At 65.4% G+C, this 57671-nt stretch carries 48 protein-coding genes and 1 pseudogene (1 of these 49 running past the window's edge); 17 read left to right on the forward strand and 32 right to left on the reverse strand.

Annotated elements, in window-relative coordinates:
* Window positions 1-482: 482 nt before the first annotated feature.
* From tyrS to ABW18_RS06035, 12 genes are all read right to left on the reverse strand, one after another.
* Window positions 483-1784: a tyrosine--tRNA ligase gene (tyrS, locus tag ABW18_RS05980; protein WP_049698122.1), complete on the reverse strand. Its 1302-nt coding sequence runs from the start codon at window positions 1782-1784 to the stop codon at window positions 483-485.
* Between the two features lie 75 nt (window positions 1785-1859).
* Complete coding sequence (locus ABW18_RS05985; RefSeq protein WP_049698546.1) at window positions 1860-2072, reverse strand: Trm112 family protein; 213 nt, start codon at window positions 2070-2072, stop codon at window positions 1860-1862.
* Between the two features lie 111 nt (window positions 2073-2183).
* Window positions 2184-5258: an AMP-binding protein gene (locus ABW18_RS05990; RefSeq protein ID WP_049698123.1), complete on the reverse strand. Its 3075-nt coding sequence runs from the start codon at window positions 5256-5258 to the stop codon at window positions 2184-2186.
* Window positions 5259-5366: 108 nt separating this feature from the next.
* Window positions 5367-6824, reverse strand: coding sequence for an argininosuccinate lyase (gene argH / locus ABW18_RS05995; RefSeq protein WP_049698124.1), 1458 nt, complete (start codon window positions 6822-6824; stop codon window positions 5367-5369).
* On the reverse strand, window positions 6817-8019 hold the full coding sequence (locus ABW18_RS06000) for an argininosuccinate synthase (protein ID WP_049698547.1): 1203 nt from the start codon (window positions 8017-8019) through the stop codon (window positions 6817-6819). Before ABW18_RS06000 ends, argH begins: the two co-directional genes overlap by 8 nt.
* A gap of 150 nt (window positions 8020-8169) precedes the next feature.
* Complete coding sequence (locus ABW18_RS06005; RefSeq protein ID WP_039856974.1) at window positions 8170-8667, reverse strand: arginine repressor; 498 nt, start codon at window positions 8665-8667, stop codon at window positions 8170-8172.
* A 32-nt stretch (window positions 8668-8699) separates the two neighbouring features.
* Window positions 8700-9623 carry an ornithine carbamoyltransferase gene (argF, locus tag ABW18_RS06010; protein ID WP_049698125.1) on the reverse strand — a complete coding sequence of 308 codons (924 nt, stop codon included), beginning with the start codon at window positions 9621-9623 and terminating at the stop codon, window positions 8700-8702.
* Window positions 9620-10807 (reverse strand): acetylornithine transaminase, encoded by a 1188-nt coding sequence (locus ABW18_RS06015; RefSeq protein WP_049698126.1) that lies wholly within the window; start codon window positions 10805-10807, stop codon window positions 9620-9622. Before ABW18_RS06015 ends, argF begins: the two co-directional genes overlap by 4 nt.
* Window positions 10804-11802 (reverse strand): acetylglutamate kinase, encoded by a 999-nt coding sequence (argB, locus tag ABW18_RS06020; RefSeq protein WP_049698127.1) that lies wholly within the window; start codon window positions 11800-11802, stop codon window positions 10804-10806. The genes ABW18_RS06015 and argB overlap by 4 nt, the downstream gene beginning before the upstream one ends.
* Window positions 11799-13019 (reverse strand): bifunctional glutamate N-acetyltransferase/amino-acid acetyltransferase ArgJ, encoded by a 1221-nt coding sequence (argJ, locus tag ABW18_RS06025; protein WP_049698548.1) that lies wholly within the window; start codon window positions 13017-13019, stop codon window positions 11799-11801. Before argJ ends, argB begins: the two co-directional genes overlap by 4 nt.
* Before the next feature lie 77 nt (window positions 13020-13096).
* Window positions 13097-14134, reverse strand: coding sequence for an N-acetyl-gamma-glutamyl-phosphate reductase (gene argC / locus ABW18_RS06030; RefSeq protein ID WP_049698128.1), 1038 nt, complete (start codon window positions 14132-14134; stop codon window positions 13097-13099).
* A 38-nt stretch (window positions 14135-14172) separates the two neighbouring features.
* Window positions 14173-14871: a TetR/AcrR family transcriptional regulator gene (locus tag ABW18_RS06035; RefSeq protein ID WP_049698129.1), complete on the reverse strand. Its 699-nt coding sequence runs from the start codon at window positions 14869-14871 to the stop codon at window positions 14173-14175.
* Window positions 14872-14996: 125 nt separating this feature from the next.
* On the opposite strand from ABW18_RS06035, the gene ABW18_RS06040 reads away from it, so the two are divergent.
* Entirely contained in the window at window positions 14997-15674 is a 678-nt protein-coding gene (locus ABW18_RS06040) for a DUF4386 domain-containing protein (protein ID WP_049698130.1), read from the forward strand.
* Between the two features lie 25 nt (window positions 15675-15699).
* Here ABW18_RS06040 and pheT read toward each other — a convergent pair whose 3' ends face one another.
* The 3 genes from pheT to ABW18_RS06055 all read right to left on the reverse strand — a co-directional run bounded on the left by pheT (window position 15700) and on the right by ABW18_RS06055 (window position 20797).
* Window positions 15700-18174 carry a phenylalanine--tRNA ligase subunit beta gene (gene pheT, locus ABW18_RS06045; protein WP_049698131.1) on the reverse strand — a complete coding sequence of 825 codons (2475 nt, stop codon included), beginning with the start codon at window positions 18172-18174 and terminating at the stop codon, window positions 15700-15702.
* 57 nt (window positions 18175-18231) lie between these two features.
* On the reverse strand, window positions 18232-19293 hold the full coding sequence (gene pheS / locus ABW18_RS06050; RefSeq protein ID WP_049698132.1) for a phenylalanine--tRNA ligase subunit alpha: 1062 nt from the start codon (window positions 19291-19293) through the stop codon (window positions 18232-18234).
* Window positions 19294-19486: 193 nt separating this feature from the next.
* Window positions 19487-20797: an acyltransferase family protein gene (locus ABW18_RS06055; RefSeq protein ID WP_331436053.1), complete on the reverse strand. Its 1311-nt coding sequence runs from the start codon at window positions 20795-20797 to the stop codon at window positions 19487-19489.
* Between the two features lie 112 nt (window positions 20798-20909).
* Between ABW18_RS06055 and ABW18_RS06060 the strand changes: the two genes are divergently transcribed.
* On the forward strand, window positions 20910-21368 hold the full coding sequence (locus ABW18_RS06060) for an SRPBCC family protein (protein ID WP_049698134.1): 459 nt from the start codon (window positions 20910-20912) through the stop codon (window positions 21366-21368).
* Window positions 21369-21381: 13 nt separating this feature from the next.
* On the opposite strand, the gene ABW18_RS06065 is transcribed toward ABW18_RS06060, so the two are convergent.
* The 4 genes and pseudogenes from ABW18_RS06065 to infC all read right to left on the reverse strand — a co-directional run bounded on the left by ABW18_RS06065 (window position 21382) and on the right by infC (window position 23607).
* Window positions 21382-22176 carry a TrmH family RNA methyltransferase gene (locus tag ABW18_RS06065; protein WP_197494435.1) on the reverse strand — a complete coding sequence of 265 codons (795 nt, stop codon included), beginning with the start codon at window positions 22174-22176 and terminating at the stop codon, window positions 21382-21384.
* A 55-nt stretch (window positions 22177-22231) separates the two neighbouring features.
* Window positions 22232-22612: a 50S ribosomal protein L20 gene (gene rplT / locus ABW18_RS06070; protein ID WP_049698135.1), complete on the reverse strand. Its 381-nt coding sequence runs from the start codon at window positions 22610-22612 to the stop codon at window positions 22232-22234.
* A 40-nt stretch (window positions 22613-22652) separates the two neighbouring features.
* On the reverse strand, window positions 22653-22847 hold the full coding sequence (gene rpmI / locus ABW18_RS06075) for a 50S ribosomal protein L35 (protein ID WP_005208912.1): 195 nt from the start codon (window positions 22845-22847) through the stop codon (window positions 22653-22655).
* Between the two features lie 105 nt (window positions 22848-22952).
* Window positions 22953-23607: pseudogene (gene infC / locus ABW18_RS06080) on the reverse strand (translation initiation factor IF-3).
* A 261-nt stretch (window positions 23608-23868) separates the two neighbouring features.
* Here infC and ABW18_RS06085 point away from each other — a divergent pair.
* From ABW18_RS06085 to ABW18_RS06095, 3 genes are all read left to right on the forward strand, one after another.
* A complete protein-coding gene (locus ABW18_RS06085) occupies window positions 23869-24309 on the forward strand; it encodes a DUF1844 domain-containing protein (protein ID WP_005208917.1) in 441 nt (146 codons plus the stop codon).
* Between the two features lie 159 nt (window positions 24310-24468).
* Complete coding sequence (locus tag ABW18_RS06090) at window positions 24469-24768, forward strand: DUF1540 domain-containing protein (protein ID WP_005208919.1); 300 nt, start codon at window positions 24469-24471, stop codon at window positions 24766-24768.
* Between the two features lie 106 nt (window positions 24769-24874).
* On the forward strand, window positions 24875-25261 hold the full coding sequence (locus ABW18_RS06095) for a hypothetical protein (protein WP_152930025.1): 387 nt from the start codon (window positions 24875-24877) through the stop codon (window positions 25259-25261).
* A 59-nt stretch (window positions 25262-25320) separates the two neighbouring features.
* Here ABW18_RS06095 and ABW18_RS06100 read toward each other — a convergent pair whose 3' ends face one another.
* Window positions 25321-25749 carry an Lrp/AsnC family transcriptional regulator gene (locus ABW18_RS06100; RefSeq protein ID WP_049698136.1) on the reverse strand — a complete coding sequence of 143 codons (429 nt, stop codon included), beginning with the start codon at window positions 25747-25749 and terminating at the stop codon, window positions 25321-25323.
* A gap of 68 nt (window positions 25750-25817) precedes the next feature.
* Between ABW18_RS06100 and ABW18_RS06105 the strand changes: the two genes are divergently transcribed.
* Entirely contained in the window at window positions 25818-26459 is a 642-nt protein-coding gene (locus ABW18_RS06105; protein ID WP_049698137.1) for a LysE family transporter, read from the forward strand.
* A 51-nt stretch (window positions 26460-26510) separates the two neighbouring features.
* Here ABW18_RS06105 and uvrA read toward each other — a convergent pair whose 3' ends face one another.
* Window positions 26511-29393, reverse strand: a complete 2883-nt coding sequence (gene uvrA, locus ABW18_RS06110; protein ID WP_049698138.1) for an excinuclease ABC subunit UvrA — start codon at window positions 29391-29393, stop codon at window positions 26511-26513.
* A gap of 290 nt (window positions 29394-29683) precedes the next feature.
* Here uvrA and ABW18_RS06115 point away from each other — a divergent pair, with 290 nt between their 5' ends.
* The 4 genes from ABW18_RS06115 (at window position 29684) to ABW18_RS06130 (ending at window position 34738) form a co-directional block, all read left to right on the forward strand.
* Window positions 29684-30370 (forward strand): MBL fold metallo-hydrolase, encoded by a 687-nt coding sequence (locus ABW18_RS06115; protein WP_049698551.1) that lies wholly within the window; start codon window positions 29684-29686, stop codon window positions 30368-30370.
* A gap of 200 nt (window positions 30371-30570) precedes the next feature.
* Entirely contained in the window at window positions 30571-31578 is a 1008-nt protein-coding gene (locus ABW18_RS06120) for a DoxX family membrane protein (protein WP_049698139.1), read from the forward strand.
* 56 nt (window positions 31579-31634) lie between these two features.
* Window positions 31635-32402, forward strand: coding sequence for a hypothetical protein (locus ABW18_RS06125; protein WP_049698140.1), 768 nt, complete (start codon window positions 31635-31637; stop codon window positions 32400-32402).
* Window positions 32399-34738 carry a HelD family protein gene (locus ABW18_RS06130; protein ID WP_049698141.1) on the forward strand — a complete coding sequence of 780 codons (2340 nt, stop codon included), beginning with the start codon at window positions 32399-32401 and terminating at the stop codon, window positions 34736-34738. Before ABW18_RS06125 ends, ABW18_RS06130 begins: the two co-directional genes overlap by 4 nt.
* A gap of 20 nt (window positions 34739-34758) precedes the next feature.
* On the opposite strand, the gene helR is transcribed toward ABW18_RS06130, so the two are convergent.
* From helR to uvrB, 3 genes are all read right to left on the reverse strand, one after another.
* Window positions 34759-36945: an RNA polymerase recycling motor ATPase HelR gene (gene helR, locus ABW18_RS06135; RefSeq protein WP_049698142.1), complete on the reverse strand. Its 2187-nt coding sequence runs from the start codon at window positions 36943-36945 to the stop codon at window positions 34759-34761.
* Window positions 36946-37223: 278 nt separating this feature from the next.
* Entirely contained in the window at window positions 37224-37664 is a 441-nt protein-coding gene (locus tag ABW18_RS06140; RefSeq protein ID WP_049698143.1) for a universal stress protein, read from the reverse strand.
* A 173-nt stretch (window positions 37665-37837) separates the two neighbouring features.
* Window positions 37838-40000 (reverse strand): excinuclease ABC subunit UvrB, encoded by a 2163-nt coding sequence (gene uvrB, locus ABW18_RS06145; RefSeq protein WP_049698144.1) that lies wholly within the window; start codon window positions 39998-40000, stop codon window positions 37838-37840.
* Window positions 40001-40079: 79 nt separating this feature from the next.
* Between uvrB and ABW18_RS06150 the strand changes: the two genes are divergently transcribed.
* Window positions 40080-40601 (forward strand): ribonuclease FAU-1 family protein, encoded by a 522-nt coding sequence (locus ABW18_RS06150; RefSeq protein ID WP_049698552.1) that lies wholly within the window; start codon window positions 40080-40082, stop codon window positions 40599-40601.
* 5 nt (window positions 40602-40606) lie between these two features.
* On the opposite strand, the gene coaE is transcribed toward ABW18_RS06150, so the two are convergent.
* Window positions 40607-41800 carry a dephospho-CoA kinase gene (gene coaE, locus ABW18_RS06155; RefSeq protein ID WP_049698145.1) on the reverse strand — a complete coding sequence of 398 codons (1194 nt, stop codon included), beginning with the start codon at window positions 41798-41800 and terminating at the stop codon, window positions 40607-40609.
* A gap of 156 nt (window positions 41801-41956) precedes the next feature.
* A complete protein-coding gene (gene rpsA / locus ABW18_RS06160) occupies window positions 41957-43426 on the reverse strand; it encodes a 30S ribosomal protein S1 (protein WP_049698146.1) in 1470 nt (489 codons plus the stop codon).
* A 290-nt stretch (window positions 43427-43716) separates the two neighbouring features.
* On the opposite strand from rpsA, the gene ABW18_RS06165 reads away from it, so the two are divergent.
* Both ABW18_RS06165 and ABW18_RS06170 read left to right on the forward strand, forming a co-directional pair.
* Complete coding sequence (locus tag ABW18_RS06165) at window positions 43717-44319, forward strand: 2'-5' RNA ligase family protein (protein ID WP_049698147.1); 603 nt, start codon at window positions 43717-43719, stop codon at window positions 44317-44319.
* A gap of 70 nt (window positions 44320-44389) precedes the next feature.
* Window positions 44390-45220 (forward strand): class I SAM-dependent methyltransferase, encoded by an 831-nt coding sequence (locus tag ABW18_RS06170; protein WP_200903232.1) that lies wholly within the window; start codon window positions 44390-44392, stop codon window positions 45218-45220.
* Window positions 45221-45250: 30 nt separating this feature from the next.
* Here the strand turns inward: ABW18_RS06170 and ABW18_RS06175 are convergent, their stop codons facing one another.
* The 3 genes from ABW18_RS06175 to ABW18_RS06185 are packed head-to-tail and all read right to left on the reverse strand — an operon-like array spanning window position 45251 to window position 47934.
* On the reverse strand, window positions 45251-46036 hold the full coding sequence (locus ABW18_RS06175; RefSeq protein ID WP_276525305.1) for an amino acid ABC transporter ATP-binding protein: 786 nt from the start codon (window positions 46034-46036) through the stop codon (window positions 45251-45253).
* Complete coding sequence (locus ABW18_RS06180) at window positions 46033-46995, reverse strand: amino acid ABC transporter permease (protein ID WP_049698149.1); 963 nt, start codon at window positions 46993-46995, stop codon at window positions 46033-46035. Before ABW18_RS06180 ends, ABW18_RS06175 begins: the two co-directional genes overlap by 4 nt.
* A 3-nt stretch (window positions 46996-46998) precedes the next feature.
* Window positions 46999-47934, reverse strand: coding sequence for an ABC transporter substrate-binding protein (locus ABW18_RS06185; protein WP_197494437.1), 936 nt, complete (start codon window positions 47932-47934; stop codon window positions 46999-47001).
* A 319-nt stretch (window positions 47935-48253) separates the two neighbouring features.
* Between ABW18_RS06185 and ABW18_RS06190 the strand changes: the two genes are divergently transcribed.
* Window positions 48254-49525, forward strand: a complete 1272-nt coding sequence (locus tag ABW18_RS06190; protein WP_053117407.1) for a lipase family protein — start codon at window positions 48254-48256, stop codon at window positions 49523-49525.
* Here ABW18_RS06190 and ABW18_RS06195 read toward each other — a convergent pair whose 3' ends face one another.
* Window positions 49526-50626 (reverse strand): isocitrate/isopropylmalate dehydrogenase family protein, encoded by a 1101-nt coding sequence (locus ABW18_RS06195; RefSeq protein WP_049698151.1) that lies wholly within the window; start codon window positions 50624-50626, stop codon window positions 49526-49528. It lies immediately after the preceding gene.
* 154 nt (window positions 50627-50780) lie between these two features.
* Here ABW18_RS06195 and ABW18_RS06200 point away from each other — a divergent pair, with 154 nt between their 5' ends.
* The 3 genes from ABW18_RS06200 to ABW18_RS06210 all read left to right on the forward strand — a co-directional run bounded on the left by ABW18_RS06200 (window position 50781) and on the right by ABW18_RS06210 (window position 54634).
* Window positions 50781-52280: an APC family permease gene (locus ABW18_RS06200; RefSeq protein WP_049698152.1), complete on the forward strand. Its 1500-nt coding sequence runs from the start codon at window positions 50781-50783 to the stop codon at window positions 52278-52280.
* A gap of 54 nt (window positions 52281-52334) precedes the next feature.
* The gene (locus ABW18_RS06205) at window positions 52335-53948 is read left to right on the forward strand and encodes an amidohydrolase (protein WP_049698153.1); all 1614 of its coding nucleotides are present in this window, start codon (window positions 52335-52337) and stop codon (window positions 53946-53948) included.
* Between the two features lie 62 nt (window positions 53949-54010).
* A complete protein-coding gene (locus ABW18_RS06210; RefSeq protein WP_049698154.1) occupies window positions 54011-54634 on the forward strand; it encodes a TetR/AcrR family transcriptional regulator in 624 nt (207 codons plus the stop codon).
* A gap of 10 nt (window positions 54635-54644) precedes the next feature.
* On the opposite strand, the gene polA is transcribed toward ABW18_RS06210, so the two are convergent.
* Together polA and ABW18_RS06220 are read right to left on the reverse strand one after the other, a co-directional pair.
* Window positions 54645-57458: a DNA polymerase I gene (polA, locus tag ABW18_RS06215; RefSeq protein WP_049698155.1), complete on the reverse strand. Its 2814-nt coding sequence runs from the start codon at window positions 57456-57458 to the stop codon at window positions 54645-54647.
* A gap of 68 nt (window positions 57459-57526) precedes the next feature.
* Window positions 57527-57671: the final stretch of a GNAT family N-acetyltransferase gene (locus tag ABW18_RS06220; protein ID WP_049698156.1), read on the reverse strand. It continues 431 nt past the right edge of the window; 145 of the gene's 576 nt are visible here — the last part of the coding sequence; its start codon lies beyond the right edge, outside the window; its stop codon occupies window positions 57527-57529.

Here is a 57671-nt window from a genome sequence, read left to right on the forward strand (position 1 = left end):
CCCCAAAGAGTCGACAGAATTTTCAACACAATCTCAGCCAGAGAGACAAAAACCTGACCAAACAAAAACTAGCAACACCCAGACCCAAAGACCTGAGCGTCACAAAAATAAATCATCACATAATCCAAAAACTTGGACACACGATGCCAAAATATGGCATCAGACAATCTTGTCAATACACTATCGAGTTCTCAAAGAACACACACCTACCAGCGCCACCCCGCATGGCGAGGCGCTCTCTAGTAAGCTGGTGTTTGGAATTGTTGACCCCGTCTCCGGAGCAACTCTTCCAGGCTACCAGATCCGATTCGCGTTCGCAACACCGTGTGTTGCGGGCTATTCGTTTCTGGCCGCATCGGTGTTCCAGGCTATCAGACCTGAGACACTGCAGTTTCCCCGATTCCGTGTCGGCCCCGGGGTCTTGCTCGCTGCGGTGCAACAAGAAAGTTACACACACGGGAACAGGGCGTCAAATCGCCTGGTCAGAGGCTTAAACGAGCGCCGGCAAAGCTCTTCTTACCGCGTCGGATGACCAGCCAACGGCCGTGCAGCAGGTCGGAAGTGCCTGGAGTCCACTCCGGATCGGTGATCTTGGTGTTGTTGACGTAGGCACCTCCTTCGCCGATCGCGCGTCGTGCAGCTTTGTTGCTCTCAGAGAGCCCGCTGTCCACGAGAAGTCCGACGAGCGTCGGTGCGTCGGAGCTGTATTCGGCGATCGTGGTCTCGCCCAGTGCTGCCGCAAGCGTCGACTCGTCGAGATCCGTCAGTTCGGCGCGGCCGAACAGCGCCTGACTGGCCAGTTCCACGGCGTGGGTGTTGGCCGCGCCGTGGATGAGCGTCGTCATCTCCGCTGCGAGGCGCTTCTGCGCCAACCGAAGATGCGGAGTCTCTTCCGTTGCACGCTCCAGCTCACCGATCTCTTCCCTGCTCAGGAACGTGAACCACTTCAAGTAGCGGACGACGTCGGCGTCGGACGTGTTCACGAAGTACTGGTACCAGGCGTAAGGACTGGTGAGTTCCGGGTCGAGCCAGAGGCTTCCGCCGCCGGTCGACTTACCGAACTTCTTGCCGTCCGACGAGGTCACGAGCGGAACTGTCAGCGCATGCACGGTGTCTCCGGTGATCCGGCGCGTGAGATCGACACCGCCGACGATGTTTCCCCACTGATCCGAGCCACCGATCTGCAGGCTGCACCCGTGCCTGCGGTGCAGTTCGAGGTAGTCGTTGGACTGCAGCAGCAGGTAACTGAACTCGGTGTAGCTGATCCCATCGGACTCGAGGCGTCGTCGAACGGTTTCTCGAGCGAGCATCACGTTGACCGAAAAGTGCTTACCGAGGTCGCGGAGGAACTCGATCGCGCTCAGCCCTGCCGTCCACTCCATGTTGTTGACCAGCAGGGCGCTGTTCGGACTGTCGTCGAATCGCAAGAAGCTGGCCAGCTGGTCGCCGATGCGTCCGGTCCATCCGCCAACCGTGTCGACGGAGTTCATGGTCCGCTCACCGACATCACGCGGGTCGCCGATGAGTCCTGTCGCACCACCTGCGAGAGCGATAGGCCGATGACCTGCGAGTTGAAAGCGACGCAGCGTCAGAAGCGGCACCAAATGCCCAGCATGCAGGCTCGACGCCGTCGGGTCGAAGCCCGCGTACACAGTGATCGGGCCGGCTTCGACAGCGGACCGCAGTTCATCGATGTCGGTTGACTGCGCGATCAAGCCTCGCCACTGCAGATCGTCGAGAATGTCTGAACCATCGATTCGGTCTTCAGAGGTCAGTGTGCTCACACATCGATCTTGTCATCTGCGCGTGCGCGGCCGGCGAACACCCGACCTGTATCGATCAGACCCGGCCCTCATCGATCAGGCAGAAGTGAGACGTTGATGCTCTTCGTCGTCGACCGCGCGCGCCTCAGTGGCCAACATGACCGGGATGCCGTCGGCATCGATCCGGTAGGCGACACGAAGCCGCGGGTTGTAGAGCTCATCGCCCGCGTCGAGCAGCGGGCCGTGATCCTGCGGGCACACCAGCCGGTCACGAACGATCGGATCCAGTGACTGCGCGCGAGAACCCATCGGCTTGCTTCCTCTCTCAGCGGATTTCCCCAGCGGATTTCGACGTGCCGCGGGGCACGACAGCAAGCCTAACGGCGCGGCGAACGCGTCGATCACCCGCTCGCCTCCACATCAACGCGTGCCGGTCGCGGCTCCCCCGGCTGTTGTCCTGGTCGGCGCGCCCGCGGTTCCGACAGCTCTTGCCGACGTCGTGCGATCGCGTGAGGTTGCGGAGGACGAATCCGGCAGCCAATCCACTCTGCTCACCGCAGTCTTGGTGAACCGTCGGTACCTGCCCTCCGAGTCGCGGTACCAGACCTTTGACCCGGGTTTCGGCACACCACGAGCCGCCAGTGCGCTCGCCTGGGGGCGATAGGACTCCGATACCGGGATCTCGTCGACGACGCAGACCAGGTGAGGTCGACGGTGCGCGGGCAGTGCGCCGAGGCCGAGCCGCAGTTGCGTGACTGTCAATGAATCCACGTCGACATCGGACCGCATCGTCAGCGCGGCCACCACGATCTGGCCTCCCGGATCGCCGAGCCGGTAGGCGGCCACTTGATCGACACCGGGCACCCGCGAGAGCAGTTGCTCGATCGGCGGGAGGTAGATGGGGCCCTCGATCGAATGCGCCACGGTGTCAACCGATCCCATGAACCACAGGTCGTCGTCGGAGTCCCGGTAGAACAGGTGACCCGACACCTCCCACCGGTCCTTGGGCGCGAAGACGTCACGCAAGACGGTCGCGGTGGTGTCGAAGCGATGCCGTGAACGCGCCAGCAGCAGCCCGACCTCGCCCTGCCCCGCACGGTCGACGAAACCGTTTTCACCGACGACGAGGCGCTCGGCGTCGACGTCGTATGCCGCGATTGCCACCTCGTTGGTTTCCGGCAGAGCGCGACCCATCGACCCGACCTTGTCGGCGGCGACGTTGGCCAGGATGGCCGAACCGTCAGCTGTCGCGAAGAACTCGAGAACGCGGGCACGTGGGAAGCGTTCGCTTATCTCGTCCCAGAGGCCGGTGGGAAGTCCCGATCCCATGAACAAGCGGATCGGATTGTGCTCGTTGATCTGAAAGTTCTTGTCGTGCAGTATCTCTCGCAGCATCGACCAGGTGTAGGACACCACCGTGACGCCGTATCGATGAACCTCGGTGGCGAAGTTCTCGGCGTCGACGCCCTCCGACAATGCGATACGCGACCGTCCGACGGCCGTCGCGCCGAGCGTGGTCAACAATCCGGAGGCGTGGTGCAGCGGCGGGATGCAATAGACCGTGTCGCGGTCTGTGAGACCTGCCGCCGACGCCGCTCCGAACGCCGACATCGCGAACCTGTGATTGGTCACCGGCCACACCGCAAGTTTGCCGCGTGAGCGGGTGAACAGGATGAATGCCAGATCGCCTGCGAGACCGGGATCGGGGCGATACCACGCTGGCATCTGTACGACGTCGGGGTCGATCTGTTCCATGTCGATGACGGTGCGGCCGTCAACGCCGTCGATCTCGCGTGCCGACCCGCTTCCGCCACCGAGCACGAGGACGCGATCGCTGTGAGCTGTCGCGGTCTCGAGGTGAACGGGATCGCAGACGACGACGTTCGCGCCTGCCAGCCGCAGCATCTCGCCGACATCGCCCTCACCGGCGAGAAGTACGGCGACCGCGCCCAACCGGGACAGTGCGGCAACCGCGACCAGCGCGCTCGGGCGGGTGTCCATCAGAACCCCGATGTGCTCGCCGGGGCGCACGCCACACTGCACCAGTCCCGCCACCACGTTGTTGATGCGGGTGTCGACCTGCGAATGGGTGAGAACTCGATTCTCGAAGAGGAAAACCTCGCGGTCGCCGCCCCAGTCGGTGTTCTCCGACATCAGCTTTCCCAGCGAGATACGAGTACCTGACTGGATCTGTCCGAGGCGGAACAGTCGCGGCACCGTGCGGACTGATTCCTGCGCGACGGCAAGCGACGTCCGCTGCACAGCGCCCGCCATTTCCCACAGATCGCGGGACGCCCCGGCACCCGCATCGGCAACCGAACCGATGCCGTGCGTGATCCGAGACAGCAGGCCGACGCCGGTGCCTTTCCCGTCGACCGGCGCCTCCATCGGCTCGACGTGATCGGGCTCAGGCCCCAGGTCCTCCTGCCAATTGATCCATTCCGCAGTCGTCGGCCACGTACGAGTACCCGAAGTACTTCCCACCACAAGACCGAAATGCCCTACGGGAAGCCGTGATTCGTACACGCGAGCTCGTGGTGCCGCACGGACGACACCACGGATAGCGATCGGTTGCCCGATGTCGTCGACCTCGCCGACGAAACCCAGAACGGGGGCGGTGATCTCGGCGAGCGTCACCAGTTCGCCGTTGATCACAAACCCGCCGGACACCATGCGGTTATGTGCGACGAACTGGCGCAGCAGTTCCGCGATGGCCGGGCCGGACCAGGCGACCCACCCTTCGGCTTCGAGGAAGCGGCGCTGATCTTCGCGGGGCAGAAGTGCGTCGCGGTCGTGGAGCTGGCGGAGGAAGTCGAAGCGGCTGCGCGCGGTCTTCACCGGGTCGAGCATTTGGAAACCGAGACGCGCCAGCCAACTGGGCACCCACAGATGTGGAAATACCTTGTCGGCCAAGACCTCCGCGCCGGGAGCGACCAGTGCTGCGGGCAGTCCGAGCGGTAGTGCCGCGAGAACGTCGACCGGGCTACCGAAGGTGATCACGCTGGCCACCCCGCGGGAACGTCGATACGCAGCTGCCTGATAGGCGAACATGCCGCCCTGCGAGTAGCCGGCGACGTGAACATCGCGGCCGGTGGATTCGATGATCCAGTCGATCGCCTCGCTCACCGCGACGACGTGGTCGGCGAGGTTGCGCTCCATCCCGCCTTCTTCGTGATCGGGAGATCCGAAGTCGACGACCCAGGCAGTGATGCCGTTGCGGTGCAGCACAGAGACGGCACCGTTGTGCTCGGTCACGTCATAGACGTTGGCAGACACCATCATCGGGGGAATCAGCACGATGTTGGGACCGGTCGCCGGGGCATCCGGGAAGTAGCGTCGCAACCGGAACATCCGTGTCGTCTCGACCACGGTGAACGGCGCGGGCTCGGTCCCGGTCTGCAGACCGCCGTACCGGAGCACCTCGAGACCATTCTGCGCTGTCGCGAGGACACGCTCGGCAAATGCCTTCACGTCGGGAATACCGCCGCCTGCCATCAACCACGCTCCTCCCCGCACACTGTATGGTGATCTGCATCACCTTACCCAAGCTTGGTCAACTCGCACCGTACACGGATCGACATAGACCCCGCGCACTCGTCGACCTCACTGTGACGGTGAACTCACCGACCACCGTGATCGCAGTGCCGGGAGCGCGCGGTCGAGGACGTCGAGCTGGCGCTGCACCTGCGACGGAGCGGTGCCGCCGTAGGCGTCGCGCGACTCGATCGACCCTCGAACGGTCAGTACCTCACGAACCTGCGGGGTGAGAGCCGGATCGATCGACGCGAAGGTGGCATCGTCGAGTTCATCGAGTCCGACGCCGCGGTTCTCCGCCTCGCGAACACACGCACCGGCGACCTCGTGGGCCACTCGGAACGGAACACCTTGACGCACAAGCCATTCCGCAATGTCGGTGGCGAGGGTGAATCCCGCGGGAGCCAGCTCGGCCATCCGATCCTCGTGGAACTCGAGTGTGCCGACCATCCCGGCGATCGCAGGCAACAGCAACTCGAGCTGCGCGACGGCGTCGAATACGGGTTCTTTGTCTTCCTGCAGGTCGCGGTTGTACGCGAGCGGCTGAGCCTTCAAGGTCGCCAGCAAGCCGGTGAGGTCACCGATCAGCCTGCCCGCTTTGCCGCGTGTGAGTTCTGCGACGTCGGGGTTCTTCTTCTGCGGCATGATCGAACTCCCCGTCGACCAGGCGTCGGCGAGGGTGACGTAGCCGAATTCGGCAGTGCTCCACAGGATCACCTCTTCGGCGAGTCGCGAGAGATCGACGGCGATCATCGCGAAGACGAACGACGCCTCGGCCGCGAAGTCTCGCGACGACGTCGCGTCGATCGAGTTCTCCGCGGCTGCGGCGAACCCCAGATCAGCGGCGATCGCCTCGGGATCGAGGCCGAGTGACGAACCCGCCAACGCACCGGAGCCGTACGGGGACACCGCAGTTCGACGATCCGCATCGGCAAGCCTGTCGACGTCGCGGATCAGCGGTTGCGCGTGCGCGAGGAGGTGATGCGCGAGCAGCACCGGCTGCGCAGCCTGCAGGTGTGTCTTCCCCGGCATGACGGCGTCGGGATGTGCGCGAGCCTGAGCAGTCAACGCCTCGACGACGTCGAGCACACCTGTCGCGACAGAACGCATCGCCTCGCGCAGCCACATGCGAAACAGCGTGGCGACCTGATCGTTGCGCGACCGTCCGGCGCGCAGCCTGCCACCGAGGTCGGCTCCGACGCGTTCGATGAGTCCGCGTTCGAGGGCGCCGTGCACGTCCTCGTCGGACTCGGCAGCCACGAAGGTGCCGTCGGCGACGTCGCTCGCGAGTTGGTCGAGACCGGCGAGCATGGCGGTCAGATCGTCGTCGGACAGCAGGCCTGCGCGATTGAGAACCCTGGCGTGCGCCTTCGACGCCTGGATGTCGAACGGGGCGAGCACCCAGTCGAACTGCGTCGACTTGCTCAACGCGGCCATCGCGTCGGCGGGTCCCGACGCGAAGCGACCGCCCCACAGCGACCCCTGGTTCGTTGTCCCGTGCTGGGCTGAGGGGCCCTGATCACTCACTGAGCAGATCCCGCTTCGCTGCGATCTTCGACGACAGGCCGTGCAGCTCGACGAATCCACGTGCGGCGGACTGGTCGAAGCTGTCGCCCTCGTCGTAGGTCGCGAGGTTGAAGTCGTACAGCGACTCGCCGCTGCGGCGGCCGTTGACCGAGATGTGGCCACCGTGCAGCACAAGGCGGATCTCGCCGGAGACGTGCTCCTGCGTGGAGTCGACGAAGGTGTCCAGCGAGCGCTTGAGCGGCGAGAACCAGAGGCCGTCGTACACCAGCTCTGCCCACTTCTGATCGGTACGACGCTTGAAGCGTCCGAGTTCGCGCTCCAAGGTGACGTGCTCGAGCTCTTCATGGGCGGTGATCAGCACCATCGCGCCGGGAGCCTCGTAGATCTCGCGGCTCTTGATGCCGACGAGGCGATCTTCGACGACGTCGAGGCGGCCGACACCCTGTGCGCCCGCGCGGCGGTTGAGTTCCTCGATCGCCTCCAGCACGCTGACCGGGCGACCGTCGATGGCGATCGGGCGACCCTTGTCGAACGTGATGATGACCTCGTCGGGCGAGTTCCAGTTGATCGTCGGGTCCTCGGTGTAGCTGTAGACGTCCTTGGTCGGCGCATTCCACAGGTCCTCGAGGAAGCCGGTCTCGACGGCGCGACCCCACACGTTCTGGTCGATCGAGAACGGCGACTTCTTGGTCACGTTGATCGGGATGTCGTTCTCCTCGGCGAAGGAGATGGCCTTCTCGCGCGTCCACGCGTAGTCGCGGACAGGGGCGATGACCTCGAGATCTGGTGCCAGCGAAGCGAAACCGACCTCGAAGCGCACCTGGTCGTTGCCCTTACCCGTGCAGCCGTGCGCGACGACGGTGCCGCCGTGATCGCGTGCCGCGGTCACCAGATGCTTGGCGATCAGCGGGCGCGACAGTGCCGACACCAGCGGGTACCGGTCCATGTACAGCGCGTTCGACGTGATCGCGGGCAGGCAGTAGTCGTCGGCGAACTCGTCGCGTGCGTCGACGAGCACGGCTTCGACGGCACCGCAGTCGAGCGCGCGCTGGCGGACGACCTCCATGTCCTCGCCGCCCTGTCCGAGGTCGAGCGCAACGGCGACGACCTCCTTACCGGTCTCCTTGCCGATCCAACTGATAGCGACCGAGGTGTCGAGGCCGCCGGAGTATGCAAGTACGACGCGTTCCGCCATGGTGGTGTGTGCTCCTATGTCGTGGTTCGACATCCATCATCGGATGTCGTGCCCGATGCGATCGGGCTGGGGTCTGTTTGTCGGTCCGGGTTCGGGCCTCGGTGTGTCCGACTCCGGCTCAGGGGCCGCCGGGGCGTCGGTAAGGGGTTGTCACACGAGGCCCTCGATTCGTCGTGCGAGCTCGGCCCCGTCGATCGGTGCGCGTGCGCACACGAAGATCGTGTCGTCGCCCGCAATAGTGCCCACGACGTCGGGCAAGCTGGCCCGGTCGATGGCACTGGCCAGGTAGTGCGCGGCGCCGGGCGGGGTGCGCAGCACGGCGAGGTTTCCGCTCGCATCCGTCGACACCAGCAGTTCGCTGAGCAGACGAGACAGTCGGGCAGTACCGCCGAACACCCCACGAACGGGCGCGCCGTCTTCAGGGACGACGTAGACGCCGACGCCGCCGTCGGCCGCGCGCAACTTGACGGCGCCGAGCTCGTCGAGGTCGCGGGAGAGCGTCGCCTGCGTGGCGTCGACTCCCCTGCCTGCGAGCAACTGCTGCAACTCCGACTGCGACCGCACCTGATGTGACCCGAGCACTTCGACGATGAGCGCGTGTCGCCCCGCTCGCGTGCTCGCGAGCCTGGTGTCGGTGTGATCGGCGATGCGCGCAGCGCCGCCGGTGTCGGCATTGCTGGTCACTTCTGCCCCAGCAGCCAGATGAGCAACGCCTTCTGAGCGTGCAACCTGTTCTCCGCCTCGTCGAGAACCGCACTCGCGGGACCATCGATCACGTCGTCGGTGATCTCATCGCCGCGGTGAGCGGGCAGGCAGTGCAACACGATCGCGTCCGGATCCGCCACTGCGAGGAGGTCGGAGTTGATCTGGTACGGCCGGAACGGTGCGCGACGATCCTTGCCGTCGTCCTCCTGCCCCATCGAGACCCACGTGTCGGTGACCAACACATCGGCCCCGCGCGAGGCGGCGACAGGGTCGGATTCGACGCTGACCGATCCTCGGGTCAGAGCGGCCCGCTTTTCGGCGTCGGCGATCACGACGGGGTCGGGCTCGAATCGGTCCGGCGCACTGATCGTCACGTGCATCCCCGCGGTCGCGCCGCCGAGCGCCAACGAGTGCGCCATGTTGTTCGCACCGTCGCCGAGGTAGGTCATCGTCAACCCCGCGGTACGGCCCTTGCGTTCGACGATGGTCTGCAGGTCGGCGAGGACCTGGCAGGGATGGAAGAGATCCGACAGCGCGTTGACAATCGGAATCGACGCCGTCGAGGCCATCGCTTCGAGCCGCTCTTGCCCGAAGGTCCGCCACACGACGGCCTCGACGAATCGTGACAACACCCGGCCGGTGTCTTCGAGTGATTCATCGCGGCCGAGCTGAGTGGTGCGTCCGTCGACGACGACGGCGTGGCCACCCATCTGCGCGATGCCCATCTCGAACGAGAACCGCGTTCTCGTGGAGTTCTTGTCGAAGATAACCCCGACTCCCCGCGGACCCTCGAGCGGTCGGTAGGCGAACGGCTGGCGCTTCACCTCGGCGGCTAGGGCAAGCACTTCGGCCTGCTCGTCGGGCGTGAGGTCGTCGTCGCGTAGAAAATGTCTGGTCACTGTGCGCTGCTCTCGTCGGTTGCGGCGTCGAGGATCTGCGGCAGTGCTGCGACGAAGTCGCCCGCCTGGTCCTCGGTGAGGATGAGGGGCGGCGCGAGCCGCAGGACGTCGGGAGCCGGCGCGTTGATGAGGAATCCGTTGTCGCGAGCAGTCGACTCGACCTTCGCCGACACCGGCGCGGTGAGCACGACGCCGAGCAGCAGCCCCGACCCGCGCACATGGGAGATCAGCGGATGGTCGAGTGCTTCGACGCCCGTCGCGATCGACTTTCCCACGGCGGCAACATGATCGACGAGGTTGCTGTTGTCGATCTCGTCGAGGACCGCGAGCGCAGCGGCCGCCGACACCGGGTTACCGCCGAATGTCGTGCCGTGCTGTCCGGGAGTGAACAGTTCCGCGGCGGGGCCTGTCGCGATGGTCGCCCCGATGGGCAGCCCGCCGCCGAGCCCCTTGGCGAGAGTCATGACGTCCGGCACGATCCCCGCGGCCTGGTGTGCGAAAAACGTTCCGGTACGACCGATTCCCGTCTGCACCTCGTCGAGGACGAGCAATGCGCCGTGCTCGGCGGTCAGCCTGCGCGCGTGCGCGAGGTAGTCCGCAGGCGGAACGACGACACCGGATTCTCCGAGGATCGGCTCGAGGATCACCGCTGCGGTCTCCGACGACACTGCGGCGGTCAAGGCGTCGACATCGCCGTAGGGCACGAAGTCGACCCCTGCGGGCATCGGTTCGAACGGTGCGCGCTTCGCCGGTTGACCGGTCATCGCGAGCGCACCCATGGTGCGTCCGTGAAATGCCTTGTCCGCGGCCACGATCTGCGGCCTGCCGGTGAGTCGGGCCAGCTTGAATGCTGCCTCGTTGGCTTCGGTTCCGGAGTTGCAGAAGAACACCCGGCCGGGCTGCCCGAACTTGTCGAGAAGACGCTCGGCGAGTTCGACTACCCGCGGGTTGATGTACAGATTCGAGACGTGGCCGAGTGTCTGGAGTTGCTCGGTCACCGCGGCCACGATCGCGGGATGCGCGTGACCCAATGCGTTCACCGCGATGCCGCCGAGTAGATCGAGGTAGCGGTTGCCGTCGGCGTCCCACACGTAGGCTCCCTCGCCCTTCGTCAGGGCGATCGGCGGCGTGCCGTAGTTCTTCATGAGGGCGGATGACCACCGCTCCTGCCAGGGTGCGGTCATGAGTGCGACGCTCCGTCTGTGTCTAGCGTGGTGTGCGCGGTTGCGGGAGAGAGGTTTTCGGGAGCGACGACGGTGGTCCCGGTGCTCGTCGCGGTCAGCAGTTCGGCCAAGACAGCGTGCGGCACACGGCCGTCGACGACATGAGCTCGCCCGACACCGCCTTCGACCGCACGCAGGCACGCCTCCATCTTGGGCACCATGCCTGCGTCGAGACTCGGAAGCAGTTGTGCCAGTGCGTCGGTCGAGATCTGCGACACGAGCGACGAGCGGTCGGGCCAATCGGTGTAGAGCCCTTCGACGTCGGTGAGCATCACCAGTCGGGTGGCACCGAGCGCCTCGGCGAGAGCGCCCGCAGCCGTGTCGGCGTTGATGTTGTGGACGACGCCGTCACGGTCGGGGGCGAGTGTCGAGACGACCGGAATGCGTCCCGCACCAACGAGATCGAGCACCGCGGAGGTGTTGACCGAGGAGATGTCGCCGACGAGTCCGATGTCCGTGGCAACTCCGTCGACGACGACGGTGCGTCGCGTCGCCGTGAACAGGTTGGCGTCCTCACCGGTGAGGCCGACGGCATAGGGTCCGTGCGCGTTGATCAAGCCGACGAGCTCGCGACCGACCTGACCGAACAGCACCATCCGCGCCACGTCCATCACCTCGGGCGTGGTCACACGGAACCCGCCGCGGAACTCGCCCGTCAGGCCGAGACGTGCGAGCATCGCCGAGATCTGTGGTCCGCCACCGTGCACCACGATCGGGTGCATGCCGCAGGCCCGCAGGAAGACGATGTCGGCGGCGAAGGCGCGTTTGAGGTCGTCGTCGATCATCGCGTTGCCGCCGTACTTCACGACGACCGTCGCACCGTGCATGGCCTGCAGCGTAGGCAACGACTCCGCCAGGATCGCGGCCTTCGCGGCGCCGCTGATCGAGCCGTCCCCGCTGATCGAGCCGTCCCCGCCGAGCGAGCCATCCCCGCTGATCGAGCTTGTCGAGATCATGACGAATACGCCGAGTTCTCTTCGACGTACGCGTGCGAGAGGTCGGTGGTCCGAATGCTGCCGGTCTCCGCGCCGAGGCCGAGGTCGACGAGGACCGCGACGTCGGGACCCGACAGGTCGACGTCGCGCGCGCCGTCGACGCCCGTGCCGTTGACGCAGACCGCTTTGCCGTTGAACGACACCGTGATTCGATCGGGGTCGATGGTGACCGGTGCAATCCCCGTCGCCGCGAGCACGCGCCCCCAGTTCGGATCCGACCCGAAAAGCGCTGTCTTGACCAGACTGTCGCGGGCAATGGTCCGCGCGACGGCGATGGCGTCGTCTTCGGTGGCAGCACCGGTGACCGTGATGACGATGCGCTTGGTGACTCCCTCGGCGTCGGCCATCAGCTGCGCGGCGAGATCGTCGCACACCGACAGCACGGCGGCGTCGAGTTCTGTTTGCTCGACGGGGATCTGGCTGGCGCCGGAGCTGAGCAACAGCACCGTGTCGTTGGTCGACGTCGAGCCGTCGATGTCCAGCCTGTCGAACGTCTTCGACGTCGCGCGCCGCAGCGCGAGGTCGAGTTGTTCCGCGCTGGCCCGCGCATCGGTGGTCAGCACGCACAGCATCGTGGCGAGCGAGGGTGCCATCATGCCTGCGCCCTTGGCCATGCCGCCGATGTTCCACCCCTGTGGATGGTGCAGCGCAACCTGTTTCGGCACGGTATCGGTCGTCATGATCGCGTAGGCGGCGTCGGTTCCGCCGGAGAGTCCGCCGCCCATCTCCTGGACGATCTCGGTCACACCCGCGAGCACTTTGTCCATCGGGAGGCGATCACCGATCAGACCCGTGGAACAGACAGCGACCTCGACGGCGCCGGTCTCGGTTCCCCAGTTGCTCAGCGCTTCGGCAACAGCCTCTGCCGTCGCGTGCGTGTCCTGGAAGCCCAGCGGTCCGGTACAGGCGTTGGCGCCACCAGAATTGAGGACGACGGCGCGCAGCCTGCCGGTGGTGAGCACCTGCTTGCTCCACAGCACCGGCGCAGCCTTGACCTGGTTGCGGGTGAAGACGCCTGCCGCCGAGTAGTCGGGGCCCTCGTTGAAGACCAGCGAGAGGTCGGGGGCGCCGGAAGCCTTGATACCGGCGGCGATTCCCGCCGCACGGAACCCGAGCGGTGCTGTCACGCCCTGATTGCGCAGCAGGCGCGGGCCGGTCGCCGGTGCACCGCCGGCGATCCGGTCGTCGGAGTCGTCGACCTGCGTTGTTGTGTTGCCTGCTGTCGAATTGCTCTCTGCCGCATTGCCACTCGAGCTCACGGTGCCACTCCCACAGTGCTCAGTCCTTCTGCTTCGTCCCAGTCCAGCGCGAGGTTCATCGACTGAACCGCCGCGCCGCCGGTCCCCTTCGCGAGGTTGTCGATTGTGCCGACCACCACAAGTGTTCCGGCCCGCTCGTCGACGGTGACGGCGAGTTGCACTGCGTTGGAACCCATCACCGAGCCCGTCGCGGGAAGACTGCCCTCGGGAAGGAGATAGACGAATTGCTCATCGGCATAGGCCTTTTCGTACACCGCGCGGACCTCGTCGGCCGACGCCGTCGTACGCGCCGTGCACGTCGCGAGGATTCCGCGCGACATCGGGACGAGCACAGGCGTGAACGAGACCGCCACCGGTTGGTCGGCAGCCTCCGACAGTGCCTGCGAGATCTCCGGGGTGTGCCGATGCGAGCCGCCGACCCCGTACGCACGCGCGGAACCGATCACCTCCGACGCGAGTAGGTCGACCTTGGGTGCCCGTCCCGCCCCCGACGTTCCACTCACCGCGACGACCGTGACGTGCGGTTCCACGAGGCCGGCCGCGACCGCGGGAAGCAGCGACAGAATCGAGACCGTCGGATAGCAGCCGGGTACCGCGATCCGACTCGCGTTCTGCAGGACCTCGCGGTTGCCGGGGATCTCGGGCAGGCCGTACGGCCAGGTGCCTGCGTGATCGCCGCCGTAGTAGGCGACCCAGTCGTCGGAGTCACGGAGCCGGAAGTCGGCGCCGCAGTCGATGATCAACGTCGTGGGAGGCAGCGCGTCGGCGATCTGCGCCGACGTTCCGTGTGGCAGCGCGAGGAACACGACGTCGTGACCGGCCAGGACGTCGGACGTCGTTTCCTGGAGTTCACGCTGCGCCAACGGCAACAGGTTGGGATGATGGGCACCAAGGAGTGTGCCCGCGTTTCCGCCGGCCGTCAGGGCGCCGATCTCGAGGTCGCCAGATCGCAGACGCGGGTGTCCGCACAGCAGACGAAGCACTTCCCCACCCGCATAACCGCTCGCGCCAGCTACAGCCACCTTGATCGTCATACACATCATTATGCATGGCGGCGCAAATCAATACGGAACTAGGTCGGCGGGCGCAGCGAAGTAGATTCCCAACCGGCGTCGTGTAGTCGTTCGACGGCCTCGAGAATCAGATCCACCGCGAACTCGAACTCGAAGTCGTCGTCGCAGCCAGCGGGCCCCGTACGTGCGCGAGCATCGAGGGCGATCGCCGTCACTGCGGGATATCGTTTCGCGAATTCGGCCTCCGCTGCCGCCTGCGCCGCCGGACCGAGGTCGGCAGGCGGCGCGGCACTACCGGTGAACACTTCCGCCGTGAAGCCCCAGATCCGTGGCCCGACTACGTGCATGGCGTGGTGGGTCAGATCGATTGCGATGCCTCCGTCGATGAACTCCGCCGCCAGGGAATCCATGTACGCGAGCGCGCCCGGCGTAGGAGTGTCACGGGATTCGATCGCTGTGCGCATCCACGGGTGCGCTTGGTACACGCGCCGTGCGGCGAGTATTCGCGAGCGCACCGACCTGCGCCAGCCCTGCGCGGAGGACGCGGGGTAGGAGTCGACGACGACATCGATCATTCCGTCGACCAGGTCGCTCTTGTTGGCCACATGTTTGTACAGCGCCATGGGCACCACGTCGAGCTCGGTCGCAAGCGCGCGCATGGTGACCGCGTCGAATCCGTCTCTGTCGGCAAGACGGACGGCACAGCCGAGTACGCGATCCCGGTTGAGCGGAACTCGCTGAGCTGAGTCATCCGACATACCCGAAACCCTAGCGAAGCCTTGACCGGGTGTACGTAGTACACCTACGGTAGGCGGGGTGTACGACATACACCACTGACTCAGCACGCGTCACGCGCACCAAGGCCACAGGCAGGAGAACTCGCATGGTCGAATCGAACGAGCGAGCCCGGGCGCGGTGGGCCGGTATCTGGTACCTCGTCACCTTCGCGACGTCGCTTCCGGCTCTCGCTCTCAAGAAACCCTTTCTCGACGGCGATCCCGACGCTTCGGGGGCCGCTGCCCAGTTCGGATGCGTGCTGGAGGTCATCCTCGCCGTGAGCTGCGTCGGCACCGCCATTGCGCTCTACCCCATCATTCGACGCCACAGCGACGCCCGCGCACGAGGTTTCGTCGCGTCGCGAACCGTCGAGGCGACGCTCGTGGTGATGGGAGTGGTTGCGGTACTGGCACTCGTCACGGTCCGGGATGCGCCCGGTACATCGTCAGGAGTCGACGACGCGCTCGTCGCACTTCACGATGGCGCGTTCCTCCTAGGACCCGGCCTACTACCGGCAGTCAATGCACTCCTGCTGGCTCCGGTGCTGTACGCGAACCGACTGGTTCCACGTGCCATTCCCGCACTCGGGATCATCGGCGCGCCGCTCCTGCTCGCGTCGGCGACCGCGACAATCCTCGGCCTCGTGTCACAGGTGTCGCCGATCGGCGCGCTCGCCGCCGCCCCCATCGCGCTATGGGAACTCGCGCTGGGCGTCTGGCTGACCGCGCGTGGCGTGCGAGAGCACAGCGAGGCGTCGAACAGCACACCGGTCGCCGTCGCCTGACGTGGTCGGCTATCGACGTGCCGAGCTATCGAAGCCGCGCGCCGACGCCCTCGGTCGCGCGAGCCACGGCAGCCAGTTTCGCCGCGGTCGCCTCGTCTTCGGTGAGGGTCCGATCGCCTGCCCGGAACTTCAGCGCGAAGGTCAACGATTTGTTTCCCTCGCCGACCTGCTCACCGGTGAAGACATCGAAGAGCTCGATGGAGTCGAGCAGCTCACCGGCGCCCTCGCGCAGCAACGCCTCGACGTCTGCCGCGGGCACGCCGTCCGACACGACGACGGCGACGTCCTGCAGCACCGCCGGGAACACGGAGATGTGCGGCGCTGGCAGTGTCGCGTCGAGCGGCAACGCGTCGACGTCGATCTCGACGGCGCACATCCGCTTCGGCAGCCCTGTACGTTCCAGCACCGCGGGGTGGAGCTCGCCGGCATGTCCGACGACCCGACCGTCGACGACGACGGCCGCGCACCGACCCGGATGCCAGGGCGCGTAGGTGTCGGCCACCAATGTGACGTCGACTCCGGCTGCGACGCCGATCTCACGAGCAGCCTCGAAGGCGTCGAGATAGTCACCGGGCCTGCCGGGACCCCACGGGCCCGCCGGATCACGCAGCCCGGTCAGCGCAACCGCGACGTGCAGTGGCTGAGCGGGTAGCGAGTCGTCGAGTTGGGCGATCTCCTCGGCCGTGGGGCGTCGGGTCACGTCGAGTTCGGCCACCGGGCGCATGTGGTCGGTGGCCAAGACGACCTGTCCGATCGTGTACAGCGACAGGTCGCGCTGGCCGCGAGCAATATTCCGGGCGACCATCTCGAACAGCCCGGGCAGAAGCGTCGTGTTCAGCTCCGGCCGGTCGGACTCGAGCGGGTTGAGCACCTTGACCGTGCGGCGTCGAACGTCGTCGGAGGACAGGTCCCAGGTGTCGAAGACGCCCGCGGGCATGAACGGGAAAGGCAGCACCTCGACGTAACCGTCGAGCGCGAGCGTGCGACCGATGCTGCGGCGTCGACGCTGGGTTGGCGTCAGCCCGCGTCCGCCCGGAGCAGACGGAAGAACGGCCGGAATGTCTTCGAGGCCTTCGAGCCGCAAGACTTCTTCGACGAGGTCGGCGCGCTGACGCAGATCCGGTCGCCACGACGGGGGCGTGACGGTCAGCGGGTCGGTGCCGGTGACCGTGCACCCGACCTCGACGAGCCGAGCTGCGGTGGTGCCGGCCGGGTAGGTGACCCCGGCCGTGCGGTCGGGCTCGTCGGCAGAGATCGTGATGGGCGCGGTCGCCGGAAGCGATATCCGCTCCTCGGCCAGTGGCGACGCGATGGCACCACCCGCGAGTTCGACGATGAGTCCGGCTCCGCGGTCAGAACCTGCGGCGGTGATCTCCGGGTCGACGACGCGCTCGAACCGCTTGCTCGCCTCCGACGTGAGCTTGTGACGCTTTCCGGTCCGGAAGACACGGACGGGATCGAAGGTCGCCGCCTCGAGCAGCACACGCGTGGTCTGCGGACCCACCTCGGTGCTCTCGCCGCCCATGACACCTGCCAGCGCGACGGGGCCACTGTCGTCGGCGATGACGACGTCCTCGGGATCGAGGTCGCGAACGACGCCGTCGAGCGTTGTCAGCTTCTCCCCCGACCGCGCGTTGCGGACGGTGATGGTCCCGGACAACTTGTCAGCGTCGAAGGCGTGCAGCGGCTGTCCCAATTCGAGCATCACGTAATTGGTGACGTCGACGATCGCAGAGATCGGGCGGACCCCGGCGACCATCAATCGCTTCTGCATCCACCACGGCGATATGGCAGTCGGGTCGACGCCCTCGATGAGGCGCGCGGTGTATCGGGTTGCGCCGGAATCCTTCTCGATCGCCACGGGCCAGGGCGCACCGTCGGACACCGAGATGGCGGGGACGGAGGTACCGGGATCGACGAACGGCACGGTGAAGCTGCTCGCCAGCTCACGGCCGAGTCCGCGGATCGAGAACGCGTAGCCACGGTCAGGGGTGACGTTGACGTCGATCGCGGCGTCGTCGAGTCCGAGGACCTCGCGGGCGTCGGCGCCGGGCTCTGCGGTGCCGGGCGCCAGGACGAGGATGCCGCTGTGATCGGTGCCGATACCGAGCTCGGACACCGAGCAGATCATGCCGTCGGAGATGTGTCCGTACGTCTTGCGGGACGCGATCTCGAACGGCCCCGGCAGCACGGTTCCGGGCAGAGCGGCAACGATGAGGTCGCCCTCCGCGAAATTGCGTGCCCCACAGACGATTCCGCGGGGTTCCGACTCCCCCACCTCGACCTGGCAGAAGCGAATGGGCTTCTTGAACTCGGTCAGTTCCTCGATGTGCTCGACGCGCCCGATCACCAGCGGGCCGGTGATCTCGGGGAACGACTCGATGTCTTCGATCTCGAAACCGACACGGACGAAACCCGCGTCGATCTCCTCAGTGGTCGCCGACCAGGTCGGATCGCCGGCACGGAGTACCTCGGTGTACCAGGACTGCGGTGCACGCATCGGTCAATCAGCTTCTTTCATCGAGTGGAATCGGTGCGGGTTGCGGCGTCGACCGGCTCAGGCCGCCGGGCCGAACGGGAGGCTGAAGCGGACGTCGCCCTCCACCATGTCGCGCATGTCCGAGATGTCGTTGCGGAACTGCAGAGTGCGTTCGAGTCCCATCCCGAACGCGAACCCTGAGTAGACGTCGGGGTCGATTCCGCTGGCGCGCAACACGTTCGGGTTGACCATGCCGCAGCCACCCCATTCGACCCAGCCCGCGCCGCCCTTCTTGGCGGGAAACCATACGTCGACCTCGGCCGACGGCTCGGTGAAGGGGAAATAGCTCGCACGCATGCGGGTGGTGGTCTCGGGGCCGAACAGTGCGCGAGCGAACGCCTCGAGCGTGCCGCGCAGGTTGGCCATCGTCAGTCCCTTGTCGACGGCGAGGCCCTCGATCTGATGGAACACCGGCGTGTGTGTGGCGTCGAGCTCGTCGGTCCGGAACGTCCGGCCGGGGCACGCCACGTAGATCGGGAGATCTCGCGACAACATCGAACGCACCTGCACGGGTGACGTGTGGGTCCGGAGCACCTGACGTGATCCCTCGGGTGCGATGTAGAAGGTGTCCTGCATCGACCGCGCAGGGTGATCCGGGAGAAAGTTCAGCGCGTCGAAGTTGTAGTGCTCGGTTTCTACCTCGGGTCCCTCGGCGATCTCCCAGCCCATGCCGACGAAAACGTCGGCGACCTGCTCGGAGATCACTGTGATGGGATGGCGCGCTCCACCGGGACGTCGACGACTCGGCAGCGTGACGTCGACCGACTCGGAGACGAGAACCGCGGCGTCGCGCTCGGCCTGCAGCTGCGCCGTCCGGCCGTCGAGGACCGCACTGACCCGCCCACGAACCTGGTTGACCAGTTTGCCTGCTTCGGATCGCTGGTCCTTCGGCAGCGAACCCAGAGCTCGACGAGCGAGCGCTATCGGCGAACGATCGCCGAGGTGCGCGGTCTTGGCGGCCGCGAGCGCATCGAGATCAGCGGCCGCAGCGAATGCCGCAGCGGCGGCGTCGGCCGCGGCGTCGAGTTCCTCGGTGCTGGGGAACGTTGGCTGCGCTTGATCGTCGGCAGAGCTGGCCACGGTCGGCGGTCTCCTAGTGCTTGCTGGTGCGGATGACTGAACCCATCACGACCACCTCGACGACGAGAGCAGATCAGCAATGCGCCGGTCAGAGGCCGTGATACTTCCTCGTCAAGGTTAGTCGACCGTCCTGGGGCCCTACCTCGACGCCCCCACGAACCCGCGCCGATCGATCATCCACGATCCGCCCGGCTCAGCAGCGTCGGGAGCTCGCAGGTGCTCGACCCAGTGATCGAGCGGCCATCGCGGCGGCGACGCCGATCACCAACCAGATCCAGCCGGCGACGATTCCCGAACCGGCCAGGAGCAGCGTCGTCACACCGACGACGACCAGGAGCCCCACGATGAGGGTGTCGCGTCGTGCACTCCACCCACCGACGACCTGCGCGTCCCACCACGGCACCGGACGGTTCTCCAGGACGAGCAGCACTCCGGTCACCGGGATCATCAGCGCGAGCAGGCATGCGGTGGTCGCGAGAACCGTCGGCCAGAACAGCAGGGCGTGGGGATCTCTATGCAATCCACACAGCGCGGAGAGGCCAATGATGAGACCCAACACCGGAAGGTGCCACAGATACAACGTCATCGCACCTCGGTTGCCGAGCACGACCCACCACCAGACCCGTGGGCGGGCGGCGACTCGTGCAAGTGGCGCGCGCAACGCGATGACCAGCGCACACAGCACCACAGTGTGACCAGCGAGTAGCAGGCTCGGCGGACTCATGTTGGACAGTTGCTGTCCGGGGACGGTCACCAACGACATCTCGTACGGACCGAGGGCCACCAGCGCGATGTCGACGACCAGAGCGGTCACGCACAGCACTGCGGCTTCGACCATCGAGAACAGGCGTTTCGCATACGCGACGCCGAGGATCGCCGGGATGATCCACACGCTGAGAAAGTTGACGTAACCGACGTTGTTCGACGCACCGACGGCGATCCGAAGGGCGTCGACGACCGCGGTCACCAGCCACGCGGCCGCCAGAGCTGACAGCACAGCCCGGCGCGACGAGAGTCGTTGGAGCATGGGCATCACCGCGAGCACCAACAGGTAGGCGCCGAGAAACCACAGCAACTGAACTCCCAGGCGCGCCACGACGTCGGCGATGGCGGCGGCACCGACCAGCGTCGACACCCCGTAAACAATCAGGACGACCACGAGATACCACCCGACCGGCCGCAGAAGTCGCTGGACCCGACGCAACAGCCAGTGGCCGGGACGTGTGCCTGGACGCCACCCGTAGGTCGACGCCGCGGCGCCTGCGAAGAAGAACAGCGGAAGGATCTGGAACAGCCAGGTCATCGGTTGCAGAAGCGGAACGTCGGCGAGGGTGTTACCGAGGACGAGCCGACCGTCGTCGACGGACACCGTCAGCATGAGCGAATGCCCGGCGATCACGACGACCAGCGAGGTGAGTCGGATGAGATCGACGACGCGATCGCGGTTGCCGGTCAGCGCGTCGAGTTCTGCGACAGAGGGAGTCAGGGTTGAGTGGTTTCGCACTCCGAGAAGTCTTCGCCGACATGCCCTTTCGATCATGGGTGCAACTACTCAGCACGCGTATGCGTTTCAACTCGATCAGCCGGTGCCGCCCGTCGCCCTAGACTCGACACCCATGCGATACACACTGGAAGATTCCGTTGTCGTCGAGCGCAGCCCGGAGGACGTGTACGCGCTGATCAGCGACGTCACACGCACCGGAGAGTGGAGCGAACAGTGCCACGCGTGTGAGTGGGACAGTTCCGCACGCGGTGCGGGCGCGACCTTCACCGGTCACAACCGCACGCCGGTCCGCGAGTGGTCGACCGTCTCGACCGTGACCGTCGACGAGCCCGGCACTCGCTTCGAATGGACGATCGGAACCAGCGGAACGAGGTGGGGCTATCGCGTCGAAGCCGTCGGCGACGGCAGCACACGGCTCACCGAGTACACCGCCTTCTCTGACACCGGCGAAGTATTCTTCCGCGAGAAGTACGGCGACGACGCCGATGACCAGATGAGGATTCGCCTCGTCGCGGCGGCTGAGGGAATTCCTGCCACTCTCGCCAGGATCAAAGTGATCGCCGAGGCGTGAGCTGCGCTACAACCTAGCGGGCTTGTACTCGTGCGCTCTCGTAGAGACAGATCGACGCCGCCGACGCGAGATTGAGGCTCTCGGCGCGACCGCGGATCGGAATGGACACCCGGTGGTCGGCCGACTGCGCGAGTGGTGCGGACAACCCGTGGGCTTCGTTGCCGAACAGCCAGGCGGTCGGCTCGGCGAGGACGTCTGAGGCGTCGTCGAGCACGAGCTCACCGTCGGCCGACGTCGCCAGGATCGTGATGCCCGCCGACCTCACCGACGACAGCGCCGCGTCGACGTCTCGTTCCCGAACGATCGGCAGATGGAAGACGCTGCCCGCGCTCGCGCGTACGCACTTCCCGTTGTGCGGATCAACCGCGTCGCCGAGCAACAGCACGGCGTCGGCGCCCATCGCGTCGGCTGTGCGGATCAGCGTCCCGGCATTACCTGGTTCACGCGGCTCGACGGCCACCGCCAGTAGGCGCGGACCGGACGACAGCACGTCGTCGAGGGACGCGTCGAGGAGCTCGGCGAGAGCGAAGATTCCGGGCGGCGTCGTCGCTTCCGAAAGCTTTTCGGCGGCGCGATCCGACAATCCGACGACGTCGACGCCTGCGCCGGATGCGGCGCCGAGGATCTCGGCGTGCCGGTCGGCGTCACTCTCGCGGACCAGGATCTGCACTGCCCGACCACTCTCCAGAGCGGCGGCAACCGCATTGGCGCCTTCGACGAGAAATCTTCCCTCGGACCGTCGTACCGACGCCCGATGGAGCTTTGCATACGACACGACCCGCGAGGATCGTTCGGACAAGATCTCCATCAGATGATGTCCGTGATCACTCGCGGGTCGTGTGCGACGTGTTCGATGTGAACGCTCAGGCTGCGGGAGCGTTGACGTCGGCCGGCAGTGCCTTGCGGGCAACCTCGACGAGGCCGGTGAAGGCCTCCGGGTCGGTCACGGCGATGTCGGCGAGCACCTTGCGGTCAACCTCGACACCCGCGGCCTTGAGGCCCTGGATGAAGCGGTTGTAGGTGATGTCGTTGGCGCGGGACGCAGCGTTGATACGCGCGATCCACAGCTTGCGGAACTCACCCTTGCGGGCGCGACGGTCCCGGTAGGCGTAAGTCATCGAGTGGAGCTGCTGCTCCTTGGCCTTGCGGTACAGGCGCGAGCGCTGCCCGCGGTATCCCTTGGAGGCCTCCAGCGTCGAACGACGCTTCTTCTGGGCGTTGACAGCCCTTTTCACGCGTGCCATGTCAGTTCCTCTTGTTCGTCAGATGTGGTGGTCGGGTGCGTCAGCGGTTGAGCAGTCGCTTGATACGCGGTGCGTCGTTCTCACTCACCACGGCGATGCCGTCGAGACGACGGGTACGGCGAGAGGACTTGTGCTCCAGGAGGTGGCGACGGTTGGCCTTCTGGCGGACGATCTTTCCGCTGCCGGTCACCTTGAAGCGCTTGGCTGTGCCCTTGTGGGTCTTGCTCTTCGGCATGTTCTTTCCTTCATTCGAGCGGACGCAAGCCACACCCGCGGTTGTCGGGTGCGGTATGCGTCCGCAGTGGTTCTCCGACGGTCCGTTCTCACGGACCGCATCGGCTTAGCTGGCCGTGTCGTCCTTGGCGCCCTGCTGGCGGGGCGCGCGGTCGTCACGAGTCTGCTGCGCTTTCACGCGGGTCTTCGCGCCCTTGTGCGGGGCGAGGACCATGGTCATGTTGCGGCCGTCCTGCTTGGCCGAGGTCTCGATGAAGCCGTAATCGGCGACGTCGTTTCCGAGGCGCTGCAGCAGTCGGTATCCGAGTTCGGGTCGCGACTGCTCGCGGCCGCGGAACATGATGGTGACCTTCACCTTCGAGCCTGCCTCGAGGAACCGGATGACGTGACCCTTCTTGGTCTCGTAATCGTGGTCGTCGATCTTCGGCCGGAGCTTCTGCTCCTTGATGACGGTCAACTGCTGGTTGCGACGCGACTCGCGTTGCTTCTGCGCTGCTTCGTACTTGAACTTGCCGTAGTCCATGATCTTGCACACCGGCGGACGGGCGTCGGGTGCGACCTCGACCAAGTCCAGGTCGGCCTCGTAGGCCAGGCGCAGCGCATCTTCAACACGCACGATGCCCACCTGCTCCGAATTCGGTCCGACGAGTCGGACCTCCGGTACGCGGATGCGCTCGTTGATGCGGGTCTCAGTGCTGATGGGGCCTCCTTGATAAAACCTGACAGGGGTGGCCGTCGCGGAGTGGTCGGTGGCCGCGCATGGAAAGGGGCTCTCAGCAGAAGAGCCCCGAGATGGTGTTCACCATCGTCAGGGCTCCGATACCGACCGGTCTGCACACCATTGGATGCGCATCGCCGACGGCGTGGAAAGACCACGCCCATCGGCAGGACCGGACCGTACAACTGCGTGAATCGCGTGTGCGGCAAGCGCACATATTCGACGCGTCGTAGCGGTGGGAGCGGAACTCCACTTGCGACCCCGGCGCCAACCGGGGCGGTCGTGCTATGGAAGTCTAGCAGTCATGCCCGAGAACACCTATTCGCCTTCGGGCGACGATGCAGGTGACGACCTCACCGGCGTTCCGAACAACGATTCCGCGCGTCCGGACGTGACTACTTCCACAGACGATGATGACAACGTCCGTGACATGGCCGACATTCCCTCGATCGAGGTCGTGACCCGGGCCATCGTCATGCTGATGAGCGCGTCGGCGGAGAAGCTCGGCCTGGCGCCGGGGGCATCCGAAGACGACGCCGATCTCGATGAGGCCCGAAAACTCATCACCGCACTGGCCGGACTCGTCGACGCAGCCAAACCGGATCTCGGCGTTCATGCCGCTCCCATCCGAGACGGACTCAAGCAACTGCAACTGGCGTTCCGCGACGCGAGCGCATACCCGGACGAGCCAGGCGAGGGCCCCGGCGAGAAGTACACCGGACCGGTTCGAGACCGTCGTCGGTGACGCTCTCGTTGGCCGCGAATTCACCGCGATGTAGGTAGCGCTTACCTAACGTTTCAGCAGGTCAGGCGAGCCTTTGCTTGCTGGAAAGGGTCAACGGACTCACCTAGATTGGAAGGCAGGGCAGATACCCGCCCGCCAACCTCGATCCAGGAGTTCACGATGGCCACGCTCGAAATGCCACATGTCGCCGAATGCACCGTCAGTGAGTGTTCCTACAACCACGACGGCTGCCACGCGTTCGCGATCAACGTCAGCGGAACCAACGGCACTGCCGACTGCGCGACGTTCATCCCCCTGACAACTCGCGGCGGCCTCGACCGCGTCTCCACCCAGGTCGGTGCATGCCAGCGGGTCGACTGCGAGCACAACGCGAATCTCGAATGCACGGCCACTGCGGTCCGTATCGGTGCAGGCGAGAGTTCCGACACCGCGAACTGCCTCACCTACTCCCCTCGCTGACGGCTTCGCGTCACCAGACCACTCTGCAGCCCTCGACGGACGTCGTGCGGGTCATTCTGTGACCAGCGCGGCGTCCGTCGTTTCGTATGCGGGCTAGCCTGAATCCATGACCTCCGAAGGTGCGCACGACCACGACCCGGCCGATCCGACACGGACGACCTCCTCGGCCGGCGGCACAGAGCCCGTCGGAGAGATCATCGACGCCGAGGTCCTGGATACGGAAGTCGTCGACACCGCCTCTCCCGGATCCAGCTTTCCCGGCTCGACGACCATCTCGAGCCCCGGGCACATCGATCCCGACTACAGCGAGCAAGGTGTGCCGAGTTTCGATTTCGTCCGCGACAAGATCGAGAAGCGCATCTCGACCGCGATCGGTTCCCAGGAGTTGGCTGAGGGCACGCCCGAGGGCCAGGGCGTCGACGACATGATGCGCAAGCGCGACGAGGCCGCGAAGAAGAAGCTCGACGAGATCCGAAAGTCCATGGGGCACTGACACTCCCCACCACTCTTCTCCCCCGGCCTCGGCGAACCTCGCGCCGGCGGCGAACCCAGTCAGTGATCCGGCCGCAGCGCGATGCGCGTCTGGGTCTGCGCGGCACCGGCGTCGCTCTTGAGCCGCCGAAGCAGTCTGTCGAGTCCCGCGGTGTCGGCCACCGATACCTGCAGCAGGTAGTCGTAAGGGCCGGTCACGTGGACCGCGTCGCGCACCATCGCCTCACGTTGCGCCCACCGCAAGAACTCCTCCGAGTCGCGATCAGGGTGCAGCCGTACGTCGATGAACGCTTCGATCCCGGCCGGTGACGGTGCGTCATCGGTGCTGATCACCGCGCGATAGCCGAGGATGACACCGTCGCGCTCGAGGCGTCGCACCCGCGCTGCGGCACTGTTGGTTCCAAGCCCCACAAGCCGACCGAGCGCACTGAACGATGCGCGACCATCATGGCGAAGTGCCTCTATGATCTGTCGGTCGATCGGGTCCACATCGAAAAGATATCAGTCGAAGCGACATCTTTTAGGCATCGTCATCAACCGCGGTCGATGGTGGTCAGATGTCGGTGATCCACGCACTCACACTCGGTCTCGTGGCGGGTTTCGGTATTGCGATGCCGCTCGGTGCGATCGGTGTGATGCTCATGCTCGAAGGAGCGGAGCGCGGTGTGCGCAGTGCACTCGAGGCCGCGGCCGGGGTCGCGACGGTCGACGCCGTCTACGCCGCCGCGGCCACAACGTTCGGAGCGGCGATCGCACCGTTCATCAGCCGTCTCGGCCCGTATCCCGGCATCGTCGGCGGCAGCGTGCTCTTACTCGTGGCGGCGCACGCCATATTCCGCGCACACTCGGCGTCGAGCCGTGCCCAGTCGACGTCGAGCCGTGCCCAGTCGACGAGGGGGCACCGCTACCTCATGTTCGTCGGGTTGACCGCGATGAATCCGGCGACGCTCATCTACTTCGCATCCATTGCCGTACCAGCTGTCGCCTTGCCGAGCGGGGGCCACATAAGTGGTTGCGGCGCAGCACTATTCGTGGCCGGGGTCGGCCTCGGTTCCCTGCTGTGGCAGGCGGTTCTGGCGATCGCCGGGGCGGCCGCCGGTACTCGGATAACCGGCAGCGGCCGTCGACTCACGATCATCGCCGGAAACGCCGTCGTCGCTTTGCTGGGCGTGTCACTGATCGCAGCATCACTGCACTGAACCAGATCGGCTGGACGAGACCGGCTGATCGGGACCGCGGGCAAACACGAATCAGCCGGCAGTCGCGACCGGCTCCCCTGTCTCGAGCACGTCGGCGAGGAACTTCCCGGTGTGGCTTCCCGGTGTCTCCGCAATGTCTTCGGGAGTCCCCTCGGCGATCACCGTGCCACCGCCCGTTCCACCTTCTGGTCCCATGTCGATGACCCAGTCGGCAGTCTTGATGACGTCGAGGTTGTGCTCGATCACGATCACCGTGTTGCCCTTGTCGACCAGTCCGTTGATCACGTCGAGGAGCTTCTTGATGTCCTCGAAGTGCAGGCCGGTCGTCGGCTCGTCGAGGATGTAGACGGTTCGGCCTGCCGACCGCTTCTGCAGTTCGGCGGCCAGTTTGACGCGCTGGGCCTCACCGCCCGAGAGTGTCGGTGCGGGTTGTCCGAGACGGACGTATCCGAGGCCGACGTCGACGAGCGTCTTGAGGTAGCGGTGGATCGAGGTGACAGGCTCGAAGAAGTCGGCGGCCTCCTCGATCGGCATGTCGAGAACCTCCGAGATGGTCTTGCCCTTGTAGTGCACCTCGAGGGTCTCGCGGTTGTACCGCGCACCGTGACACACCTCGCAGGGAACGTAGACGTCAGGCAGGAAGTTCATCTCGATCTTGATGGTTCCCTCGCCCTGACACGCCTCGCAGCGTCCGCCCTTGACGTTGAACGAGAACCGTCCTGGCTGGTAGCCGCGCACCTTCGCTTCGGTCGTCGCTGCGAACAGCGTGCGGATCTTGTCGAAGACGCCTGTGTAGGTCGCCGGATTCGAGCGCGGTGTCCGACCGATCGGCGACTGATCGACCTGCACGAGCTTGTCGAGGTTGCCGAGGCCGTTCACGCGAGTGTGCCTGCCCGGTACCTGACGCGCACCGTTCAGCTTGTTGGCGAGCACCGTCGCAAGGATGTCGTTGACCAGCGTCGACTTTCCGGATCCGGACACCCCGGTGACAGCGGTGAGCACGCCGAGCGGAAACGAGACGTCGATGCCGCGCAGGTTGTGCTCGCGCGCCCCCACGACGGTGAGTTGGCGGTTCTTGTTGATCGGCCGACGGATGGGCGGGACCGGAAGCGTCTCGCGGCCGGACAGGTAGTTGCCCGTCAGCGACTTGCGGTTCTTCAGCAGATCCTTGTAGCTACCGGAGTGCACCACCTTGCCGCCGTGCTCGCCCGCGCGCGGTCCGATATCGACTATCCAATCGGCTGCGCGGATCGTGTCCTCGTCGTGTTCGACCACGATCAGCGTGTTGCCCAGATCGCGCAGTCGCGTGAGGGTGTCGATCAGTCGACGATTGTCGCGCTGGTGCAGTCCGATCGACGGTTCGTCGAGGACGTAGAGGACACCGGCGAGACCCGAACCGATCTGAGTGGCCAAACGGATTCGCTGCGCCTCGCCACCCGACAGCGACCCTGCGGCACGGGACAGCGACAGATAGTCGAGTCCGACGTCGAGCAGGAACGTGATGCGTGCCTGCACCTCTTTGAGGACGCGGCCGGCGATCGCCTCCTGGCGTTTGTCGAGCTTCAATCCGCCCAGGTAGCCCGCGGCGTCGGCCACCGACAGCGCCGACACCTCGGCGATCGATTTCGGTCCGTATTCGGGGTGATCGAGCGTCACCGCGAGGATCTCCGGACGCAACCGCGCACCCTGACAGACCGGGCACGGAACGTCGCGCATGTACCCCTCGTACCGTTCCTTCATCTGTTCGGATTCGGTCTGGTCCATGCGGCGGTTGAGGAACGCCATGACACCCTCGAACTCGGTGTAGTACGAGCGCGTCCGTCCGTACCGGTTACGGAACTTGACGTGCACCTGGTGCTCGCTGCCGTTGAGCAGCGCGTTCCGCGCCTTGGCGGGCAACTTCTTCCACGGGGTGTCGACGTCGAATCCCATCTCGTCGGCCAGACCGGACATGAGTCGCAGGAAGTAGTCGGCGTTGTGTCCGGTCGACCAGGGGGCGATGGCGCCCTCGGAGAGTGAGAGGTCGGGATCGGGCACGACGAGGTCCTCGTCGACCTCCTTGCGAATCCCGAGGCCGTCGCATTCGGGACATGCGCCGTACGGCGAGTTGAAGGAGAACGACCGCGGCTCGAGATCGTCGATGGCGATCGGGTGTCCGTTCGGGCACGCCATGCGCTCGGAGAATCGACGTTCGCGGTGGGGATCGTTCTCCTCGATGTCGACGAAGTCGAGGACGACAATGCCATCGGCAAGCCGCAGGGCCGTCTCCACCGAGTCGGTGAGACGCTGCTTGGCGCTCGGCTTCACGACGAGCCGGTCGACGACGACGTCGATGTCGTGCTTTTCCTGCTTCTTGAGCTTGGGCGGGTCCGTCAGCGAATGGATCTTGCCGTCGACGCGCGCACGGGAGAAGCCCTGGGTCTGCAGTTCGGCGAAGAGGTCGACGAACTCACCCTTACGAGTGCGGACGACCGGCGCGAGGACCTGAAAGCGGGTGCCCTCGTCCATGGCGAGCACCTGATCGACGATCTGCTGAGGTGTCTGCTTGGCGATCTCGGCACCGCAGATCGGACAGTGTGCGACGCCGGCGCGTGCGTAGAGCAGGCGCAGGTAGTCGTAGACCTCGGTGATCGTGCCGACCGTCGACCGAGGATTGCGGTTCGTCGACTTCTGGTCGATCGACACCGCGGGCGAGAGTCCTTCGATGAAGTCGACGTCGGGCTTGTCCATCTGCCCGAGGAACTGCCGCGCATACGCAGACAGCGACTCCACGTAGCGTCGTTGGCCCTCGGCGAAGATCGTGTCGAAAGCCAGCGACGACTTCCCCGAACCCGAGAGTCCGGTGAACACGATGAGGCTGTCGCGGGGCAGATCAACATCGACACCGCGAAGGTTGTGTTCGCGGGCACCACGGACGATCAAACGATCAACCACTACTGTCCTATCCACATGTCTTGGCTGGTCCATACGTCTTGGCCAGCCCCTGCGCGGGATCGCCGCGCATCCGGCCGCCGCTGGGCACCGATCGTCGACCGATGTCACGTTGGGCGTGTCTGTCTCGTTGGGCGTGTCCGCGGCTCACCATAACGGCAGCCACCGACAAGAAATCTCGACGCCGAGCCGGCGGTCTCCAGGCGGCGTCACAACACTTGTCAACGATACGCGGCCCACCAGGTGTTCCCATCCTCGTCCACCGCGTCGACCTGCGTGGCTACGCTGAGTTCATGACCTCGTCCGACCTCACCATCACCGACGAATACACCGGCGATCTGTCCGAGACCGGCCCGCAGCGCCGCACACTGAGCAACGCCTCGATCGTGAAGATCTCCGTTGGGCCCATGGACAACAACGTCTACATCGTCACCAGTGTCGCGACCGGCGACCAACTCATCATCGACGCCGCCAACGATGCGGACACCATTCGCGATGTGCTCGACGAACTCGACGGCACCCCGCGCACGATCTTCACCACGCACCAGCACTACGACCATTGGCAGGCACTTGCCGACGTCGCGTCAGCGACGGGAGCGCCGACCGCGGCCGGCAGGATCGACGCTCCCGAACTGCCCGTGACCCCCGACATCCTCCTCGACGACGGCGACGTGCTGACCGTCGGCGACCTGACCTTTGACGCAATCCACCTCGTCGGCCACACGCCCGGATCGATCGCGCTGGCACTCACCGATCCCGCAAGCGGCGTCGTCCACCTGTTCACCGGCGATTCCCTCTTCCCGGGCGGCGTCGGAAAGACCTGGGCGCCAGGCGACTTCGACACTCTCGTCGACGACGTCGAGACCAAGCTCTTCGAGCGCTATCCCGACTCGACCGTCGTGTACCCCGGCCACGGCAAGGACACGACCCTCGGCACCGAACGCCCGTCGCTGGACGAATGGCGCGAACGCGGCTGGTGAGAATCGGCCTACACGCACAACACTTGCGCCAGATCATCAACTCCGCCGAGCGCCCCGACACCGGACGGGTAGCCTCGATAGAGCGCCGCCGACCCCAGTCCAACGCGTGATCGACCAACGCAGTGACCGAAGAGCCGCAGTAAACGAAAAGCACAGTGACCGACTAACACAGTGACTTCCGAAGGGACCGTGTCAACAAGATGATCCTCCGCCGTATTGCCCGACCGATGCTCGCATCGGTGTTCATCGTCTCCGGCTATGACGCCCTGCGACACCCGCAGAAGCGAGCAGAAATCGCGGAGCCCTTCGTGGAGAGCACCGTCGGTGTGCTGCCGGACGAGGTCACCTCCGTCATCCCCACCGATCCGGTCACGCTGGTCCGAGTGAACGGCGGCATCCAACTCGCGAGCGGTGTCCTCCTTGCGACGGGCAAGTTCCCACGCTTCGCGTCGGCCGTTCTGGCGGGCTCCCTCGCACCGACGACGTTCGCCGGCCATCCCTTCTGGGAAGAGTCGGACCCGGTTGCGCGGAGTATGCAGCGCACACACTTCCTGAAGAACCTGAGCCTGATGGGCGGCCTGCTGATCTCGGCGGCCGACACCGAGGGCAAGCCCTCGCTCGCGTGGCGTGGTCGACGCAAGGCCGACGCCGCACTCGCGGCCCTGCCACTCGGCGCGAAGGCGAGCACCACAGCGTGGGATTCGATCCGCGAGCACGCACAGGATTCCGCGTCGACGCTCGGTGAGAAGTCCAGCGAGGCCGCAGGTCTCCTCAAGCAGGACGCGCACAAGTTGGGAGAGCGTTCTGCCGAGGCCGCGGAGAAGTTCCGCGATCGTGCGCCCGTCGTCGCAGAAAACGCCCGCGAGCGTTCGGCGGAATTCGCCGACAAGGTGCGCGACCGTGCGCCCGTCGTCGCAGAAAACGCCCGCGAGCGTTCGGCGGAGTTCGCCGACAAGGTGCGCGACCGCGCCCCCGAGATCGCTGAGACGGCACGCGAGCGCTCCACAGAATTTGCCGACAAGGTGCGCGACCGCGCCCCCGAGATCGCAGAAGCCGCTCGGGAGCGCTCCGCAGAGCTCGCCGAAGCCGCGCGGGAGCGTTCCGCAGAGCTCGCAGAGTCGGCCAAGGAACTGGTGTCGACCGCAGGCGACAAGGCCGACGCAGCCGTCGCCGACAGCAAGAAGCGCTGGCGCAAGGCCCGGTCCTGACCCCTTCGCTCTACGCGCGGACCCCATCGCCTTCGGAACAGACTCCGAGCGGGCGCATGGGGTCCGCCGCGTTTCCGCCACAGCACTATCCGTGGGTCGCGGACACCGACTACGCCCCTCTGGAGATGCGCCACGAAGGTCGCACGCTCATGGTTGCCGTCGGTTCCAACGCATCACGCGCGGTGCTGACCACAAAGCTCGCCGATGTGGGCGGCGTCGACATCCGTCCTGCCCGCGTCGTCGTGAGCGGTATCGCTGTCGGGTATTCCGGCCACGTGTCGGCCCGCGGATACATTCCGGCAGCTCCCTTCGCGTCCCCCGGCGCCAACACACCTCTGACGGCGTTCTGGCTCGACAACGACCAACTCGCCGCACTCGACCGCACCGAACCCAATTACCATCGATTGACAGTGACCACGACTTCTCATCCCCTGCGTGAACTCCTCGACGACGTCGACTCCGCTCCCCTCCGCTCACCGATGCCGGTGCGCGAGTTCGCCATATACGCATCACGACACGGAATCCTCACCGATCGACGCTCGACCCCGCTCCCCTTCTCGACCCAGTCCGCAGTCCTCGCGCACCTTGCGGAAGCGCTCGACGACCCGTCGCTGGCGGAGCCGCCCGCGATCGTCTGCGCGCGACTCGGCGACACCGACGCGGGCAAGGATCTGACAGCGGGCAAGGATCTGACACGGCGCATCCAGAGCCGCGGACAGTGCCGTCCCGACGGCCTCAGCCGCGACACCGCACCCCACCATCCCGACAGCACCGCACATACCGCATTCGGTACGCACGCCGAACCCGACGATGAGATCCGATGAGTACCTCGCCGACACACACCGAACGCACCGATCCCCGGATCGATGAGGAACAGACACACCTCGACGCCGTGTACGGGCGTCTGGACAGGATGCGTGCCAACACCCGTCGTCGACTCGCCGCAACCCTGCGCGAGTCCGCGGGAACCCCGCAGGCGCTGTCCGAACGCGAGTCCTACGAACGCATGTACGTCGACGACCTCGCGAAATACGATGCCGCCGAACACAATCTGTATTTCGGCCGCCTCGACCTCGACGACGGCGAAACCCGGCGGATCGGACGCATCGGAGTCCTCGACGACGATGACGGCGACACGACACTGCTTCTCGACTGGCGGGCGCCCCTGTCGCGAGCGTTCTACCTCGCAACGCCTGCAGCGCCGGAAGAGGTCGCTCGCCGCAGACACATCCGCACGCGAAATCGTGGCGTCCGTGAGGTCAACGACGAATTCCTCACCGCGGGTGAGGCTTCGATCGACGAGTCAGCGCACGGCGACGTGGTCAACGAGTCCGCGCTCGTAGCTGCCCTCAACGCCGCACGTACCGGCGAGATGACCGACATCGTCGAGACCATCCAGCGCGAGCAGGACCTCATCATCCGGTCACCGCACCGCGGCGTCACGGTCATCCAGGGCGGCCCCGGCACCGGCAAGACCGCCGTGGCGCTCCACCGCGCCGCATACTTGCTGTACACACATCGAGACATCCTCTCGCGCAGTGGAATCCTCATCATCGGCCCCAACAGCGACTTCCTCGACTACATCGGCCAGGTGCTGCCTTCGCTCGGTGAGTCCGGAGTGCTCCTCGCGACGATCGGCGAGCTCTTCCCCGGCGTCACCGCGACCGCCGACGAACCTCGACGCACCCGAGAGGTCAAGGGGCGCTTACAGATGCTCGACGTGCTCAAGCGCACGGTTCGGGCACACGAGTCGCTGCCGACCAAGCCGGTATCCGTGGACTTCGACGGTTACCGGGTCGAAATCGACAGTGCACTCGTCAAGGCAGCGCGTACGGCGGCCCGCGGGTCGCGCAGGGCGCACAACCAGGCGCAGCCGGTATTCCTGCGCTCGGCACTCGACGCACTCGCCGCCCGACACTCGGCGGCGATCGGCGCCAGTCTGCTCGACGGGTCGCAACTCCTCACGCCCGCCGACCTCAAGGACATTCGCGACGACATGGGTCGCGATCCGGATATCCGTGAGGCGGTGCTCGCCTTCTGGCCGACGCTCACTCCGACGGACGTTCTCCGCGACCTCTACGACGACCCCGCCGCCATCCGCAAGGCCACGCCGGGCTGGTCCGACGATGATCGCGCAGCGCTCCACCGGGCACGCCGCAGGCCAGTCGGCAAAGCGGAAAAGGGCAGCGAGAGCGACGAGTTCACTCCCGCCGACGTTCCGTTGCTCGACGAACTGGCCGAACTCGTCGGCTACGGCACCGATGAGGCCGAACGTGCCGAACGCGAGCGGTGGCGTCGACAACTCGCCGACGCCCAGGATGCGCTCGACATCCTCACCGGCTCGGCACCACAGGATCTCGAGGACGAACTCGACCCGGAGATCCTGATGGCCTACGACCTGATCGACGCAGAGCAACTCGCCGCGCGCCAGACCGACGTACAACGCGCGACCACCGCGGAGCGCGCCTTCAACGACCGCACCTGGACATTCGGCCACGTCATCGTCGACGAAGCCCAGGAGTTGTCCGGTATGGCGTGGCGCATGGTGATGCGCCGAATCCCGAACCGGTGGATGACCATCATCGGCGACACCGCACAGACCGGCGACCTTGCGGGCACGACGTCGTGGAGCGAGGTACTGACACCCTACGTCGCGAACCGTTGGCAGTTGCGCGAGCTGACCGTCAACTACCGCACGCCGAGTGAGATCATGACCTACGCCGCGCGCGTCCTGGCGCACGTCGGCGATTCACTGACACCGCCGACCTCGTTGCGCAGCAACGGAATCGATCCGTATGCCCGTTCGGTGTCAACTGCCGAGCTCGTCGCGACTGCGATCGAGGAGGCCACGCGACCGGAACTGCGCGGGCTGACCGGAATCGTGGTGCCCGACAGCCTCTTCGACGCCACCTCGCAGTTGGTCGCCGGCCTCGACCCGACGACACTCGGCGTCGACGAGCTCCCCCGCGTCCACACGGTCACCACCTGTAAAGGGCTCGAGTTCGACACGACTGTCGTCGTCGAACCGAGCGCACTCATCGCTCAGTCGCCGCGCGGATACAGCGATCTCTACGTCGCGCTGACCCGCAGCACGCAGCGCCTCGTCGTGGTCAACGCCGACCCGCTGCCAACAGAGCTCGACGACATGCCGCGTCGCTGAACGGCTTTCGACGACGCCCGTCACACTCCTGATCGCTCATCCTGATCGCCCGTATGGTCGCCCTCGGGGTGCAGGATGACGAGTTCGCGGGTCGCACGAGTCATCGATACGTAGCGGTCGACGGCCCCGGTGATCCCCGAGCCGAAGACCTCGGACTCGACAACCACGACCAGATCGAACTCGAGGCCCTTCGCAGTGATCGGATCGAGTGCGCGCACCCGGCCCGTGCTGGTGAAGTCCGGATCACCGATCACACACGCGACGCCCTCGTCATTGCGCGCGAGCCACTCGGCGAGGATCACATCTCGGTCACCGTGCGAGGCATGTCGAACGGGCAGTCCCGATTCCCTGATCGACGACGGCACGTTGGCATCCGGTATGGCAGCTCGGATCACCGGCTCGGCCGCCTCCATGACCTCGGCGGGCGTTCGATAGTTGATCAACAACGACTCGACGCGCACGTCCCGGCATCCGACGCTGCGAAGCCGTTCCGACCACGACTCGGCGAACCCCGCCCGCGCCTGCGCCCTGTCGCCGACGATCGTGATGCTTCCGGACGGGTTGCGCCGCAGCACCATTCGCCACTGCGCCGGGGTGAGTTCCTGCGCCTCGTCGACGATGATGTGCGCGAACGGCCCGTCGAAGGTGCCGGGCTCGATGTCCGGCGCGGCCGAATCGTCGACAAGAACGTCGCGCAGGTCTTTCTGCCGAAGCATCGACATCAGGCCCTCGCCGTCGTCGTAGGTCGTCGACGCCATGAGGTCGTCGACGACGAGGTCCATACGACGGCGCTCGGCTCGCAGCGCGGCGGACCGGCGGCGACGCCGATCGTCCGCACTGCGGTCTCCCAATCGGTTGCGCGCGGCGTCGAGAAGCGGGAGGTCGGCGTCGGTCCACGCATCCGGACGCTCGCGCTGGAGCCGTCGCACGTCATCCGGCGCCAACCACGGCGCACACATTCGGAGGAACGCGGGAACCGACCACAGGTCGCCGACGAGATCCGTCGCGTCGAGCATCGGCCACGCGCGCCCCACTGCCGCCGCAAGAGAGTCGTTGCGCCGCAACGATTCCTGCACGTCGTCCAGGTCGAGGTCATCGTTGCCGATGCGTCGCCGCACCGTCTCGGCCAGGTATTGCCAGATCGCGCCGCGCGCCTCGTTGTGTGGCATGCCGGCCTCGGGCGCCGCGAATGCTTCGGCCCAATCCCGCCGCCGCAGAGTCACATCCGCCCACTCGGTCTCGACAAGAAGCGGTTCCGTCGGCGGTTCCTCGTACCACCGCACCGCCGTCTCGATCGCGTCGACCATCCCCGCCGTCGACTTCAGTGCCGCCGCCACATCGTCGGCCTCTCGCACCGCGGTATCGCCCTCGGCGACCAGATCGCGCAACGTGCACGTCTGCACGCCTTCTTCACCGAGACTCGGCAAGACATCGGCGACATACGAGAGGTACTGCTCGTGTGGTCCGACGATCAGCAGACGTCCGCGCGTGAGCCGCGCGTCGGAGTAGAGCAGGTAAGCGGCGCGATGCAGCGCGACGACGGTCTTTCCGGTGCCGGGGCCGCCGTCGACGACCAGCGCGCCTGCCGAGTCGGCGCGGATGATGGCGTCCTGGTCGGCCTGGATCGTCGACAACACGTCACGCATGCGTGGCGAACGGCTCGCGGAGAGGCCTGCGAGCAGCGCCGAATCGCCGTCGAGCCAGACCCCATCGTCGGCGGCGTCCGCGGTGAACACTTCGTCCCAGTAGTCGGTGATCTGCCCGCGCGTCCATCGGTAGCGTCTGCGGGAACGCACGCCCATCGGCTGCGCCGCGGTCGCGTTGAAGAACGGAGCAGCGGCGGGGGTCCGCCAGTCGACGAGCAGTTGGCGGCCCGACTGATCGGTCACCCCGACGCGACCGATGTAGACGGGGTCAGGCTCGTCGATCAGCGTCATCCGGCCGATGCACAGGTCGAGGCCATAGCGACGCAGCGTCCGCAGACGGCTGGTCAACTGATGAATCTCGAGGTCGCGATCCGATGCGCGCTGCCCACCTCCACCCTCTGCCCTGCGCGCGGCGTCGAGCCTGGCTGAGAGCGCATCGACCGTGCCGGCGAGGGATGCAGTGGTGTCCTCGAAATGGCGCACGTCGCTCTCGATACGAGTCGGGACGGATTTCGGTGACTCGGGCGGAAGATTGAAGACATGGTCGGTCACTGCGGGCACTGGGCGACTCCGAAAAAGGCTGGGCGGGGGGCGGAATCACCGATTGTGCACCCGGATGGGGGCCTTGCGGCAAGGCCCCTACCTCGCGTTATAGTGAAAAGGGCAGGGACGCAGCAGTGACCACGGCGGATCGGGAGTCACGCTCCCCACAGCACATCGCGACGGCTTTCATCACGACGACTTTTCATCACGGCGGCATACGTCGAACCACCAGCACACGCGCAACAGCTGGGCAGACGAATCCGTCTGCCCGGCTGTTGGTTTCGAGGAGAAGCGAACTAGGTGGTGTGCACGATCAGCACATCGCACGCAGACTTACGCGCGACGTCGGCCGGCACCGAACCCAGCAGACGTCCCGCAATCGAATTCAGTCCACGATTGCCGACGACGAGAAGATCAGCTTGAACATCGGTGACCAACTGCAGCAGAGCATCCACGGGTGCGCCCTTCACCGGGCGTGCCACGATCTGCGTGCCCCCCGACTTCGATGCCCGCTCCTTCGCCCGACGCAGAATCTCGTCGGTCGGGGCACTTCCGGTCACCTGATAAGCCTCGTCTTTAAGGACGTCCGCAGCCTCACCGGCGCCGCGATCGTTCGGAAAATATGCACATGCGATCACCAATTTCGAATCGCCCGCGATCGCACCCGCGCGATCGACCGCCTTCAACGACGATTCCGATCCGTCCGTTCCGACGACGATCGTCTGGTAAGCGCCCATCCCTGACCTCCACACATGTCTGATTCCGCACATTCGCGGACTTCATCGATCACGACAACTTTAGAGTCACCTGAATCGGCAGGATAGTGTGCCACGCAACATTTGTCCGATGATCACGGCGATCGCTACACCGCGCACCCGAGTGGGACGAACGTCCCAATGGGGAGTGCCAACTACTTGATTCCGGCGGCATCCATGCCGCGCAGCTCTTTCTTCAGATCTGCGATCTCGTCGCGCAGCCTTCCGGCGAGTTCGAACTGCAGATCGCGAGCCGCGCTCATCATCTGCTCCGTGAGTTGCGCGACGAGATCGGCGAGCTCGGCTCGTGGCATCGATCCCACATCTCGCTTCTCGACGACCCCCGCGGAGCCGCCCTTCGCCTTCGAGACTTCTCCCTGCGCTCGCCGTCCACGGCTGGCGTTGCGGCCGGAGCCACCGACGTCGACTGCCGAATCCTCCGCTTCGCGGTACACCTGATCGAGGATGTCGGCGATCTTCTTGCGCAGTGGTTTCGGGTCGATGCCGTGTTCTTTGTTGTAGGCCACCTGCTTCTCACGACGACGCTCGGTCTCTTCGATCGCGTTGCGCATCGACTCGGTAACCGTGTCGGCGTACATGTGCACCTCACCCGAGACGTTACGGGCAGCACGCCCGACAGTCTGGATCAGCGATGTCGTCGACCGCAGGAATCCCTCCTTGTCGGCGTCGAGGATCGCGACGAGCGACACCTCGGGAAGGTCGAGTCCCTCGCGCAGCAGGTTGATACCGACCAGCACGTCGTATTCACCCGATCGGAGCTGCCGCAGCAACTCGACCCTTCGTAGCGTGTCGACCTCGGAATGCAGGTAGCGCACACGGATACCGAGTTCGAGAAGGTAGTCGGTGAGATCTTCTGCCATCTTCTTGGTCAATGTCGTCACCAGCACGCGTTCGTCGCGCTCTGTGCGATCACGGATCTCGTGAACCAGGTCGTCGATCTGCCCCTTGGTCGGCTTCACCACGATCTGCGGATCGACCAGCCCGGTCGGGCGGATCACCTGCTCGACGAACTCTCCGTTGGACTGGCCGAGTTCGTACGCGCCCGGCGTCGCGGACAAATAGACCGTCTGCCCGATACGACCGACGAACTCGTCCCAGGTAAGCGGACGGTTGTCGACCGCGGAGGGTAGCCGGAACCCGAAGTCGACCAGATTGCGCTTGCGCGACATGTCGCCCTCGTACATGCCGCCGATCTGCGGGACCGTCACATGCGACTCGTCGATCACGAGGAGGAAGTCGTCGGGGAAATAGTCGATCAGCGTTGCGGGGGCGCTGCCCGCCGGTCTGCCGTCGATGTGGCGCGAGTAGTTCTCGATGCCCGAGCAGAACCCGACCTGCCTCATCATTTCGAGGTCGTAGCTGGTGCGCATGCGCAGGCGCTGCGCCTCGAGGAGTTTGCCCTTGCCCTCGAGGTCGGCGAGGCGCGCCTCGAGCTCTTCCTCGATGCTCGTCATCGCCTTCTCCATGCGCTCAGGTCCCGCGACATAGTGCGTCGCGGGGAAGATGCGCAGCGTGTCGACCTGTCTGACCACATCACCGGTCAGTGGGTGCAGGTAGTAGAGCGCCTCGACCTCGTCACCGAAGAACTCGATCCGCACCGCCAACTCTTCGTACGACGGGATGATCTCGACGGTGTCGCCGCGGACACGGAAGCTTCCGCGGGTAAACGACATGTCGTTACGTGTGTACTGCACGTCGACCAGCAACCGAAGCAGTGCGTCGCGGTCGATCTCGTCGCCGACCTCCACCTCGACCGAACGGTCGAGGTAGGACTGCGGCGTGCCGAGGCCGTAGATGCACGACACCGATGCCACGACCACAACGTCGCGTCGTGACAGCAGACTCGACGTCGCGGAGTGCCGCAGGCGTTCGACGTCGTCGTTGATCGACGAGTCCTTTTCGATGTACGTGTCGGTCTGGGCGATGTACGCCTCGGGTTGGTAGTAGTCGTAGTACGAGACGAAGTACTCGACAGCGTTGTGCGGCAACATTTCTCGAAGTTCGTTGGCGAGCTGCGCAGCAAGTGTCTTGTTCGGTGCCATCACGAGCGTCGGGCGCTGGACCCGCTCGATCAACCACGCGGTGGTCGCGGATTTACCGGTGCCGGTGGCGCCGAGTAGGACGATGTCGCGCTCCCCCGCCCCGATACGACGTTCGAGGTCGTCGATGGCTTTGGGCTGGTCACCTGCGGGCTCATACTCGCTGACCACCTCGAACCGACCCTCGGTACGTTCGACGGCACCGACGGGACGGTGCTCGGAGTGCGCGAGAATCGGGTGTTCGGTAGCAAAAGCCATAGTGCCAGGGTAAACGCGACCTATGACAAATCTGTTCCGGATTCACGCACACCCCGTGACCTGCGGTTAAGGTGTGACGATGTCCGATCTGCACCCGCCGAAGCGGGAGATCTTCGACGTTCCTGCAATGACCAATACGGACAACAAGGGGTTCGTCCGACCGGTGGACCGATACGAGGAGACAGCGTTCGGTCTCTACATGTCGCGCACTGCCGATCACCCCAGATTCAGTCACCTCGAGTCCTGGCTGCTTCCCGCACTCGGACTTCGCGCGAACATCTTCCACTTCGTCGATGGGCATCGGACTGGGCAGCGCCTCTACCTCGACATAGGACGCTTCCACGGTCCCGACGACGATGGCCGCTGGCACGCCGCGGACTGGTACCTCGACCTCGTCGATGTTCCCGGTCGCCCACTCGAACTCATCGACGTCGACGAATTGTTCGACGCACACGCAGCGAGCCTGTTGTCGACCGCCGAGTGCGAGGAGGCCGTCCACATCGCACGGCGGGCACTGGTGGGTGCGGCCGAACATGACCACGACATCCAGAAGTGGCTCGACACCGCGAGCGGCGGCCGCGTGTCGTGGCTCGACGACTGACGTCGCTACGTCTCCCGACGACCGGCACGCCAGGCGGCGACTCGCGCATATGCCCGATCGAACCAGGGTTCCTTCGCCGCGACGTACGCGTCGCGGTCGCCGTCTGCAGCGGCCATTGCGGCCAGCTTGATCTCGGCATACTCGTCACGTGCTGCGGCGTCTGACCTCAACCAATCGCGGAACTCGACGGCGAACCGACCGCCCGGTGATCCCTGCGCCCGCACATGCACATTGACCGACCGCCCGGGATCGGCCGAACCGTGGAACCTCTTGCCCCAGAGGCCGTCATCGACCGAGCCGGTCTCCGGATCCGGCTTCGGCCGGTCGCTCGTGGTCTCTGGATTACGCGGGAACCCGCCGTCGGCCAGCACGTCGGCCAGAGCATCCGCGACGTCGAGGTCGGCGACGGTGATCTGGATGTCAATCGTCGGCTTCGCGATCAGCCCCGGCACCGCCGTCGACCCGATGTGATCGATCGCCGACGCTTTGTCGCCGACGATCGCCCACAGTCGATTGACCAGTCGCGCACCTATGGCCGCCCATGCCGGCTCGGGATCGGCCAGTGCCAACGGGCCGGGGACGATCGTCCGGGAGCGCACATTCTCCTCGTATGGCACCAACCGCTCGTCCCAGAGTTGTGCGGCAGCGTCCGCGAGATCGTCTGGTGTGCCCGAGTTGTCGAGCCAGACGTCGGCGACGGCCCGTCGCTGTTCGTCGGTGGCCTGGGCGCGGATTCGGGCGCGTGCGTCGTCCTCGGGCATGCCGCGCAACTCGGTCAACCGTTGGACGCGCAGCTCCTCGTCTGCCCCCACGATCACGACGAGATGGAAGAACGGAGCCATGTTGCCCTCGACGAGCAGCGGGATATCCTGCACCACAATGGCATTCGACGGCGCCTCGGCGAGCAGTTCCTGCGTACGCGCACCGACCAGCGGGTGCGTGATCGAGTTCAGCTTCTGTCGACTCTCGTCATCGACGAACGCCTTGGCTGCCAGTGCTGGCCGATCAAGCGTCCCGTCAGCGGCCAGGATGTCGTCGCCGAAAGCCTCGACCAACTGCGTCAGGCCGGGCGTTCCGGGTTCGACGACCTCGCGGGCGATCTTGTCGGCGTCGATGTGATATCCACCCCGCTCCACGAAGGTCTTGGCCACGGTCGATTTGCCGGCTCCGATGCCGCCGGAGAGCCCTACACGGATCACGAGGTCCAGTGTGGCAAACGGCCGGCCGATCGGGTGATCCGACCGGCGATCTCAGCGGGCCGGGAGCGCAGCGCGAATCTCACACACACAAAGACAAGAGCGCCTTCCGGACGAATCCGGAAGGCGCTCTTGGCGTTTACGTGCGAGACGCAACTATCAGGCGTTGCCCGACAGCTTCTCGCGCAGTGCGGCGAGCTGCTCGTCGCTGGCAAGCGAGCCGCCCGACGATGCGGGAGCGCTGCTCGACGAAGCGCTGCGGCTCTCCGACGATGCCGACGAGTAGTCCTGCGGGGCCTTCTCGGCCTCGGCTGCGGCAGCAGCGAACTTCTCGATCTGCGCGGTGTGCATCTTGTGGCGACGCTCGGCCTCGGCGTAGCGGTTCTCCCACTCTTCACGCTGCTTCTCGTAACCGTCGAGCCATTCGTTGGTCTCGGCGTCGAAGCCCTCGGGGAAAATGTAGTTGCCCTGCTCGTCGTAGCTGTCGGCCATGCCGTACTTCGAGGGGTCGAACTCCTCGGTGTAGTCCTCGTTGGCCTGCTTGAGGCTCAGCGAGATACGACGACGCTCGAGGTCGATGTCGATGACCTTGACCATCGCGTCGTCGCCGACGGCGACAACCTGGTCCGGGACCTCGACGTGGCGCTCGGCCAGCTCGGAGATGTGGACGAGGCCCTCGATGCCGTCGTCGACGCGGACGAACGCACCGAACGGAACCAGCTTGGTGACCTTGCCCGGCACGATCTGACCGATCGCGTGGGTGCGGGCGAACTGACGCCACGGGTCTTCCTGAGTTGCCTTGAGCGACAACGACACACGCTCGCGGTCGAGATCGACGTCGAGAACCTCGACGGTGACCTCGTCACCAACGGTGACGACCTCGGACGGATGATCGATGTGCTTCCAGGAGAGCTCGGAAACGTGGACCAGACCGTCGACGCCGCCGAGATCGACGAACGCACCGAAGTTGACGATCGAGGACACGACGCCCTTACGGACCTGGCCCTTCTGGAGCTGGTGCAGGAACTCGCTGCGGACCTCGGACTGGGTCTGCTCGAGCCATGCACGACGCGACAGCACCACGTTGTTGCGGTTCTTGTCGAGCTCGATGATCTTGGCTTCGATCTCCTTGCCGATGTACGGCTGCAGATCGCGCACACGACGCATCTCCACAAGCGATGCCGGGAGGAAGCCGCGCAGGCCGATGTCCAGGATCAGGCCGCCCTTGACGACCTCGATGACGGTGCCCTTGACGGCCTCGTCCTTTTCCTTGAGCTCCTCGATGGTGCCCCAGGCACGCTCGTACTGCGCGCGCTTCTTGGACAGGATGAGGCGGCCTTCTTTGTCCTCCTTGGTGAGAACCAGGGCCTCGACCTCGTCACCGACGTTGACGACCTCAGAGGGGTCGACGTCGTGCTTGATCGACAGTTCGCGAGAAGGGATCACGCCTTCGGTCTTGTAACCGATGTCGAGCAGAACCTCGTCACGATCGACCTTGACGATGGTCCCTTCGACGATGTCGCCATCGTTGAAGTACTTGATCGTGGAGTCGATGGCTGCGAGGAAGTCCTCAGCCGAGCCGATATCGTTGACGGCTACTTGCGGCGAGGTGATCGTGGGGGACGACATATGTTGAGTTGCTCCGGACAGGTATGTAGTAGGTACAGTTCACATTGTTTGAACAGCGATGTCAGGCGACGCGCGGCTCGATCACAGTGCCACCGAGCTGCGTCCTCCCAGGTCATCACACGAGGGTGACGTCCAGGTGACGACAAGCTGAACTGCGCGAAAGATGCCTCCACGCGCTTTGTCTACCTTACTCTAGCGGCGTTGTGCTGGGCAAATACCACTTCTGAGCGCATCCCGCCACCGTGCAAATGACACGGGCCGGGACACCACGACAGGCGAGGGGTGCAACGTTGGCGCATTCGGTGGAATTCCTCTTCGACGACGAGTCAGAGGTTCGCCTGCGCATGTTCTGGGAAGCCCTCGCGGCGTCTCACCTGCCCAACGCAGGCACGAACCCCTCGCCCACCAACCGCCCGCACGTCACGGCCGCCGCGACTCGACGGATCGACCCGGCCGCCGACCGGGCAGTACGCCAGTGCACCGCAGCACTTCCGATCCCGGTGACCATCGGCGCGCCATTGATCTTCGGCCGTGGCGACCGCCTCGTCGTCGCACTGCTGGTGGTGCCGACCGCCCGCTTGCTGACCGCCCACCTGCAGCTGGTCGAGGCGCTGTCCGGACATGCGTTCACCGCCGACGACGAGCCGGGCGTCTTCTCCCACTCACTCCCGGGCTCCTGGACCCCACACGTCACGATGGCACGCCGTGTGCACTCCGACGTCCTCGCCGACGTCGTGGCCGCGCTCGATCTGCCCCCTCGCGGCATTCGCGCCGGTGCTACCGAAGATGGAGGCATTCGCGCGACCATCACCGCGATCCGACGCTGGGACGGCGACAGTCGAACAGATGTCGTCTTCGATGAGTATCCCGACGGTTCGGGTTCGGCCTCATGACTCCCGGCCGGTCGATGGCTGCGCCGGCTTGAACGCCGATGGCTCCGCCATCTCTAAACTCAGTCAGGTGATCGGCGACGACGAGACTCCCCACGCGCCGCGACTGCTCGGCCGTATCGATTCGTCGACGAGCGATGCCGCGAGCCGCGCCTGGTGGGATGCAGAGGCGCAGGACTATCACCGCGAACACGGCGGTTTCCTCGGCTCCGACACGCGTGGCGGCGAGTTCGTGTGGGGACCAGAACGATTGCGAGAGGCCGACGTTCACCTGCTCGGCGACGTCGCCGGCCGCGACATTCTCGAGATCGGGTGCGGTTCCGCGCCGTGTTCACGGTGGCTCGTCGCCCGAGGTGCCCGCGCCGTCGGACTCGATCTGTCGCAGAAGATGCTCGCGCACGGGCTCGCCACCATGAAGCGATTCGACGAACCGCCCGTACCGCTCGTTCAGGCGACCGCGGAGTCGCTGCCCTTTGCCGACGAGAGCTTCGACATCGCGTTCTCGTCGTTTGGCGCAGTGCCTTTCGTCGCCGAACCCGCCCGGGTGATGGCCGAGTCCGCACGTGTCCTGCGGCCGGGCGGCCGCTGGGTCTTCTCGGTGAATCACCCCATGCGCTGGATGTTTCCCGACGATCCAGGCCCTGCGGGGCTGACCGTCACCATGCCGTACTTCAGCAGAACGCCCTATTCCGAGGTCGACGCCGACGGCACGGTGACCTACGTAGAGCATCACCGCACCATCGGCGATCGAGTCCGCGACATCCGCGCTGCCGGACTGATCCTCGACGACATCGTCGAGCCGGAATGGCCGGACGACCTCGAGAACGAGTGGGGTCAGTGGAGTCCGCTTCGGGGACAGTACTTTCCGGGCACCGCGGTGTTCTGCTGCGTTAAACCCCGCTGATCCCAGCAGAATTCACGACAGCGGAATCGATCACAACAGCTTCGACAGAAAGGTCTTGGTCCGCTCGTGCTGCGGATTGGCCAGCACCTCTCGTGGATCGCCCTGTTCGACGACGACGCCACCGTCCATGAACACCAGTTGGTCTGCCACCTCGCGGGCGAAACCCATCTCGTGGGTGACCACGAGCATGGTCATTCCACTTGCTGCGAGTTCGCGCATGACGCCCAGCACGTCACCGACCAGTTCGGGATCAAGCGCCGACGTCGGCTCGTCGAAGAGCATCAGTTTCGGCTCCATGGCCAGTGCTCTGGCGATGGCGACGCGCTGCTGCTGTCCGCCGGAGAGTTGCGACGGATACGACTGCGCCTTGTCGGCGAGTCCGACGCGCTCCAGCAGGTATTCGGCGCGAGAAGTGGCCTCGGCCTTGTTCTTTCGTTTGACCTGAGTCGGCGCCTCGATCACGTTCTCGATTACCGTCCGGTGAGGGAACAGGTTGAAGTGCTGGAACACCATGCCGATGTCACGACGCTGCTTGGCCGCGTCCTTCGGACTCATCTCGTAGAGCTTGCCACCGCGTTCGCGATAGCCGATGAGATCGCCGTCGACGTACAGCCGTCCCGCGTTGACCTCCTCGAGATGGTTGACGCAACGCAGGAATGTCGACTTGCCAGAGCCCGACGGACCGATGATGCACAGGACCTCGCCGCGCTCGACCTCCAACGAAATGCCTTTGAGCACCTGCGTCGTACCGAAGCTCTTACACACCCGGTCGGCCAGCACCATCGGTGTCGCTGAAGCTACTTCTAAAGCCGTCATACCTGACCACCTCCCCCGTGTGGCGCACCTTTCGATTGCGTTAACGTGCTTTGCGCCTTGCGCTGCTTGTTGGTCAACTCGCGACTCGCACCCCTCGCGTAGTACCGCTCCAGGTAGTACTGCCCGACCATCAGGATGCTCGTGACCACGAGGTACCAGGTCGACGCGACCATCAGCAGCGGGATCGGCTGGAAGATCACGCCCGAGATGTCACGAGCACGACCGTACAGTTCGAGGCTGAACGGCACCGCCGCCACGAGGCTCGTGGTCTTGAGCATGCTGATGACTTCGTTGCCCGTCGGCGGGATGATCACGCGCATCGCCTGCGGGAGCACCGTTCTGCGCATGGTCTGCGACCACGTCATACCCAGCGCCACCGACGCCTCGGTCTGCCCCTCTCCCACCGACGACACACCCGCACGCACGATCTCCGCCATGTAGGCGGCCTCGTTGAGGGCCAGGCCGATGACCGCGAACAGAAAAGCAGCATTCAGCGACTGGATGTCGAAGTGCGCGAACTGAACTGTGAACGGTATACCGAGGTCGATGCGCTTGTAGATCGAGGGGAACAGACCCCAGAACACGAGCTGGACGTACACCGGCGTACCGCGGAACACCCATAGATAGACCCACGACGTCGAACGGAGTACCGGATTCGGCGACAGTCGCATGATCGCCAACACGACGCCCAGCACGATCGCGATCACCATCGACAGGACCGTCAGCGCGAGTGTGTACCCGACACCCGACATGATGCGGGTGTCGAACAGGTACTTGGCGTAGGTGTCCCACGCGTAAGCCTTGTTGGTGGCCGCGCCGTAGACGAACAGGGCGACAAGGATGAGCACGATCGCCGCGGCGATCCACTGACCGGGATGTTTGAGCGGTACGGCCTTGATCGGGGTCGGCTCCGCTTTCGCGGAGTCGACCCCGACTCGGCCGTCAGACGGCGTCGACACGGATCAGCTGACCGCGCCGTTGATCACAGATTTCTGGATCGCGCCTGCTTCGACGCCCCAGTTCTCGGCGATCTGCTTGTACTGACCGTTGTCGATGAGGTGCTGAACAGCCTGCTGCAGCGCCTGGGTCAACGACGACCCCTTCTGCACCGGGTAGCCGTAGGGTGCCGAGTCGAATACTCCGCCTGCGGCCTCGAGCTTGCCGTCCGAGCGCTTGATCGCGTAGGCGGTCACGGGCGAATCCGCCGACATCGCATCCACCTTGCCGAGCACGAGAGCGTTGGTCGCTTCGTCCTGGCTGTCGAACTTGACCTTCTCGATGGCAGGCTTACCCGCGTCGGTGCACGCCTTGCTCTTGGCAGGAACCTCGTCGGTGTCCTCGACGGTGGTCGACTGCACCGCGACTCGCTTGCCGCAGGCGTTGTTCGGGTCAATGTTGCCGCCCGCCTGCTGCGCCCACTGCACACCGGCGTTGTAGTAGGTGACGAAGTCGACCTGCTGCTCGCGCTCCTTGCTGTCGGTGAACGACGACATGCCCACGTTGTAGGTGCCCTGCTGGATTGCCGGGATGATCTTGTCGAAGTCGGCTTCCTTGTACTCCGGCTTGAGACCGAGCACTGCGGCGACCGCGTTCATCAGATCCACGTCGTATCCGACGATCTTGCCGGAGGGATCCTTGAACTCGTTGGGGGAATAGGGAACGTTGACACCGACGATGAGCTGGCCTGACTGCCGAATCGGTTCAGGCACAAGCGCGGCGATGGAATCGACCTTGGTCGCCTCGACGGCCTTCGACGAGCTGGCCGCGCCGCCGGCCGACCCCTCGTCGGACTCGTTGTTCGTACATCCGGCGAGTACCAAAGCCAGCACTGCCACCAGTGCGGCGAACAGGCCACCGAATCGCCATGATCGCGCACGTGTCGATCGCTGAAGTCGCATCGAAATCCTTCCCCCGGCACCCCTGTGGGCGCCTCGAGACCACACACCGACACACCGTCGGCACTTCGAAGTAACTTACTGGCTCAGCGTTGAATCCACCCGGTAGTTACGCAGGATTAACTGCGCTCGGCTCGAGGACGCATCCGAGTACCGGTACTGCCGGGCGCTTAGGTCAGACCGGCCCGAGTCGCACGGTCGGGCATGAACACAACGTGTCCGATCAATAAACTTCTCCACGCGAACATTGTCGAAAAAGCGTGAATTGATGGATACACGTTAAATGTTGCGGCGAATCATTAATCGCATTACCATTCCGACCGTGAAACGCCTTCCTCGGCCATTCTGGGTCGCTTTGTCTGGATTTGTGGCGGCCCTGTTGGCTGCGACGCTCACCGGTTTCCTCGTCCCCGGCACAGCTTCCGCGAGTCCGTTGAAGCCGCCGTCGCAAGATCCCTTCTACGGGACTCAACGCGATCTCACTCACGTCGCCCCCGGCGCACCGCTGAAGACCCGCGTCGTCCAGCTTTCGTACGGCGACAAGCGGTTTCCGGCAGTTGCGACGCAGATCCTGTTCCGCACAACCGATCAGTTCGGCAAGCCGACGGCAGCGGTCACCTCCATCATCGAACCGCCGACATCCGGGCCGCGAAAGCTGATCTCGTATCACTCCCCCTATGACGCGCTCGGGTCCCAATGCGATCCCTCATACGCCCTCCGCGGCGGCAACACTGGCCGCGGACCGGAATTCGACGACATCATCATCGGTTCATTTCTCGCCCAGGGATACACCGTCGTAGTCCCCGACTACGAGGGCCTGAAGATGCGTTGGACGATGGGACGCGAATCCGCACAAACCGCTCTCGACAGCATTCGTACCGCTGAGCGACACCTACGCCTGCCCTCGTCGACGCCGGTCGGACTCTTCGGCTACTCGGGCGGATCGGTGCCCACCGGCTTCGGTGCCGACCTCGCCCCGACCTACGCTCCCGAACTCCGTATCGTCGGCGCGGCCGCGGGTGGAGTCCTGGTCCAGCCGTCGCACAACCTGCCCTATGTCAACGGCAGCAAGCAGTGGGCCGGCGTGATACCCGCGCTCATGAACGTCTACAACGCGACCTTCGACCTCAACATCGGCCAGTACCTGTCCCCCAAGGGCACCCAAACACTCGCGGAGACCCAGGGGCAGTGCCTGATCAACTTCGCGACCAAATATCCAGGACTGACCGACACACAATTGCTGCTACCGCAGTATCCGGGACTGTTGACCGTCCCCGGGATCCCGCAAGCCTTCAACCAGAACATCATGGGTTGGGTCGGCAAGCCGAGGAATCCGATGTTCCTCGGTGTCGGCAACGTCGACGGAACCGGCGACGGGATCATGATCGACGGCGACGTGCAGGGATTGGCGACGAAGTACTGCCGCGAAGGAGTACCGACGCAGTACAAGACCTATCCCAAGCTCAGTCACTTCGATGCGTTCCTGCCCTGGGCACCCGACGCGGAGAAGTTCCTGGCCGACCGGTTCGCCGGGCGCCCCGCAACCTATTGCTCGGGAATTCCCACCGGCAACACGCTGGGACCCATCAGCTGATCAGGCTCCAGTAGCTGATTCGGTGCCGCGGTCGATCGCTTCGACGACCGCGGCACCGAACTCTGTCGTGGTCGCGGTACCGCCGAGATCGGCCGTGCGGATGCCGGCCGCCAGAGTGACGTCGATGGCGTCGTCGATTCTCGCAGCGCAGGCCGTCAGCGCAGCGTCGGCTCGCTGATCGCCCCACCATCGGAGCATCATCGCCGTCGAGGCGAGAATGCCGACAGGATCGGCGATTCCGCGTCCGGCGATGTCGGGCGCCGCACCGTGGCTGGCTTGCGCCATGGCCTTGGTCGACGAGCAGTTCACCGAACCGGCCATGCCCAGCGATCCCGCCAACTCACCGGCGAGATCGGAGAGGATGTCGCCGAAGAGGTTCTCGGTGACGAGCACGTCGAAGTCCGCCGGCCTGCGGACCAGCAGTGCCGCCATTGCGTCGACATGCTGCTCGTCGACGTCGACGTCGGGAAAGTCCACCGCCACTTCGCGACACGCGTCGCGGAAGAGTCCTGTCGTGAGTCGCAGGACGTTCGCCTTGTGCACGATGGTGACATGCCGTGAGCGTTGCCTGGCGAGCCGGAATGCCTCTCGAGCGATTCGACGACTCGCCTCTCGGGTGATCACTCCGACGGCGAGCGCAAGATCTGGTGTCGGCATGAACTCGCCACTGCCGACGGCCATGTTCCGGTCGGCGTAGAGCCCCTCGGAGTTCTCCCTCGCGATCACCACGTCGATGTCAGGTGCGGTTGCGGCTACGCCGCGATACGCCCGACACGGCCGGATATTCGCATACAGCCCGAATCGCTTACGGATCATCGCGCCAGGGGTCAGGGTGCCGCGGAACTGCTCGGGATAGCCGGCAGAGTCGTGCGGGCCGAGAATCCACACGTCGAGTTCGTCGAGACCCGCGAGCGTCGATTGCGGCGTCGGCGTGCCGTGCTCAGCTATGGCGCCACGACCGAGAGGCAAAGGGACCCAATCGAATTCGACGCCTTCTTGCGCGCCTGCAGCACTCGCCGCGCCGACGGCCACCGGCACGATCTCCGGCCCGATCCCGTCGCCGTCGAGTACACCGATCGATAGTCGAGTCTCCCTGCTCATTTCGCAAATATTGCCAGAACGCTTGACAACTCCGGCGAGCCACCTCAGCATAGCTAGAAACCGAATATCATTCGGTTTGGCTTTCAACGCCGCAGGCCAGCCGCCATTCTCTTCGACGACGCTCACGTAGGGCGTCGCTCTCGAAAGGCTCCTCATGAGCACTGCAGATCCATCCCGACTCGTCACCCCACCTGCCGCTGTCGATTCGCCACCACCCGCGGGAGTCGACCTCAAACAGGACGCGCTCGGTGCGCCGTCGATCGCGTTCATGGTGATCGCGGCAGCGGCCCCGCTGACCGTGATGGCTGGGGTCGCGCCATTGGCTCTCGCCATCGGCGGCGTCGGTGCGCCGGTCGCCTATCTCGCCGCCGGAATCAGCTTCGCCGTGTTCGCGGTGGCGTTCATGGCGATGACCAGGGCAACCGGCGGCAAAGGCGCTTTCTACTCCTACATCACGCTTGGCCTCGGACGGGTCACGGGACTCGCGTCGGGCTTCCTCGCAGTCGTCTCGTACAACGCACTCCAGATCGGCGTGTACGGACTCCTCGCCGTTCAGACGCACGACGCCATCTCGCGGGTGCTCGGCGTCGACATCCCCTGGCCAGTCCTCGCGCTCGTCGCGATCGCGATCGTGTGGTTCGTCGGACGTCGGGGAATCGACGTCGGCGCACGATTCCTCGGACTTCTGCTCGCCCTCGAAACCGGCATCCTGCTGGTGCTCGCCGTCGCGATCGTCGTCCAGGGCGGCGCCCACGGTATCGAGTTCTCCACCTTCACTCCCAACGCGATCTTCGCTCCCGGAATGGCAGGTGTACTGGCCTTCGCATTCGCGGCGTTCATGGGATTCGAGTCGACGGCCCTCTATCGCTCCGAGGCTCGCGACCCCGACCGCTCCATCCCCCGCGCCACGTACTGGGCAGTCGGATTCATGGCCGTCTTCTACTGCTTCATCGTCTGGGCGATCGTCCAGGCATTCGGCGCGGCTCAGGTGCAGCAGGCCGCGGGTGACGACGTCGCCGACCTCTTCTTCACCGCGATGACGACGTACGTGGGCACCTGGGCGACCGACGTGATGTCGCTGCTCATCGTCACGAGCGCACTGGCTTCGCAGATCGCGTTTCACAACGCCATCAACCGCTACACGTACGCACTCGCACGCGACGGCGCACTGCCACGCATCCTCGACCGCACCCATCCCGTGTACAAATCCCCTTCTCGCGCAGGCAATCTGCAGACCATCCTCGCCGCCGTCGTCATCGCAGCGTTCGGCCTGGCCGGTGCAGATCCCTACTATCAACTCCTCCTGGTCCTCAACACCCCGGGAATCGTGGGAATCATTGCGCTGCAGGTGATCACATCGCTGGCCGTGGTCGCATACTTCGTACGCAAGCGCTACGTCCGGGCCGAGCGGATAGGAATGATCGCGGGTGTGCTCAGCACGATCCTCCTCACCCTCGCATTGCTGGTACTCGTGGCGAACATCAAGTTGCTGACCAACATGGGAACCGCGGCGAACACGGCACTCGTCGGCAGCGTCGGGGTGGTGTTCCTCCTCGGAATCGTTGCGGCACTCTACTTCCGCGCACGGGTACCTCGCGTGTATGCCCGCATCGGTGGCCTCTACGACGACCCGCACGCCGCCACCGAACGCTGAATCTCCAACGCCGAATCCACAAGCCGACCACTACCTCCGAAACCAGGGACGACCATGACACACCGAGCCGACACCGTGATCCTCGCCGAGACCATCCACACGCTCACAGAGGAACAAGGCCACAGCGCTGTCGCCATCTCCGACGGGCGGATCTGCGCTCTCGGTGACGCGGATTCGCTGGCCACCTACATCTCTGCGTCGACTCAGATCGTCGACCTGGGTAGCGCGACCCTCACCCCCGGCCTCATCGACGGGCACATCCATCCTGTTCTCGGACTGGACATCTCGGCAGGCGTCGACCTCTCGGGCGTCGACAACCTCGATCAACTCGTCGAGACTCTGCGGACCGCCCGCGTCGTCGACGGCTGGGTGCGGGGTTGGGGCCTCGATCCCAACGCGTTCGGTGGCCGACCAGTCACGTCCGACGTGGTGGTGACGGCGTTGGGACCCGACCTGCCCGCCCTGCTCTACCTCTTCGACGGTCATTCAGCACTCGCCACCCCGGCGGCACTGCGCATCGCGGGCGTCGACGGCCCACGGGCATTCAGCGGCAACGCCGAAATCGTCTGCCAGGACGGCATTCCCACGGGTCACCTGCTGGAACTGGAGGCGGTCAGCGTCGTCTCCGCGGTCGTACCGCTCGAGTCGGCGCAGCAACGCCGACAACGCCTCACCGATCTGCTCGGCTCCATGGCTGCGGCCGGACTGACGTCAGCGAACGCCATGGACTTCGAGGGCGACAGCGGCGAGCTCGTCACCGCACTCGAAGCCGACATCGAACTTCCCATGCGGCTCCGTTTCGCTCCCTTCTGCATGCCCGGCACCGATAACGAGCAACTCGACCACATCGTCGAGCTGCAGCGTCGCGGTGGCAGGCGGTGGCGCGTCGACGGCGTCAAGTTCATGGTCGACGGAACCATCGACGGAGGTACCGCATGGCTCGATACTCCCGACTCTCACGGCGAATCAACCGCACCGCTGTGGCCGAACCCAGCGGAGTACCGACACGCGCTCCGCTACTTGGCCAAGCGGGGCGTCCCCACGGTGACTCATGCGATCGGCGACGCCGGAATCCGCTACGCCCTCGACAGTCTCGCTGACCTACCAGAACTCCCGTCGGGCGCACGGCATCGGATTGAACACATCGAGACGCTCCCCGACGACCTCGTCGACCGCTTCGCGCAGCAGGGGGTGGTGGCGAGCATGCAGCCGACCCACTGCACCCATTACACGCGCGCCGATCACTCCGACAACTGGTCGGAAAGACTCGGCACCGAACGCGCCGACCGCGCATTCCGCACACGCGACATCCGTGACGCGGGGGCGATCCTCGCGTTGGGCTCGGACTGGCCGATCGCCCCCTTCGACGCCCGGTCGATCATGGCCGACGCCCAACTCCGACGCCGTGCGGGACATGTCGACGATGCGCCGATCCTTCCCGGACAGGCACTCACCGCTCGCATGGCGCTCGAGGGCTACACCAGCCACGCCGCTCGCGCACAGGGCGCCCGCGACGCCGGAGCCATCGCGGTCGGCCACCGCGCCGATCTCACCGCGTTCGCCGTCGATCCGCTCCGGTGCCCGCCCGACGAGCTCGCCGACGCCCCGATCGTGCTGACCATGGTCGGAGGCGATGTGGTGCATCGCGCCGACCACGTGGACGCCTGAACCGCCAGAGCGTCGAGGCTGCGGCGAACATCAGGCATACGGCGAGTCACTAGGCTTACGGAATGCCTCGACCGCACACGCCGATCCTCGACCCGGACACCATTGCCCGAGCGGCACTCGATGCGCTCGACTCCGACGGCTCGTTCACCATGCCCGGCATTGCGAAGCGCCTCAATGTCGCGGTGTCGTCGCTGTATCACCACGTGGCGAGCCGCGAGCAACTCCTCGAGCTCATCCGCGGGGTGATCGCCGAGGAACTCTCGGTGGCGATCGTGTGGCCCGAGGACTGGCGCGAGGTGGTTCGGCAGTGGCTGATCGGATACCGCGCAGGCTTCGGCGCCCACCCCGAACTGGTACGCGCACTCACGGCGCAAACGGTCCGCGCACCCGAAGTGCTGCGCGGCTACGACCGATTGGCGCAGAAGCTCGTCGACGCCGGGTTCCCGATCGATCGGGTGTTGCACGTCATCACATTTCTCGACACCATCGCGCTCGGGTCGGCGCTCGACGTCGGCGCACCCGACGAGGTGTGGTCGGTCGACGGCGTCGCTGCTGACAGCGCCCTCGGGCGCGCATTGTCAGCGGCGCCAACGGGACGTGTGCGCGCTGATGAGGCGTTCGAGCTGACGGTCGACTTGGCCATCACCGGCCTCGAGAGCGAACTGGCCCGCGCATCCCGGACCTGAGCGACCCGCCTCAGTGCGCGGCGTCGTCCCACGAGCGACCGAAGCCGACCGAAACCTCCAGTGGCACAGACAGATCGATAGCGTTGCCCATCTCTTCACGAACCACCTTCTCGGCCTGTTCGCGTTCGCCCTCGGCGACCTCGACGACGAGTTCGTCGTGGACCTGGAGCAACATGCGGGAGGCAAGCTTCTCGGCGGCGAGGCGCTTGTGCACGTTGATCATGGCGACCTTGATGATGTCGGCGGCCGTGCCCTGGATCGGAGCGTTCAGCGCCATCCGCTCTGCCGCCTGGCGCCGTTGCCAATTGTCGCTGTTGAGGTCGGGCAGATAGCGGCGTCGACCGAAAAGCGTTGCGGTGTACTCGTTTCGGCGTGCCTCGACGACGACGTCATGGAGGTAGTCCCGCACTCCACCGAAGCGGTCGAAGTAGGCCTCCATCTGTTCCTTGGCTTCGTCGCGACTGATCCGCAGCTGCGCCGCGAGCCCGAACGCCGAGAGTCCGTACGCGAGGCCGTACGACATTGCCTTGACGCGGTGCCGCATCTCGGTGGTCACCGCGTCGATCGGCACTCCGAACGCTCGTGACCCGACGAAGTTGTGGAGATCTTCTCCGGTGTTGAACGCCTCGATGAGGCCTGCATCGCCGGAGAGGTGAGCCATGATGCGCATTTCGATCTGGCTGTAGTCAGCCGTCATGAGCGTCTCGTAGGGCTTGCCGGTCCCGCCGGGGCCGTTGTCGGAGCCGACAACGAATCCGTGACGGATCTCCCTGCCTGCCTCCGTACGGACCGGAATGTTCTGCAGGTTGGGTTCGGTCGACGACAGACGACCCGTCGCCGCGACGGTCTGGTTGAAGGTCGTGTGGATGCGGCCGTCGTCGGCCACAGACTTGAGCAGACCGTCGACGGTCACCTTGAGTCGCGTGGCATCGCGGTGTTCGAGAAGATACGCGAGGAACGGATGCTCGGTCTTCTCGTAGAGGGTCTGCAGCGCGTCGGCGTCGGTCGTGTATCCGGTCTTGGTCTTCTTGGTCTTGGGCATGTCCAACTTGTCGAACAGCACCGTCTGCAATTGCTTGGGAGAGCCGAGGTTGATCTGCTCGCCGATCACCTCGTAGGCGGCCTCCGCGGCCGTCCGGATGCGCTCGGAGAACGTTTCCTCGAGCTGCCCGAAGTGCTCGACGTCGACCGCGATGCCCGCGGCCTCGAGGTCGGCGAGCACGAACAGCAGGGGCAACTCCATCTCGGTGAGCAGCGGCTTGGAGTCGATGCGGTCCAGCTCGGTGTCGAGGGTGTCGGCGAGTTCGGCGACAGCTCGCGCTTCGAGCATCGCCTGCTCGGCGATCTTGCCCGCCCCGCCATCGTCGTCGAGGAGCGAGAGCTGACCGGAGTCGGCGCCATCGTCGGCTCGCAGTTCGCGTCGTAGGTAGCGCAGCGCGAGATCGTCGAGGTTGAAGGTTCGTTGGCCGGGCCGCACGAGGTACGCGGCGAGGGCGGTGTCGCTGGTGACGCCGGCGAGCGTCCACCCGCGCGACCGCAGCGCGTGGATGGCCCATTTCGTCTCGTGCAGCGCCTTCTCGACCGACGAATCGGCAAACCACTCGCCGAGCGCCTTCTCGTCGTCCGGTCCGAGCGCTGTGACGTCGACGTAGCCCGAGGAACCGTCGGCCGCGGCTATCGCGACACCGGTCACGTCAGCGCCGACGACCTGATGCGGCGCGGTGACCGTGAGGCCGCTGCGACCGGTACGAGCGTGCGCGTCGAGCCAGTCGCGAACCTCACCTTCGCCGAGGATCGACCCGTCGAGTTCAAACCCTGATTCCGCTTCCGGTTCGACGGAACTGAGCGTCGAGAACAGACGATCGCGCAGGACACGGAACTCAAGGTCGTCGAAGAGTTGGTGGATGCGGTCACGGTCCCAGCCGACCATCGCCAGCTCGTCGGGAGTCGCGGGCAACTGCATGTCGCGGACGAGCTCGGTGAGCTGGCGATTCGTCTGCACCGACGCCAAGTGCGCACGCAATGCGTCGCCGACCTTTCCCTTCACCTCGTCGACATGATCGATGAGTGAAGCGAGAGAACCGTACTCACGAATCCACTTCGACGCCGTCTTCTCCCCCACGCCCGGGATGCCGGGCAGGTTGTCGCTCGGGTCGCCGCGCAGCGCCGCGTAGTCGGGATACTGCGTGGGTGTGAGCCCGTACTTCTTCTCGACCTCTTCGGGTGTGAAGCGGGTCAGCTCCGACACGCCCTTGCGCGGGTACAACACCGTCACCGAGTCGTCGACAAGCTGCAGCGAGTCACGGTCGCCGGTGACGACGAGCACCTTGTAGCCCTGCGCTTCTGCCTGCGTGGCCAGTGTCGCGATGATGTCGTCGGCCTCGTAGCCCTCGATCGCCATGACGGGGATTCCGAGGGCGTCGAGAACCTCTTTGGTCAGATCGACCTGCCCGTTGAACTCGTCGGGCGACTTGGATCGTTGTGCCTTGTACTCGGGGAACATCTCCGAGCGGAAGGTCTTGCGCGAGACGTCGAACGCCGCTGCGACGTGTGTCGGTTCCTCGTCGCGGAGCAGGTTGATCAACATGGAGGTAAAGCCGTAGACCGCGTTGGTCGTCTGCCCGGCCGCAGTTTTGAAGTTCTCGGCGGGAAGTGCGAAGAAAGCCCGGTAGGCAAGAGAGTGCCCGTCGAGCAGCATCAACGTCGGCTGACGCTTATCCTTGCCACCCTTCTGACTCGATCGCGACGACGTCGACGGCGCGGCCTTGCCGGCAGCGGCTGTGCCGTCGGAACTCTTCACGGGTGCACTCTGCGCAGGACTCACACCGCTGAGTCTAGTGACGCCTCCCGACACGCCTCACCCCCGGCAAGTCCGCGGCCCCTTGCGAATCCTCAGCCAGGCGCGCGGCGGTACATCGGCCACACCGTAGGTCCGTTCTCAGGCAGCGTCACCTCTGCGGTCACTGTGAAACCGAATCGCTCGTACAGCGGGATGTTCGCCTCATTCGAGCTCTCCAGATACGCGGGGCCGACGACC

The sequence above is a fragment of the Gordonia jacobaea genome, from assembly GCF_001186365.1.
Taxonomy (GTDB): Bacteria; Actinomycetota; Actinomycetes; order Mycobacteriales; family Mycobacteriaceae; genus Gordonia; species Gordonia jacobaea.

Excerpts from the sequence above, each read along its gene's own strand:
- ABW18_RS06125 (WP_049698140.1), top strand. The coding sequence starts at position 31,635 with ATGGGGTCCGCCGCGTTTCCGCCACAGCACTATCCGTGGGTCGCGGAC.
- ABW18_RS06035 (WP_049698129.1), bottom strand. The coding sequence starts at position 14,871 with ATGTCGGATGACTCAGCTCAGCGAGTTCCGCTCAACCGGGATCGCGTA.
- ABW18_RS06175 (WP_276525305.1), bottom strand. The coding sequence starts at position 46,036 with ATGACGGCTTTAGAAGTAGCTTCAGCGACACCGATGGTGCTGGCCGAC.
- ABW18_RS06200 (WP_049698152.1), top strand. The coding sequence starts at position 50,781 with ATGAGCACTGCAGATCCATCCCGACTCGTCACCCCACCTGCCGCTGTC.
- ABW18_RS06085 (WP_005208917.1), top strand. The coding sequence starts at position 23,869 with ATGCCCGAGAACACCTATTCGCCTTCGGGCGACGATGCAGGTGACGAC.
- ABW18_RS06150 (WP_049698552.1), top strand. The coding sequence starts at position 40,080 with ATGTCCGATCTGCACCCGCCGAAGCGGGAGATCTTCGACGTTCCTGCA.
- argC (WP_049698128.1), bottom strand. The coding sequence starts at position 14,134 with ATGACGATCAAGGTGGCTGTAGCTGGCGCGAGCGGTTATGCGGGTGGG.
- pheT (WP_049698131.1), bottom strand. The coding sequence starts at position 18,174 with ATGCGTGCACCGCAGTCCTGGTACACCGAGGTACTCCGTGCCGGCGAT.
- ABW18_RS06000 (WP_049698547.1), bottom strand. The coding sequence starts at position 8,019 with ATGGCGGAACGCGTCGTACTTGCATACTCCGGCGGCCTCGACACCTCG.
- ABW18_RS06095 (WP_152930025.1), top strand. The coding sequence starts at position 24,875 with ATGACCTCCGAAGGTGCGCACGACCACGACCCGGCCGATCCGACACGG.
- ABW18_RS06115 (WP_049698551.1), top strand. The coding sequence starts at position 29,684 with ATGACCTCGTCCGACCTCACCATCACCGACGAATACACCGGCGATCTG.
- ABW18_RS06130 (WP_049698141.1), top strand. The coding sequence starts at position 32,399 with ATGAGTACCTCGCCGACACACACCGAACGCACCGATCCCCGGATCGAT.
- rpmI (WP_005208912.1), bottom strand. The coding sequence starts at position 22,847 with ATGCCGAAGAGCAAGACCCACAAGGGCACAGCCAAGCGCTTCAAGGTG.
- ABW18_RS06065 (WP_197494435.1), bottom strand. The coding sequence starts at position 22,176 with ATGGAGATCTTGTCCGAACGATCCTCGCGGGTCGTGTCGTATGCAAAG.
- ABW18_RS06140 (WP_049698143.1), bottom strand. The coding sequence starts at position 37,664 with ATGGGCGCTTACCAGACGATCGTCGTCGGAACGGACGGATCGGAATCG.
- ABW18_RS05990 (WP_049698123.1), bottom strand. The coding sequence starts at position 5,258 with ATGGCAGGCGGCGGTATTCCCGACGTGAAGGCATTTGCCGAGCGTGTC.
- ABW18_RS06015 (WP_049698126.1), bottom strand. The coding sequence starts at position 10,807 with ATGACCGCACCCTGGCAGGAGCGGTGGTCATCCGCCCTCATGAAGAAC.
- argB (WP_049698127.1), bottom strand. The coding sequence starts at position 11,802 with ATGATCTCGACAAGCTCGATCAGCGGGGATGGCTCGCTCGGCGGGGAC.
- rpsA (WP_049698146.1), bottom strand. The coding sequence starts at position 43,426 with ATGTCGTCCCCCACGATCACCTCGCCGCAAGTAGCCGTCAACGATATC.
- ABW18_RS06090 (WP_005208919.1), top strand. The coding sequence starts at position 24,469 with ATGGCCACGCTCGAAATGCCACATGTCGCCGAATGCACCGTCAGTGAG.
- ABW18_RS06105 (WP_049698137.1), top strand. The coding sequence starts at position 25,818 with ATGTCGGTGATCCACGCACTCACACTCGGTCTCGTGGCGGGTTTCGGT.
- ABW18_RS06040 (WP_049698130.1), top strand. The coding sequence starts at position 14,997 with ATGGTCGAATCGAACGAGCGAGCCCGGGCGCGGTGGGCCGGTATCTGG.
- ABW18_RS05985 (WP_049698546.1), bottom strand. The coding sequence starts at position 2,072 with ATGGGTTCTCGCGCGCAGTCACTGGATCCGATCGTTCGTGACCGGCTG.
- rplT (WP_049698135.1), bottom strand. The coding sequence starts at position 22,612 with ATGGCACGCGTGAAAAGGGCTGTCAACGCCCAGAAGAAGCGTCGTTCG.
- ABW18_RS06210 (WP_049698154.1), top strand. The coding sequence starts at position 54,011 with ATGCCTCGACCGCACACGCCGATCCTCGACCCGGACACCATTGCCCGA.
- ABW18_RS06185 (WP_197494437.1), bottom strand. The coding sequence starts at position 47,934 with ATGCGACTTCAGCGATCGACACGTGCGCGATCATGGCGATTCGGTGGC.
- ABW18_RS06060 (WP_049698134.1), top strand. The coding sequence starts at position 20,910 with ATGCGATACACACTGGAAGATTCCGTTGTCGTCGAGCGCAGCCCGGAG.
- uvrB (WP_049698144.1), bottom strand. The coding sequence starts at position 40,000 with ATGGCTTTTGCTACCGAACACCCGATTCTCGCGCACTCCGAGCACCGT.
- ABW18_RS06205 (WP_049698153.1), top strand. The coding sequence starts at position 52,335 with ATGACACACCGAGCCGACACCGTGATCCTCGCCGAGACCATCCACACG.
- ABW18_RS06120 (WP_049698139.1), top strand. The coding sequence starts at position 30,571 with ATGATCCTCCGCCGTATTGCCCGACCGATGCTCGCATCGGTGTTCATC.
- ABW18_RS06195 (WP_049698151.1), bottom strand. The coding sequence starts at position 50,626 with ATGAGCAGGGAGACTCGACTATCGATCGGTGTACTCGACGGCGACGGG.